Origin of the sequence: Paenibacillus hexagrammi, from assembly GCF_021513275.1 — a bacterium.
Lineage (GTDB): Bacteria > Bacillota > Bacilli > Paenibacillales > NBRC-103111 > Paenibacillus_E > Paenibacillus_E hexagrammi.
The window spans coordinates 1,038,085-1,095,755 of the sequence record NZ_CP090978.1 but is presented as its reverse complement, the minus strand read 5'-3'; the positions used below and the strand labels follow the sequence as shown (position 1 = coordinate 1,095,755).

Here is a 57,671-nt window from a genome sequence, read left to right as displayed (position 1 = left end):
TCAGTTAGCGTCACGGCGAATTGTGCCAATCCTCAGAACTTCACCGCGGCAAAAAAACAGCAGCACCTTTACTTGAAAGGCGCTACTGCGTTATTATCCTACGGCCTCGCTTATTGGCCTTCGATCTCAGCTTGAGCAAGCTCCAAGGCACGGGATAGATCCGCAATCAAATCATCGATATGCTCGATGCCGACTGAGAATCGCAGCAGACGATCGTCTACGCCGATTTTCTGGCGGATTTCCAGTGGTATATCGGCATGCGTCTGAACGGCAGGGTATGTCATCAAGGATTCAACACCGCCGAGGCTTTCGGCAAAAGCAATCAACTGAATGTGCCGAAGAATAGGCTCAATTAGACGTGCATCAGTCACTTTAAAGGAAAAAATACCTGTATTGCCGCTGGACTGCTTATTTTGTACGGCGTAACCCGGATGCGATTCCAGGGCAGGGTAGTAGACTTCATCTACCAGAGGATGATCCAGCAGGAACTTGGCGATAGCCGTTGCATTGAACTCATGACGCTCCATACGAAGCGCCAACGTCTTCATGCCTCTCATAAGCAGCCAGCTGTCTTGAGGACCCAGCACGGCGCCGATGGAATTGTGAAGGAACGCCATTTGCTCCGAGAGCTCCTTCCCTTTGGTTACAATCAAGCCGGCGAGCACATCATTATGACCGCCCAAATATTTCGTAGCGCTATGTATGACAATATCAGCGCCCAGCTCCAGCGGACGCTGCAGGAACGGTGTCAGCAAGGTGTTATCGACGATGGAGACAAGCCCTTTTTTACGCGCCCACGTACACACAAGCTCCAAATCCGTGATCATCATCAGAGGATTGGTCGGCGTTTCTATCAGAATGCCTTTGGTGTTGGGCTGACAAGCGGCTTCCAGACCGTCCAGATCATTGGTGTCAACATATGTAGCCGTCACGCCAAATCGGCTCATAATTTTCTCCAGTAAACGGTAGGTTCCGCCGTACAAGTCAAGAGATACGATCAGATGTTCCCCTTGGCTGAAGTAGGCAAAAATTGTCTGCAAGGCAGCCATACCCGATGAGCAAGCAAAGCCTGCGTCACCGGATTCAAGCTGAGCGATGGCGTCTTCAAGTACTTTGCGCGTGGGGCTCTTTGTACGTGCATAATCGAATCCTGTACTCTCACCTAGTTTAGGATGGCGGAATGCCGTAGCCTGATAGACCGGGAAGCTGACAGCTCCCGTTACCGGTTCGTTCAATGAGCCGATTTGCGCAAGACGACTTTCGATTTTCATTATACTTGTACCTGCCTTTCTGATTTTAGAACATTAAGATCAAACGGAGTTTGCTGATAGACGTAATAATTGAGCCAGTTGGAGAAGAGCAGGTTGGCATGCGCTCTCCAGGTATTGAACGGCTGCTGGGTTGGATCATTATTCGGATAGTAGTTCTTGGGAACCTCAATAGGCAGTCCCTTATTCACATCTCGGTCATATTCCCATTTCAGCGTACAAGCATCGTACTCGGAATGGCCCGTTACAAAAATATGCTTGCCATCCTTCGTCGCAGCGATATATACGCCCGCTTCTTCGGACTCGGATAAAATCTCCAGCTCCGGACATCGGCGGATATCTTCAGCTCTCACCTCGGTATGACGGGACTGAGGCACATAAAACAATTCGTCAAAGCCTCGGAGAAGCTTGGTATTTGGTACCGCAATCGTATGGGGAAAGACGCCGAACAGCTTGGATTCAAGCGGATACTTCGGAACACCGAAATGATGGTATAGTCCAGCTTGCGCTGCCCAGCAAATATGAAGCGTAGAAGTTACGTTCTCCTTGCTCCAATCCAAAATCTGCTGCAGCTCCTGCCAATAGTTGACTTCCTCAAACTCCATCTGCTCGACCGGAGCTCCTGTAATGATCATCCCGTCAAGCTTCTCTTCCTTAATATCATCGAATGTTTTATAAAATAATTCCAAATGCTCGGCGGAAGTATTCTTGGACGTATGCGTTTTTGGATGCAGCAGCACGAACTCGACCTGAAGCGGAGTATTGCCGATCAGACGCAGAAGCTGTGTCTCGGTCGTTTCCTTCGTAGGCATCAAATTCAACAGCGCTATTCGAAGCGGACGAATATCCTGATGGTAAGCTACAGATTCATCCATCGTAAAAATGTTCTCTTGGTTTAATACTTCTTTGGCTGGCAGGTTGTCAGGAATTTTGATCGGCATCCTGTTTCACTCCTTTTTTTGGCATATTCGTCTTGAAACGAAAAATGGCCTTCTCCAAAAGAGAAAGGCCACACAAGTTTATTGTCAATGTCCTTTCTCATCTCCCAGAATCGCTAAATAAGCATTCCGCAAGAATTAGCACCGTGCATCCCTTTTATGAAACAAAGGTTTGTCGGTTGCCGGGTATCATCGGGCCAGTCCCTCCACCTACTCTTGATAAGAAAAGTAATACGTATTCGATTTTCTTTTATCATACTATAATATCCGCGGTTGTCAAGGGATCTCCCGTTTCAAAACAACACGAAAGCGACCCTGCTTCTATCAGCTCGGCCGCTCTATCATTAAGCTTTATTCCTCTTGATACCGAAAAATCCTTTCAGAAAAATATCGGCAATCAAAGTGTCTGCTTTTCTAATTTCATCCCCAAGGCGGCGTAAATTATCTAGGTCTTTCTTAAGGATGACGCGGTCAGTTCCCCGCATGTCAGTGTTATGATGCTTAATCAGCAAATGTACCACATCTTCTTGGTTCTCAATATCGATATTCGCGTTCAGAAAGATTCTGTACGAATCAGGAGTTGTTTGTTTATAGAATCCGCAAATATCACCTATGTCGTTCAGATAGGCTAACTTGACACCTTGATGCTGGGCTAATTTATAAGGGCAACGTTCTCCGATCTCCTTATATAAATCCTCCATGTGATCCATACAGACCCTCTCCCTTAATTTGGGTATTTATGGCAATAATTATAACACAAAAAATTCCAATTGTTAATATTATTTCTTGCGATTACTTTCTTGAAGATCTTCCATAAATGTAAATTCCATAAACTTCAAAGAAGAGGCTAATTTGTCCTCACCGAGATTCCCTTTTTCTCGAAGCAGGGCTTCCGTGCTTTTTAAAAAAGAGGTCAATAAGGCATTATCTTCTTGAACTCCGCTCGAATCTTGAAAGCTGCTAAAGTGCTTCACCGCTCCAGGTCTGCCTAACAAATAGTCAATTGAAACTTGAAAATAGTCCGCTATTTTCACCAGATCCTCGAATTGAGGCTCTGTCTTACCGAGCTCATAATTGGATACTGTTGCTCTCTTCTTATCTAAGTAAGCAGCAAGCTCATCTTGGGTCACGTTCTTTTGAGTTCGAAGCTCATGAAATCTCCGGCTGAAAATCGTCATGATTGATCACACACCTCTACATCATGATCTTACTATCTTGATCTTATTACGTAAAGATTCTTTGCGCAACTGTTAATTTTCTTAGCGCTCCAGATATTTTTCAGACTATGTTTCACCAATCCCTCGAAGAACCCATACATTAAAAACAGATACTGAAAAGTCTTTGAAAATCAAACTTTTTAGCCTTGAAACACCTATAATGAAGGGTTATACTAGACAAGTATTGAACATGAACGGAAAAAGGGGGGAGTACGCTTGGACGGGGACCCGAGGAGTAGAAGCTGTGAGAAAAGCAAACAATTTCATATGGCAGGAATGCAGCCGGTTCTTCGTTCAAGCGCAGCTTCTTTCATTATATAGAGCTTAAGCGATCCCGGCTGCTTCCACTTGAAGGGGTGGATCAGATGAAAACACGATGGGTACAAGACGGCGTATTTACTTTGATTGAGGATGTGACCGTCGCGCTAACACCTCCGGAGAGCGGTTTTTATTGGATTGATGCAGGTGTGGAAGACTTGGAGATATTGCAGCCTCTTTTTCACTTGCATGATTTGGCCGTGGAGGACTGCTTGAGCGATGAGGAACAGCGTCCTAAGATTGAGATTTATGACTCGCATTATTTTATTGTTATTAACAGCATCCGTTTTGACGATGAAGAAATTTTTCTGCGCTCACTTAATATATTCTTAGGCAAGCATTTTATCATAACCGTCACCAAGCAAAAGATCAACGAACTCAGGGCGCTTAAGCCCTTCTTGTGGGAAGAAGAAGTAAACAGCGCGGACCGCTTCCTCTACCATCTGGTTGACCTTGTTGTCGACAACTACGTTGCGGTCGGCGATCGAATCGAAGCCAAGATTGAAAAGCTGGAAGAAGACATCCTGATGGCAACGAAAAAATCGCACTTGAATGAAATTATCGGGCTGCGATCTGAAATTTTGTGGCTGAAGAAGGTACTGGTCCCTCAGCGCGATGTCATTGGAACCCTAAACAAAAAGGATCTTCGGCTAGTCGATCATCAGCTGCAAAAGTACTTCGGCGACATTTACGAAAATGCCGTAAAAATCGTCGATACGTTCGATACGCTCCGCGATCTGATGGGCAACTTACGAGAAGCTTATCAGTCCAGCGTAGCGAACCGCGCCAACGAAATCATGCGCGTGTTTACCGCACTCACAACAATCTTCATGCCGCTCACGTTCATTACCGGGGTGTTCGGAATGAATTTTGACAACATCCTAGGGCTGCATATTGAGCACGGAGATGAGTACGTTCTTGCATTCATGGGAGTGCTCGGCATTGCGATGTATGTGCTGTTTAGGAAAAAAGAATGGCTATAAACGATATGATGCAGGGTTATTCTTGGCACAGTCCCTCGGCTGGCTAGAGATAACCTTGTTTTGTTTTTCAAAGCATGGCTTGATTCTGGCAAATTTGCACTTAACCACCTGAATGCTATCGCTGGTGAGGACTATAATGCGACTACATCCCTAGTACTTACACTTTTTATAAGACTAGAAAGTATCTCACTCCGTTCGCCTGCAAGGACGAGTCCAACAAAAAGACAGCATCCCTACCCCCGTAAGGGACGAGATGCTGTCTCGCGGTACCAGCCTAGTTTGAAGAGAAATCACCTCTTCAGCTTCGTTACGGTAATGAGTTGATTGTAATTTCCTTTAACTCGCAGCCTGCGAGGTGGCGGATACATCCGCGCTTTCCTTCTCTCTACGGAAGCGAAGACGCAGCAGCCTTAGCCACTCATAGGCGCGATCCAATTCTTTGCCTTTCATCTCCTCCATTGCCACGATCCGCTGGAGCACCGGTTTGAGATAACGATGACCTTCCGTTTCGAAGGCGTTCCACGCTTTAATCTGGTCCTCCTCTGCGACCTCGTGAAGCTCAGCTTCGATAAGAGGTTCCATATCGTAGCCTTCCCTGTCAAGGTCTTCGACCCATAATAACAGCTCTCGGCGCTGTAAAGACAACCCCTCTTGCAGATCGCTCAGTGACCCGCCACCTGCTACAATTTCAAGAAGCTTCCGCTTATTAGCTTCTCTGTCGAGTTCTACCCGCAGATTTTGCTCCTTCTGCGCTGTCAGCCATGCTTCAAACTGATTCGTGTCGATCATTCTAGCTACCCAATCGAGCGGAAATTCGGTTATGCGAGGAAGATCCGCTGTAATGGTAATCAGATCGTTTCCGTACATCGCTGCTTTTTGTTCACCAAAGCCGGGAATCTGCAGCAGTTCTTCGATTGTGCGAGGCTGAAAAACGGAAATCATTCGTAAAACACGGTTGGTTGCGAGGATGTACGGCGCTTTCCCCTCGCGGGCAGCTTGTTCTCTTCTCCAGCTACGTAAGCTTTCAAACAGCTCTTCATTAGGATTAGCTTCACAGTAGTAGGCAAGCATCTGCGTCATCCTAGCCTTCCCTGTCAGACCTTGACCCGAATCCCATTCCGTATGGATTAGCGGCCTATAACCGTTACGGATCTTATCTCTTAAGCCTTGCCGAAAGGCCGACAGCATCTCGTCCCAGCTAACACCTTCGTACCACAGCTCTTGATCCGCTGCACCCGGCATAGGAGTGTTCTTCCACAACACATGCCAGACACCTTGCGACTCCGCGATAGAAATTTGAGCGGTAAGAACCCGGTTCTCTCCAGTTTCTTTTTCCAATGTGTTCATAAATACAACGTTCATTCCTTCTCCTCCTGACCCTTGCATGAATGGTTCAGAAACGACAAAAAGCACCTCTCCCACGACGGAATCGTGAAAGAGGTGCTTCCTCTGTCCTACTGAATTATCCAAATCATACCATATTGATGCAGGCAGGCGCAAGCCTAGTTTTGTTCGGGCCCGGTTTCAGGTATAATCAGGGTTACAACAGAAAGTGGATGGAGGAGTACCATGTCTGAATTTGATTTTTTGTATGACCATAGAGAAGAAACAACGACACGCTTTGTCTGCTTTATTGGAGAATCCATGCACAGATTTGATCTGGCGCTAATGACAACAACCCGATTCTACGGTAAGAAAATGGTGATTGACCTGCAAACAGGCAGAAGCGCTGTAATCGGTCCGGATGATTTAGCAGAAGAAGGATACCTGGAGTATGCCTACAAGATCGGGGAAGAAGAAGCAGAAGAGCTACGCTCTTTCTTGAGCGAAGTCATAGGCTCCATTCATTTCACGGATATTTAAAGAAATCACAGGGAAAACTGGAAGAAGCGTAAACCTACTCACCTGAGACAGGAGGCTTATTCCATGAGCAAAGATTTCGAGGAGCAAACGAACAAACAGCCAGATGGCTTTATTCATGAATATCGGGATGAATATACAGACCTCGCCACTGTAGAATCGCAGCGTAATGATCTGATTGCGGAGGAATTCCCGGAGGGTCCTTACGGAACCAGCTTACCGACCGAATCACTCGGCAAAAGCACACCTTGGCGGGAGGATCAACGGCCCCCGAATCGATTCTCTTACGAAAATCGGGAGCTGCACGAAGGTATGCAGCGGAATTTTCCCGGTGATCATGAAACGCACGATGAATCTGCGGACGAATAGCGATCGAAGAAGCGCAGCAATCAGTGCAACGATTTTGAAAAAGCTATCTAAGTTCGTGATCAATCCAGCTTAATAGATAGCAAAAGAGCCCAGTCGAAACTCGACTGGGTTCTTTTGATGTTAGGGTTAGTTGGACGTCTTAGCGTAGCGATCCTCCTGCAGCCACAGGATTCCCGTGACGCCGCGCGGATAATACTTGCTGCCTTGAATTTCCCCGGAAATGATTTGGTCGCTCCAGCTCCACATGGATAGAGTTGGATGCGTGAGCCATTGTACATGCGCAGCATCTGCAGCTGCACCTTGCTCCTCCCACGGTAGTCCAAGAATTTGACGTGCTACGAATTGGCACAGATAAATTTTACTCAACCAGGAATTGTTGCTTGTCGAGGAAAGCTTCCAACCGCCGTCAGGGAACAGGCAAACCTCAGGAACAAGCACAGTATCCAGATGCTTTTTAAGCGCTTGGATGTAAAAACCGTAACGTCCATTGATGTCTAGCGCATCACTACAGCCCGTAAAGTACGGGAATACCAGACCTTCAATAGCTGGAATAATTTTGGAATCATTGCCCTCGCCTACTACCGCAGGGATATAGCCTTGCTCGGTGACGAAGCCCACTAGCGTTGTTGCACACTTCAGTGCCTGTTCGCTTGCAATTTCCGCAAGGTCGCTGCGGCCGTTTTCCGCAAAAATCTTTTCTAGCGCCACATACGACGCCCAGCATTTCCCCGCCATATATATATTGTTGCGGGACTGGCCCAAAGATACATCGAGGCTGTCATACGTCGTAATTTCCGCTCCGCCCATCGTGCGCGTGCTGTCTAGCGCCATGATACCGTTGCGCAACTCAAGATTCGGGTTATCGCGGTTCAGCATGCTTTGCAGGCAGGCATCAAACTGCGACAGATTGTTTTGCAGCCACTCCTGATCGTTGGTATGTGTTACATAAACCGCCCCGCACAAAATCCAGTTCACCAGCTGCTCATGGGTCATGTGAGAGAAGCATCCGTCCAAGCCGTACAGCTCATAGGAGGAATAGTGCGGTCTGGAGATTGTATTAGCGACCCCCATATCGTGGGTAAAGCTAATGCCGCCCGGATATTCAGTCGGATCGCCAGGGAAGCACACGCGGTCTTCGTAGCTGAAGCGTTTGGAGAACATATCGAGTTCATTTTTGACCGTCCATGGATTCATCTCCAGCTCATAAAACAATTGGTCAACCGTTAAGTCAAACGTGTTCATCATGCGATATTCACCTTCATTGACAATCCAGAACGGCTCGCCGTCCATGTCAAGGAGTTGGGTATTTCCGTAATAGCTGCGAATCGCATGAGACAGCATAAACTTCTGATCGTCCGACAGCCCCGATGAATCGATTTTGTCATTGGAAGCGACAGCCACGGCTGCAAGCTGCTCAAAATTGTCCAGCGCGTAGCCGGCAACAGCTTCGATGTTCTTAAACAGACGGGCATACGTATAGGAGGCGTCGTGGCCCGCAGTAACGATGCCGGAGCGATGGAAGCATATGGCGAACCGATACGTTCTTTTTTCCCCGGCTGGTGTGTCCATGAAGAGGGCGCCTACCGTGCCTAAGCCAAACGTGAGATTTTCTGCCGGATGGACGGACAAAATGTCCTCGATGCTGAAATGCAGCGCTGAGCGGACTCCTTCATCTTTGGACACGAGTGCTGTAATGCGGCCTTGTCCTACCCCGGCGATCCCGTCACATGTATCATCCAATCTGCGCATGGAGCTGTACGGGTCAGAACCCTGGTAGCCGAAAAATGCCCTTCTGGAGGCAGTTCCTTGTGTGTTATCGACAGTCAGCTCAGCGAGTACGGCAGGCACTAATGCAAGGCGAAGCTCGTCATCGTTGGCTTGAGCCGGATCTGGAACCGCTTGCACAGGAGAAAGCAAACAAAACTCTAGGTCTCCAGCACGCCATGTATCTGTACCTACGTGAAAATCTCGCTCGATGCTATCTTTGGAAATCGGAAAGATAATTTTAGGTTTATTCGGGTTCGGATCCGGGTTCTCGATGTCGTATCGGGCACTCTCGTCCCCAACAGCTTCGAAGAACGGTAACGTATCGTAAGACCCTCCTGCTTTGCTCTCCAAGCCGATATAAATGTTTTGTCCAGGCGGGCGAGCTTGTTCCAAATCAAAGCCTCCGCTTTTGCCGGGGAAGCCCAGTGTAAAGCTTGCAAATGCGCCGATCGGCGAATGATGCGCATTGAAAAATTGATTGGCTGGCATCGTTCTTGCTCCCTTCCATCATCCTGCATGCTTCATTGAATCGCAGCTTGGATGATTGCACAAGTATCTTGTCCTAATCATACGATCACCGCTTGCTTCATCCCATGGGCAAACCTGCACTCCATTTGTGCAAAAGATGCTTTTCCCCAAGAATCAGGGGACATGGTATAATAGTTGGGAGAAAGGAGCGAGCAACGTTGCGAATCGAACAACTTCCTTCGGGACTTGAACATAGTGTGAGCGGAACCATTCTGCCTGATCTTCACGTATCGTTTCGACTGTTTGCTGCTCACCGCCGCAAGGTTAGTGCAAAATGGTCATTTCCAGAGCATAAGCATGCTTTATATGAAATCAATCTCGTGCTGCAAGGCGCGCAGCATATGCGTGTAGAAGGCAAAGATTATAAACAAAAAACAGGGGACCTCATGTGGATTCTCCCGAATCAAAAACATGCCAGCCTGGGTGCGGCTGACAGTCATACGATGGAATATGTGTGTCTGCATTTTGAGGTGGATGATCCCTGGCTTCGCGGCCAGTTCAATCAATTTGACAGGAGCCTCTATATAGCAGGCTCGGATCTGGAACGAGCGGTAAGGCCCATTCTGGACGACGTTGCTGAAGCTGCCAAAGAAGGCGACTCGGCAGCCGGAAACCTGAAGCTGCTTACACTGCACGCTTCATTCCGCTTGTTCAGCGCCTTGAGCGAGCTGCTGCTTCGTTCCGAACAGCGTCAAGCTTCAAGCCATGCAGGAACAACCGAGCTGGCCGCTCAGCTTGCAGCCTGCATCGAGCAGGTGTGGGCTGAGGAAGGGAGCGCGGATACCACCGATTTGGAAACGTTCCGAATCGAGCAGATTGCCGAGCAGCTCGGGTACAGTACCACTCACTGCAACCGTGTGTTTCACAAAGCCTATGGCATTTCGCCTAGGCAGTACCTCAGCATGATCAAGCTGCGCCGCGCGAAGCTCCTGCTGATGGACCCTGCCCTGACCATTGAGCAAATCGCCGAGCAGCTAGGCTATAAAGATTTATCCCAGTTCAGCAAGCAATTCAAGCGTTGGACAAGTATGTCGCCCAGCGCTTACAGGCACCTGTCGTATTGAGCCGCAGGCTGCAACATGTAAGTGCGAGCGCGGGCGCGAAAGAAGCCGATCCCTATGTGGGACCGGCTTCTTTCTGTTGCTTTTGACGATTAGTAGGCTCCGTAGTTTATTTGCCCAGAAGCTCCAAATGCTTACCAATGTGTTGCTTAAGGCCTTCACTAAATACATCTTCCTGCTCCGAAAGCGTCTTAAAGAACTCGTCCGCGAACTTTTTGCTACCATCCTCGTTCTTCGCTTGTAACAGAATACCGTAGGTAATGTGCAATAATTGACGAGCATTATCTTCGTTCATGTAAGCAGGCAGCTCCGCATCGGAGGTCTGATCAAGAGGTGCAATCGCCTGAATATCCGTTGTCACGTGATAGTAAGCCGTCGCTTCTTCAAAGTGCTCCAACGCATATTGATGCATCCGGCGGTATAGACCTGGATTGACTTTTGCTACCACACGCACAGCCTCAAGCCAGTTGGTGCCAGCTGTTTTCAAATGGAACAAGCCCTTCGTGTATTGGCCGATCAGCGGGAAAACGCTGAACTTGTCGCTGCCGGAGTGGATGCTCAGCTTATAGCCGAAATGTACGGCAATCGCAGCATGAGCAGCAAGCTCTTTTTCAAACTGCACAATGTCTCCGATGTAGTCGATACCTTTTTGGAACTCGCCGCAGAATCTTGGAGCCATGCTGAAAATCTTCACGCCGCGCTCGCGCAGCTCGTTCGCTACGAGATAGTGAGCTTCCGGCGAAGTTGATGTAGCTGTCTCGTCAATGGAGATTTCAAAATCAACCGCGCGCTCCAAGGTTGCAATGTATTTATAGTAGATGCTCTCCATGAAGTTAACCGCTTCCCCATAGATGAGCACATCCTTCATCAAGGATTCGCGGGTGAAGCTAAGGCTTGCCCCGGATACGTTAGCCTCCTGCTCCAGATAGCGCGCCTCGTAGCGGCTGCGTACTTCTTCAGGCAGCTGTGCGTATTTAGCAGCCACTTCTTCGCCGGACAAGGAATCCACGGTGTTGTCGATATTCTCCGAGCAATCGAGTGTAAGCATAGTAAAGCCAAGGCGCAGCGCGTACTCGATGTCTTCTTCTTTTTTCAGATGGTCGCCGTCAGCGCCGAAGCCGTCGCGGTATCCTTCTTGAAACACAGCATAGCAAGCTGCATCCAGTACGTCCTCGTAAGTGCGGCCCGTCAGGTTAAGCTCTCGGATACTTTGCTGGGCAAGAACCGGTTTAACGTCTTTGCCTCGAATAACTTGAATATGACCGGGACTCGCGATACCCAGGCGATCTCCAAGGCCCATTGTGGCAACTTGGGTACCAAATGCTTGAGGGGCTGTGTATGGCAAGAAAGCGTTCAATACGAGACGGTTAGCATGTGTCAGCTTACATACCTTTCCGCCATCGATGGATTCTCCGTTTAATTGATCGAACAGCTCACCAGCTCCGGTTGCCACGATGCGTTTGCCTGCGTCCGTCTTTACCATCACAAGCGTGGTGCCTTCATGGGTAGTTAAGGATTGCGGGTATACCTTCACAGACTGCGATGAAAAGGAAGAAAGACTTCCCGATTTTACTGCTTCCAACAATTGATTCATTTACATTTCCTCCTTCGTAATCTCCTGAATATATCGTGATACATGCATGCGGAGTAAGCGTTTGCTAGAACTGTTATGCGTTTTATTTTATCGCAAGTTAAGCAAGATTTCTCATCATGTATTCTTATTTTCAACCAAAACTATTCATATTTTTACTTTTTATTGATGGGTATGAGTTCATTCGGTTGACAAAAAAAGGATAACCTCATCCTGCTATGCATTAGGTTATCCTTTTTCGATTCAATTATGAAACTTGCTGTGTCTGATCGGAAAATACAACTTGATTCATGTCTGCAAAGCGCTTCAATTGCTCCGCAATGGCTGCAACATCAAACCAATTCAAACGCTTGGAATACACCCAGTTGGTTTTGTTATCCAGTTCAATGACAATAACACCAGTCTTATACACGATTTGCTTAATATTCGCAGCTTCAAGAGTCAGCTCTCGAGAGTAGCCCCTTTTGGCCAAGGTGTTCTTACCGATCTTCAGATAAGGCCGGCGAACGAAAAACATCAGAAGCGCAATTAACAAATAACCGCATATGGTAAAGATGTACATACCGCTTTGATCAGCCTTGGTGTAGGTAGCTAACAGGAAGATGAATACAATAATAAACAGCAAGGGCAGCAGCAGGCTCCGTCCTTTCATCATGAGCGGCTTATCCGCCTCAGAGATCAAAGACTTGCCTTGCTTAGTTCTGAGCTTATTTGCTTTTTTTGTGTTTTGGCTGACCATTCTTTCCCACTTGCGAGACATGTATGCGTTCCCCCGTTACCCGATTAATTTGACCAGTGTGCTGAATTCCAGCTCTTCGAACTTGCGAACCGCAGCGCCCCGGTCAATTTGATATAAGCATTGTTCCAGTGCACAGGCTACCGGCACATCAACCTTGATGGTTGCCAGCTTCTGCGACAAGTCGAGCATGTCCTTCTCATTCTCAATCTTCGACCTCATACTGGCGGAAAGCTGCTCCAGGTTGTCCAAGACTCCTTGCACAGAGCCAAACTCTTTCACCAGCTTGTGTGCTGTCTTCTCTCCGATCCCCTTGACGCCGGGGTAATTATCTGCCGTATCGCCCATAAAGGCTTTCACATCAACAATCTGATGCGGGTGCAGCTCCTTCTCTTCCCATAATGACACAGGTGTATAGACTTGATAGTTGGACTTCCCTTTCTTCATAATGACAACGGATATCCGATCCGTAATCAATTGAAGCATATCGTGGTCACCGGTCAAAATCAATACTTCCGATTCCGAGCTAATCTGCCCGGCGATCGTCCCGATACAATCATCCGCTTCATAACCCGGCACGCCGAAGTTAGGAATCCCCATTGCATCTACAACTTCCTTCACTAGCGAAAATTGCGGAATTAGCTCCTCAGGAGCCTCAGCGCGGTTTGCTTTGTACTGGTCGTACATATCATTACGAAAGGTGGCGCTGCCCATATCCCAGCAGCACAGCAGGTGTGAAGGCTGAAACTGCTTGACCGCGTCAAACAAATAATGAAGAAATCCAAAGACCGCATTCGTCGGTGTGCCGTCGCTTGTTTTGCGTATGTACCCTCCATAAGATTGTGCATAAAAGGCTCTAAACAGCAAAGCCATTCCATCTACGATTAATGTACGATTGGTATCCTCATGCTTCATTCCGACAACTCCAAATCTTATATTCTATTCACTCTATTAAACATACCAGACCTCCCGCTGAATGAAAATAGGGTTTGCCATTTACCAAAACTTAACGCCCTCTTAACTGGTGCCCGTGTAAGCTTCAGCTTGTGAGATAAACCTACACTTCCTGTATAAAAAAAGGTGGGCCCCAGCCGTAATTGGCTCAGACACACCCTGTTCGTTAATATCCTCTACTAGCCGAAGCGGCTCTATCATTACTCATTAATTAATGCTGCTTTCACTAGCATTCTTCTAACCATAACAGCCGTCTGTGCGCGGGTAATGGGTTGTGCGGGTTCCAGCTTGCCGCCTGTACCTTGTGTGATCCCCTGCTTAATCGCGGAGGCCACTGCGCTGCGAGCCCAATCGCCAACACTGGCATTGTCCTCGAAAGTTCTGAGAAGCTGGTCCACTTCGCCGGAAGAAGCGGTATCCAGTTTAGCAAGCGCAGATGCCCGGCTTAGAATGACCATTGCTTCCGCGCGCGTAATAGAAGCATTAGGTTGAAAGGAACCATCCGCATATCCTCCGATCAACCCATAGGAAGCCGCAGTCTGCACATCATGGCGATACCAATCATTATCCTTAACATCATTGAAGCTGAACACCGTATTGTCTTTACCCTCATGAAGACCGAGTGATCGAAGAACAATCGCTGTAAACTCAGCCCGGGTAATGGCGCGCTCCGGCGCAAACGAATCGCCCGTTACACCCTGGACAACAAGTCTTGATGCCAAGTCGTTGATTTCTTTGCCCGCCCAGTAGTTTTTCGTGTCTACAAAAGTCTTAGGGTGCCAAACGACGGTATAAGTACTGTTCGTTAAACTGTTTATTGTCGCATAGTACTTGCCGTCAACTTGAGTAATCTTCGTCGGAATATGCGTGAGCGATCCATTGTCGTCCACGACGACACCGGTCGTCATTTTGGAAGGGTCGACTCCATCAGGCAGCGCGATCGAACGCTCCACATAGCTGTTGAATCGGTCCACATCTACTGTGTGATCTCCGTATTGGGCTTTCACCGTAAAATCGACCGGAGGAACCGATATACTCATCCCGCCATCGGCAGCTGCAGACTCAGCCTGCTTCTTCTTGTCTTCCGTCGTCTCGGCAATCGACACGTTAATTTTAATGTCCTGGAGCGACGTTTCCTTGCCGAAGGTTGAAGAGATTTTATCAATATTGATTTGGGCCGCAGGAAGGGTATACGATGCACGGTTAGTCCGAATTTCCAGTGTAGCTTCCTGGCCTTCCATCGTTTTCACAAGTTTGCCGTTCAGTTCCCCTACAACCTCATCACTATCCTCTGTCACAGGGAGCAGCAGCGTTTTCAATTGCTTGTTGTTGAGCTGCTGTGTCACTTTGGCTTCATCGACGTTCAGAGAAACAACCGTACGATCGTTCACCTTCGTTTTCGTCATCGTAGCCGAGTTCTCTTGCTTCTGGCCATTGACCACAATATTCACACTACCCGTTGCGACCACAGGAGTAGCTGAAGGACGATTGGATGCGGTAATTTTCCCCGCTGAAACATCAACAGGCAGAGCATGCATATCTTTGTCGGTGAAGTTAAGATTCTCAGGATCGGTTACCTGCACTGAAAATGTATTTTCTCCTGTTTGTTTAGGTATTGCCTCAATCACGAACAGCTCTTGAGCTTCAGTTAAGGGCTTATCGCCTCCTGACGCATCCGCCCAGATTGCTCGAATCCAGCCGTTCGTTTGATCAATGTTAGAGGCAAAGCAGCCCTGATCCGCTTCATGACAAGTAGTAGCGTCGGTACTGCCATAGCTCGGCGTTATGCTAACTACCTCAAATTTGGTCGGATCAAAATCCACTTGGATACCGTAAGAGCCAATGCCAGCGGGCGGTTTACTCATGGAAACTGGGATCCTCATGTGATCCCCTTTTTTTGCCGATACCGTGCCAAACGTAACATGGACGGGAGAGGCGGGAGCAGCCAACACCTCCGTCGGTCCGGACGAAACCACTGCAGCAAGAGTCAGCAGCACGACCGGCAGGCACCGTAAAGGTCGAATCAACTTCTTATAGATGAACATGGAGAGCCTCCGTTCTAATTTTGAAATACAGGGTGGAACTTCTTCTTCCTTACGGAGTGTGGTTTCCAATTTTGGTGAACGTATTCACCGGATATTTGTCCCATTGGTAAGAATCATACACGGTTGAGCCTCCAACGATTCCTTGCTTACGGACGAGTGTTCCGCCAGATGCTAGGAAGCTTCCCGGGCCTGTAGCGTTCGGATCTCCGATGACATCTAGCACCTGGCTCCCTTCTTTCAAAACCAGAGCTTTAAGAACACGCGGTGCCCAATCGTAAATGACGTCATCCTGATTAAAATACTGATATCCTGCCGAAAAGTTAGCGACAGTCGTAACATCCATAAAATCATAAAATGCTCCATCAATAATGATCAACGGCACACCTGTCCACGCTTCCGCATTGATCTTGATTTCTGAAATCTCCATGGAGTTCGTTGTTGTATTATACTGATACGCGAATACGGAGTACGCCTTAGAAGGTGCCGGATTCGGCGTCAATCCTCCGGGACGATACAATTCAATAGCAACCTGGTGGCTGCCGGAGCCGCGCAAAAATTCCGAGAAAAACATCTCCGGCGGTGAAGCAGGCGTCGTGAAGTGCCATAAAGTCTTATCTGCGATTGCCGCATTGCCCAAACCGTCCGAATTCACGAATGCCCCTGCCTGTATTTCTACATAGTAATTTCCGCTGTCCGATAATGGCGTATGCTGAATGGTCACCACACCTCCGCTAATCGTTACCTTGGAAGTATCTGTGACGGAAATCGTTTGTACCACGCCGTCGTCCTCAGGTCTGTGAATAATAATATTTTTTCCTGCAACAGCTGTTACATCTTGGTCAAACGTAACGGACAGGTTCGCCGATTTGCTGACACCTGTGGCGTTGTTAAAAGGAATTGTGCTCACAAGTACTGGAGGAAGCACTTCTACTACTGCTGTAATCGGCAGTACTGACGACGTGAGCTGCCTTCCGCTAGTTAAAGCAGATCCACTTGCAGTTACCGAAAAGTCTGAAATATCCGTATCGAAGTCTGTTCCATCGTAGCCAAGTGTAAGAGTAGCCGTATGATCATCGACATAGACAGCTCCCGTAACACTCGTACCCGTCGGCGCATGGTTAAGCGTGAAGCTCGAGGATAAATCCACATTTTTAAAGGTGTCGTTGGTGAGTGAGAGCGTCAAAGTAGCGCCCGAGCCTAAATTGCTTTCAGAGAGAGGGTTGTCCGTTGTTACCGTAAGGTCCCTTATATCCTTTGACTCAAAGCCCCAAGCAGCGCTTCCGGACATTCCCGCATAGCTATTATTCGATGCATCTTTCAACGCTCCAGCTTCAATCTCCACATAGTATTGATGTAAACCATCAAATTCACCATGTTGAATGGTCAGGACGTTATCGCTGACAGACACCTCAAAATCTGTTCCAAAGGTATATTCTGCGTATACGGAATCATCTACAGTGTTGCGGATCGTCACTTTTTTGCCATCCACTGGAAGGACAGGCTCCGTAAAGGTCAGGCTCAGGTCAGCGGTTCTATTAACGCCAGTCGCTAGGTTAGCAGGCAAGGTAGACACAACCGTCGGAGCTACCGTATCGGGAGTTGAGAAATTCCAAGTCGATGAATCGCTCACTCCGGCAAATGCATTGTCTGCCATATCTTTAAATGCACCTTGATCAATTAACACGTAGAAGCTTGCACCATCATCCAAATTCGGGCTCTTCAGTGTTACTTCCAGACCGTTGATTTCAACCTGGCTCGTATCGGTTGCTGTATAAGATTTCAAGATGCTATGATCCGCCGAGCGATAGATGTTGATTGACTTTCCACTTACCGCTTGAATGGGTTCGTTAAATGTAATCTTAAGATCATCTGTACGATTTACACCGGTTGCATCGTCTACTGGCAATCTGGATGCGATCATCGGAGCTGTCTTGTCAGCAACTGTAAATGTCCAGTCCGTCTTAGCACTTAAGCCCGCATACGGATTTCCGCTCAGATCGGTAAAAGCACCGGCGTCAACAATTACATAGTAGGCAGACTTTTCCTCAAGCCCGGAATTCATGATCGTCACAGTCGAACCGTTCAGCGTAACTTTGGATGTGTCATCAGCGTCGTAAGAAGCCACCATGCTGTCGTCAGCCTTGTTATAGATTGTTACTTTTTTACCTGACGCAGCAGCAACGCTCTCGTTAAAGGTTAATGTTAGGTTGGCAGCCATGTCACCATCCAGAGCATTGTTGGTTGGAGACGCATTGTTTAGTATCGGCGGAGCAACATCCTTGGTTGTAAAGCTCCAGGCCGTCTTGTCAGTTATACCTGCGAAGGAGTTACCAGCCATATCCTTAAAAGCATCCGCATCGATTTTCAAATAATAGGAGGTTTCGCCGCTCAGCCCCGGATTCACCAAGCTTACGGAGGAACCGTTAATAGTGACCTTGCTTGTATCATTCACATCATACGATTCCAACACGCTGTCATCGGAAGCCTTCATCAGTTTGATGGTTTTACCGGCAACCGCTTGAATCGCCTCGTCGAAGGTAACCGTTATGGGAGCATCCAGATCAATTTTAATTGCATCATCCACAGGCTGTGTCGAATTAATTGTTGGTGCTGTAGTATCCGGAACTGTGAATGACCATGATGAGCTACCCGTAATTCCTACATATGGATTACCGCTTATGTCAGTGAACGCTCCTGCTTCAATGCCTACATAATAAGAGGCTGTCTCGTCAAGGTCAGAGTGATGGATTGTCACCATTGAATGATTGACGGTCACATTAGAGACATCATCTGCATCGTAGGAGAATTTCACGCTGTCATCGGCTTTGTCGTAGACCGTAATCTTTTTGCCTGCAGCCGCGACAACATTTTCATTAAACGTTAGCGTAAGATCCGCTGACTTGCCCGCATCTACAGCTTGATTAGCAGGAGACGTTGTATGGAGAACAGGGGAGATCGTGTCCGGCGTAGTAAAATTCCACGTCGTATTACCGCTCACTCCAGCAAATGGGTTACCAACCAAATCTGTAAAAGCTCCTGAGTCGATCTCCACATAAAAATCAGCGCCGTCATCGAGATTAGGGTTCTTTAATGTGACTACAGCACCTTGAATATCAACTTCATTCGTATCGTTAGAGGTGTATGTTTTCAACACGCTGTTATCCGCACGGTAAATCCGTATTGATTTGCCTGCAGCAGCTTGTACGGGTTCGGAGAAGGTAAGCGAAAGATCGGCTATACGGTTTACTCCGGTTGCATCATCCATAGGCTGAGTCGAAGCAATCGTAGGAGCAATTGTATCCGGTACAGTTGAGCTAGTAGCCGCTATAACTGGAGTGCCGCTCGATCCTCTATTATCGGATGGTGTAACCTCAAAGAATAGATATTTATCGATGTCATCAGCCTGAACCTGATAAGTTATCGAAGTAGCTCCATCGACTTTCGTCTTGTCGGAGCCGTCGGCTTGCGCACCGCGATACCATTGGAATTGGGTTCCCTGCTCGCCATCATTCTCAGGATCAAGATAACGGTACGTCCCCGTTACAGTAAGTCCGGGTTGGACGGTTCCAGTAATGGCCGTTTGGGTTGCGATAGGAGGATCATTCACGTCAGACAAAGAAACGAGAAATTTCACTCCGCCTGTTACCGGTGTTTTGTTGACATAACTTTTCATCAGCAGGGTTGAGTCAGTAGCGTCAATTTTGCCATCGCCGTTCAAGTCCATTTGTCTTCGCTTTTCAGGAGAAAGACTCGACGGATCCTGTTTCGTACTGACAAATTTGTTAATGTAGAGAACATCAGCAGATGTAATCAGTCCGTCTCCCGTCGTATCACCCAGTAGTATAGACTTCATTTCCACAGTATCCGTAAGTGTCGCAGTAGCATCCGTTCCTGTAATGCCCACAGTTGTGGTTCCGTTAGACTTTACTTGGACAGATACTGTACTCCCACTAGTTGAAGCGTCAGCGATGGATGGACTGACAGTACTAGCCGTCAAGCTAACCTGTCCACCTGTTAGCTGTGGATAATAGGCTCCTGCATCAAACGAAAAAGAATCACCTGTTACTGAAAGACTCGAACTTGGTGACCACCCCGTAAAGCTGGCTACTGGTGAAAGAATCTCATTGGGGGCTGGTGTCGTCGCATAAATGCTTAGCGGGAAGGCTGTTGTCACCGGCAGTAGCAGCGCGATTAAGGCACTGCCCGCTCGCTTCCCGGCATTGGAGCGAAATAATGTTACTTTCATAATACACATCCTTCATCGGATAAGTTTAATTACAAGATTCCCCTATTTTCGATGTAATTCGACAATTGATATTTTATTTTTCGACATTTTATGCGTTTATTCCTTTTGAAAACAATCTAAACAATCTATTTTGTTACAATCACAACCCTTTTGTGAATTTTTATAAACAGACTTCTTCGATGTCAAATAAAAAAAAGTACAGCCACAACAATATATAACTGTTGTAACTGTACTTTCCTTATTTATATCCCTTATTTTGCAGTACAATTGAGATCAATTTCCCGCTCTTCTTAACCAGACGCTCATTTCTCCTTCGCCTCTATTCCCCCATAAATAATAGGGAACAGCCTTCCAGTTCATTGGCTTCACAGAATTTGAATCCGACAAGGGCCGGTACAACTCCTCTTCCCAATCTGCTCTCGAGCTAGCGAAGCCCTCTCCCTGAATGACGACCGCACCGCTCAGCAGATCACGGTCATCAAGTTCCACAAGCTTACCGCTCGGAGAAACAGAAAGCGAAGATAAGGGACTCAGGTTATCAATCTCTTCCAGACAGTAAACGAGCGGTCCCCGCTGCAGTGCTACTTTGCCGGCATTGGCCCGGATGAACGGATGCGCTGCGATCCACTGAGCTTGCATAGGCAGGTTCCATTCCACATGATCACCCTGCTGCCAAACGTTGGTGATTTGGGCATAACCGTCCTTCATCTCATATGAAATCGGCTGTCCGTTAAGCGAAAGCTCCGCTTTCCCGCTGCACCAACTTGGCAGCCGAAGTGCAAGAGTGACACTGCCAACAGGTACAGATTCGATGTCAAAACTTACTATGCCATCCCATGGCAGTGCCGATTGCTGCTTGATCGAAAAACCCCCGTCAGACAGCTTGAAGGATGCTTCACTTCCTATATATAAATTCACGTACACGGTACGTTCAGACTGATCCACCAAATAGATGTAATCGTTTAGCGAACTAAGCAGCCTTGCCACGTTGGGAGGGCAGCAGGAGCAGCCAAACCACTTTTGCCGAACAGATTTGACGTGATGCTTGCCCGGATTATTTCGGCTGGCCTCCGGCCATACTTCTAGCGGATTGACATAGAAGTAATGCTTGCCGTCTTGTGACATGCTGCCGATCACGTTATTGTAAAGCGCACGCTCCATGACATCGGCGTATTCACTCTTCCGCTCTAGACGCAGCATCCTCTGTGCAAAGAAGATTAAACCGATGGATGCGCAGGTTTCTGCATAGATTGTATCGTTCGGCAGGTCATAATCGAAGGAAAAAGCCTCGCCGTGATGCGTTGAACCGATTCCTCCCGTGATATACATCTGCTTTTTGGTTACATTGTTCCACAAGCTGCGGCAAGCGGTAATCAGCCCTTCATCCCCAGTCAAACGTGCAAGATCGGCCATCGCCGTATACATATACACCGCTCTGACCGAATGACCCACAGCTTCCCGCTGCTCCCGAACCGGCAAATGAGACTGATTATACCTAGGATCAGGCTTCGCAGTCACCCCCTCCTGCCAATAGCTGGTGCGTCCTCTGCGTTCCCACTCCGCGATCAAGTAATTCGGTTCCTGCCCCCTCTGATCAATAAAATATTGACTGAGCTTCAAATACCGGGACTCGCCCGTCACTTCGAATAATTTCACCAATGCCAGTTCGATTTCTTGATGGCCGCAATACCCCTGAAGCTTACCTTCGTCCGTACCGAAAATCGTGTCAATATGATCCGCGAATTTGCACATGACCTCCAGCAGCTTTCTTTTGCCGGTTCCTTGATAATAAGCCACAGCTGCTTCCATCATATGGCCTGCACAGTATAGCTCGTGGCAGTCATGCAAATTCGTCCATTCGTTTCCAGGCTCTTTGATGGTAAAGTACGTGTTGATGTAACCGTTCTCATGCTGAGCCATTGCAACCAGATCAATGACCTCGTCCGCTATGCACTCAAGCTTCGGATCAGGATGAGACGCTAACGAATACCCTACGGCCTCCAACCACTTTGCAAGGTCACTGTCTTGAAAGACCATGCCCCCAAACTCTCCATTTTCCAGTCCTGCGGCAATCCGAAAATTGCGAATGGCATAGCTGGGCGCAGCATCCTCGATCCGATCATTCAAAGCATCCCATTGATAAGGAATAACAGTCTCACGCACAAGTGCCGTATATCGATCCCAAAAATCGTCCCTAATTCGAATTTTCTCCAACTCATTCGCCTCCAAAACATCAAAATAACCCCTTCACCTCTGCAAGTATATCTCGTAAAATGAAGACGGAGAACGAATAAATTGAACGGATTTTTATAATATTTCACACAAATATATGAAGTTTGTAGGAGGTCGAATTCAATGACCGCAAAGCTGCGCTACGCCCTAGAACTCCCCCCGCTCCCTTATTATTTAGGCTCCGGCAAAGCGGTCTACACACCTGGTGATCAGCATCCGAATCGCAGTCATTTGGGAATGTTCGATTTGCTGCTGCTGGTGAAGGGCTCCCTTCACATCGGGGAAAACGACCGGACCTGGACACTGCGGGAAGGTCAGCTCCTGCTGCTGAGCCCTGATGGCTATCACTACGCCACGAAGCCTTGCGAAGAGGAAACTATTTTTTATTGGCTTCATTTTGAATGCCGCGGGGGGTGGAGCTTGGAGGAGCTTGAGGCCGCCGCAGCTTTCCCATCAAGCGGGCAGCCTTTTACCAACACTTACAAGCTGTGTGTGCCGCAATTTGCTCTTATCGGGCAGAGCGCAGCTGCTTACCGAATTTTCGATCAGCTGCTTGAGCATTCTCTTGGTCATCGTTCCAGCTCTTTTTGGCAGGAGCAGACGCTCTTTACAGAGCTGCTGAGGATGCTGGAGCAGGAAGACAACGCGCAACACTCTCCAACTGTTCGTCACTTGGCGGAAACAACGGAAGCCTATCTAAAGCAGCATTTCCAAGAGCATATCACGAACGAAGCACTAGCTGACTCCTTACACTTTCATGTCAATTACATCGTGCGCTGTATGAAGGAGGTTTACGGCTGCACTCCCTTGGAATATTTACTTGGGTACCGGATCGAACAGGCCAAGCTGCTGCTGATTAATACCTCTTGGCCGATTTCACAAATCTCCGAGCATATCGGATTCTCTTACGCACCTTACTTCACCAGCTGTTTTCAAAAGAAAGTCGGGGTATCCCCACTTCGCTTCCGCAAGCAATTTTGGCATTAAATCTCACACGTCTAGCAGCTTTAGGATGACTCCGCGTCATCCTCTTGGTTGAAACAATCGAAACAGAGCAGCGTTCGGTCCTCCATGACCATACCATTTAGAAATCCATGATCGCAGTAGATGGCCTTACCGCAGCACTTGCACGACCCAACGAGCTCACGCATGCGAATTCTCCTCCCTTTTCAGATCGGCTGCCTTAATTGGCACTGTTGTGCCTTTTTTGAATTTCGTGCATACCCAGAATCACGGCAACCCATTCGAAGCTGTCAAGCTCATCTGTGAAGTTCTCCAAGCAATAAGCCGATGCGGAGAACCAGCCATTCACTTTCTCGAAGGTCGCCGCGAGCCGCCCATCTTCACTACGCACTTCGTACTCACGGGAAAATGCCGGTGAAGTAATTTCAAAAACCCCCTTGTTCTGGGAGTAATATTCATATCGTTTGGTAAAGAAAGAGAATCGGTACCTCAACACCCCACGCTCTTCCTCAAAACCATCACTCACAACCCACTTATTCGAAAAAACAGGAAACTTACCTGTATATCGCTGCTGACCAGTTTGGTCGAATACGCCTAGTGACGAGCCGAACGCGCTGCGTAAATCTACCTCGCCGATGCGTTCATTGCTCTCGTTTAAAATATCCGTTTGCCCTGCGTAAAAGAAGTTGTCGCGGAAATAAAGCCTCATCATGAAAGCACCTCCTACCTTTAGGTACGCGAAGAGCCGAGGATGGTTTCGAAGGACAGGACGATCATCCGCAAAAAAAGACATCTCCTTGGGCGAAATCGCAGCCTCACATCAGTACGTGAGACGAGCAGCTGCACCAAGGGAGTACTAAGCTTAGAGCCGTGCCCATTCCAGACCGCAGAAAGCATCCACTGGCGAAATTCCGCGGAATGGCTGCTTGCCGAGGATGCATTTCACAACCTCTTCCTGCACGATGACGGAAGCATTGTAGCCGTTAATGACCGTTGGCATGGAAGGCATTTCATATAACGTATACGGGTTCCCTAGCGAGATGAGCAGAGTCGGTACGTAGGTCGGAAACCAGGTGAAAATCCCGCCTGTTTCCTCCGGCGACAAGCGCAGGGAATTTTGCATAAAGCTCGGCGCTTTCTGTGTCAGGAGAATGACCAGATCGATCTCGTTATGTTCCTCGCGAAGCCGATAGTCACGAATAATTTCAAAACCTTCATCTTCAAGTAAGCTTGCTATTGTATCGCCGCCGGAGCCGTTTTCAGCGAACATGGACCCTTCGCTCCCCTTTGCCAGCAGCAGCACCCGCTTGTGCTTCTCCGGGCTAATCGGCAGCAGGCCCTGCGTATCTTTGACCAGTGTTACAGACTGCTGGGCAATCTCCTTGGCTAATTGAACGTGTTCCGCTTTGCCCACGGCAGACAAGTCCTCAGCCGAGCCGACTCCTAAGTGCAGACCTAGCGAAACTTTCAAAGCAAGAATCCGTGTCACCGCCTCTTGAAGCCGCTCCTCAGTAATGACACCACCCCTCACTCCCTGCAGCATCGCTTCGCAGTCATAATGAAGATCTGCAGTGAACAAGAACATATCGACACCGGAAGCAATACACTGAGGAACAATCTGCTTGCGAGGTCCCCAGCTAGTCATGCCGATCATCTTGGTCGCGTCGGACACAATCAGTCCGTTGAAGCCGAGCTCCTCTCGCAGCAGCTTCACGTTCAGCTCGTAGGAGAGTGACCCCGGCGTATGCTTAATCCGAACGTCCGTGACGCCCTGCTCCTCATAATAGGCAGGCAGCGCGATATGCGCACTCATGACGCTTTTGGCTCCGGCATCAATCGCCGAGCGGTATACCTTGCCGTACGTTTCGCGCCACTGCGCCATCGGCATCGAATTGACGGTCAGCACTTTATGCTGGTCACGGTCATCCATGCCGTCTCCAGGCCAGTGCTTGACGCACGCAGCCATGCGCTGCCTCTCCTGAACGCCCTCGAGTACAGGAATCGAATAGGTCTCAACGACCTCCGGCGAGTCGCCAAAGGCACGTGTATTAACGATCGGATTTTGATGATTGTAGTTGATATCCAGCACGGGCCCGAATACCCAGTTATAGCCGATTGCCGTTCCTTCGGTATCGATTCCGCGACCGAACTCATGCGCCAGCTTCGTACTGCCGGCAGCTGCAACCTGCATATTCATACCCAGATTCGTACCGTCTATAGCACCCCCGTAGCCTCCTGACTCCAGATCTCCGGTGATTAACAAAGGCAGCTTGCTGCGCTGCTGCAGCTCGAGAATTTTCGCCTGCTGATTGGTCTTCGTCGCTTCCGGGCTAAAGGCAAACAGATGCACGCCCCCGGGTTTGATGCTGAGAAGATCCTCCTTGACCGGCGAGAAAGGATTTTCCACGACAACGAATAATTGTCCGACCTTCTCTTCCAGTGTCATCTCTTTCAGTTGATCCTGCACCCACTTGATTTGAGCATCGGAAAGATAAAACGGCTTTTGCTTGAGCAGCTCCGGTTTCATCGAATCAAGCCTCCTTACAGCTTATATTTGCGGATAAAATAAGTCGGGGTACAGCTCCAGGCGTGACAATAGCTGTTGATCAAATTACTGCCGTATGGAGAAAGCTGCTTGTCGGCAGGGTTATAAACCTCCCAGAAGCAATCAGCGCCGTCTTTGACCATTTCTCCCCAGTAAGCCCGCATCTGCTCTACTGCCTTACTTGCTCTACCGCTCTCAAAGAGCGCCTCTATGAGGTGATGGTACATATAAGGAGTCGTCATCCCGACAGCCGGCTGCTCTTCGAAGAGCCGATCCATCAGCCTCCCGTTTTCCTCCGTGTCGAAGACTCCTGCTAACGCCATCCACACCTGAGAAGCCCAGGAGACTTGTTTCGTTTCGCCGCTGATAAAGAAACCCTGTTCTGGATCCCACAAATGTTCGATTGTCGATTGTGTCACCAGATTGAGCTGTTCCTGAATGAATTGGGCTTCGCCGTGTTTGTCTAGAGCCTGGGCCAACCATAACGCGCGTCTGAGGCAATAGATCAGTGCAGCTTGCGCCGGCGCCTGCTTGTTCAAATCCGGATGCCAGTCGGTAAAGCTCCACCACTTTTCCTCATCCTGCACAATCCCTCTCTCATCCAGCCTCCGCAAAGCAATTTCAATCTGCTCGTAAGCCGTCGGCCACAACTCAATGAGCGTCTCCCGATCCTGAGAAGCTTTATAATAGTCAAATAAGGTGGCTGCAAAAAATAAAGAGTAGTCATACAGTCGTGTATCATCCGCCAAAGGCTGCGGCTTCTCGAAAATACAAGCGCTAACCGCGCCGTCTTCCAGCGTAAGTCCGGCAAACAAGTACAGACAACGTTTTACCAGATCATAATTGTTGAATGTATAGTAATTCGCTATCGCCTGCAGTCGAAGATCGCCAATCCACAGTCTGCGGTCCCGCTTCGGGCCGTCCTCGAAAACGGTTTGCATGCAATCCTGCAGGGTCTTGATGCTGATCCGGTCCATGTCCTTCAGGTCATCAGGCAGATCATCCCGCAGTGGAGCCAGCTTGCTAGTATCAGCGGATGTAACAGCTTTGCACTGAATATCGGAGAATGCCACTGTATACTTTCGGGACGTATCCAGCACCATTACTTTCATGTATCTGAAGCAATAACGTCTTGGTAGCCGAATTTCCGCAGGAAGGATATCGATATACATCGTCTCCTCCTGCAGCCAGGATTTGCTCAACCAGCCATTGTAGGAATCGAAGGACTCCGCCACCTCGCAAGGCATTTCGCCAAAAATCAGCTTAAGACCAAGCGGAGCATCCGGAGGACTGCCCACCGGCTTTACGGTAAACGAGACGTACCCGACCTGATGATCGCCAAAGTCCAAAATAAAGCTGTCGTCCTTGCCTAGCGACGAGCCGGTCAGCTCCTCCAAAGAGATAGTCTCTTCCGCGCTCCACCCCTGGAACGCATCAGCATCCGCGATCACATCGATCACTCTTTTCGGAGTCACAATGGATTCTTGCAGCTCTGGCAGCAATGCCTCTGCTTTTTCAACAAATCTTTGATTGATGCCCATCTTCGAACAACACTCCCTATCTAGTTACAAGCTTGCCAGTTCCTCGAGGATCGCATTGATCTGCTCTCTGGAAATGCGCGCCATCGTATTTTCAGCCAGCTGCTTGAGAGAAGATTTCTTCATAAAATGAAAGCCAGCTCCAACAAAAAAATGCGGGATATACTTGCGAAGAACGGCCGCTGCTGCTTCATCGTTCATGATTTCGTCAACGCGGCTGTCTTCCGTATACCGAATGCGGAACATGTCTTTATTCATGTACGTAAAGGTGTAGCAGCCCGAGCCCAGGATAAGTCGAACGCCTTGACCGGTTTCGGCTGCGGATTGAACACCATCCACGCCGGCAAGCTCATGACCGCTCTCTTTCAAACCATGGACATAGGCGCCCCTGAGTACCAGTTCGGCCGTGGTGTTCGGCGGAATCTCCACGGATACCTCAATGTTCGCTCCGTCTACACGCCAGCCTACAGCGATTCGTCCATACATAGAGCGGTGCGCAGCCTTTGCGAAGCTCAGCTTTTTCAGACCAAAGTAAGGCTCCAGATGGATGTGCTTAAAAGCAGGCACGGACACATCCATATCCAGTCCCGCTACCTTGCGGTACAGCCAGTCTCCGATAGCTCCATAGGCGTAATGGTTAAAGGAATTCATGTCGTCGCTCCAGAAAGACCCGTCCGCCTTGATGCTGTCCCAATGCTCCCAGATCGTGGTCGCGCCTTTGGAGACGGAATAAAGCCAACCCGGGTAGCTTTCCTGCATGAGCAGTTTTACAGCCGTATCATGATAGCCGTTACCCGATAGCGCGAAGCATAGATACGGAGTTCCCACAAAGCCTGTTGTCAGGTGATAGTCGTTCTCTACAATCAGGTCATTGAGCTCCCGGGCTACACGGGTACGGACACTGCCGTCTACAAGATCGAAGGCAAGAGCAAGCACATGCGCGGTCTGCGTCGGCGATGCCATGCGGCCGTTCTTCGTAATGAATTCGTCCTGAAATGCCTGCTTTACTTGTTCATACAGCTCGCCGTAGGTATGCAAGTCGTCTTCCCTGCCCAAAGCGCGGGCTGCATCCCGCACAATGCGGGTCGAGTACGCATAGTAAGCGGTTGCGACAAGCGCCTTCGGCGTGGCACCGACATAGCTGTTCTCTTTCGCATCTAGAGCAAGCCAATCTCCGAAGTGGAAGCCCGTGTTCCATAAATATTCATTCTCTCCCTGGGCCCGGATGAATTCGACCCATTTCTTCATACTTTCAAACTGCTCGGATAATAGCCACGTATCCCCGTAATATTGATAAACGGTCCAAGGACAAATGACAGCAGCGTCTCCCCAAGCTGCGGAGCTTGCACCTCCCACAACATCCGGTATGACGAACGGCACGCCTCCGTTTGGGAACTGTTCCGCTTTCAGGTCGTGCAGCCATTTGGTAAAGAACGGTCCGCCCTGATAGTTAAACAATGCGGTGCTGATAAACACCTGAGCGTCTCCCGTCCAGCCCAGCCGCTCATCACGCTGCGGACAATCCGTCGGCACATCCAGGAAATTGCCCCGCTGTCCCCACATAATGTTGCTTTGCAGCTGGTTCACCCTGGCATCCGAGCATTCGAATTCGCCGGTAGGCTCCATGTCGGTATGTATGACTTCACCAGCAAATGCATCTAGCGGCAGACCATACTCCTCCGCACCAGGGTAGCCTTCCACTTTGACATAACGAAAGCCCATGAAGGTAAAATGCGGCGCATAGGTCTCGCTGCCTCCGCCTTTAGCGAAATAAATCACCTTTTGCTTGGCAGGCCGGAGGTTGCCGAAATAGATATTCCCTTCTTTATCAAGCACTTCCGCGTGCTTCCATTCAATGCGCGTTCCTGTAGGTGCACTCACGGTAAAACGCATGCGTCCGACCATATTTTGGCCCATGTCCAGCACATGATCGCCGGCAGGCGTCTTGAAATAGGCGACTGGTCTCAGTGTCTGTGTGACCCTTGTCGGCGAGTTCTCCTGGGCAATTAAAGCATCCATGGACAACCCCTCACAAACTTGTACAGGCTTCCAGCCGGACTCATCAAATTCCGCTTCGCTCCAGCCTTCTTGCTCTTCACGCGCGTCGTACGTCTCGCCATGGTAAATCGTGGAGTACTGAATCGCACCAAACGAGGCTTTCCAGGTCGTATCGGTTGCAACCACCTCTTCGGAGCCATCCGCATAACGTACGTGAAGCTGCAGCAGAGCGGCGCGATGCTCGCCGTACCTAAAATTTTTGTCCTCAAAGCCCATATTGCTTCGGTACCAGCCATCTCCCAGCATGATGCCGATCCCATTACCGCCAGGCTGTATGAGCGCCGTCACATCATAAGTCTGATACTGCAGCCTATGCTGATAACTGGTCCAGCCCGGCGCAAGCAGATCTTCCGAGGCCGGCTGACCGTTCACGTACAGTTCATAGACGCCTGCAGCTGTAGCATAGATTCGGGCAGACACTACGCTAGCGTCTTCGCGAGCACGGAAGCTTTTGCGCAGCAGAAAAGCAGGCTCCGCCTGAGGATCGATCTCGCTCGCCAGCGGCGTAATCCACTCTGCCTGCCACGCATCCTGCTCTAGCAGCCCCGTCTCCCACCAGGCCGCCTCGCTCCATTCCGATTCGCGCCCGAAGCTGTCCCATACCTTGACTCTGTAGTGATAGCGAGTGCGCGGCTTCAGCTCCGGTCCGGCATAAGTCACCTGTATGGACCGATCCGACATGATCTCACCTGTATCCCAGACAGGTCGGCTGAAATCGCCGTCTTCACCGGCGAAAACGAGCCTGCAGCCCCGCTGCATCGTGCCGCGGCGATCTGATTCCAGCTGCCAGCTGATGCGCGGCTGCTTGATGTCAATTCCCAGCGGACTCGTTTGATATTCGCAAGTTAAGTCTGTGGCTTTTAGTCCCGTCATCTTCTAAGCACTCCCTTTGCTCCGATCATTACCCCTTTACGGAGCCTGCCGTCATACCGGCAACGATTTTTTTATTAAAGAAAATAAAGAGCACCAAAGGCGGCAGCGTAATCAGCAGAATATTCATAAACAGCAGGTTCCACTGCGTCACAAATTGGCTCTGGAAGTTGTACAGCGTTAGCTGAACCGTGGCATTCTTCGCTCCAGGGAAGAAATACAGGGGATTGGTAAAGTCGTTAAAAATACCTACGGACGATGTCACGACGATCGTTGCCGTAACCGGCTGCAGCAAGGGAAGAATGATCTTGTAAAACAGCTTGAAGCCGCTGCAGCCGTCAACAACAGCCGCTTCATCAATTTCCCGGGGAATGGTCGCCATAAAGCCTTTGTACAGCAGCACGCCGAACGGGAAGCCAAGCGCTACCTCTACCAGGACAAGGCCGGTCATCGTTTTGAACAATCCTAATCCATTCAGCACCCAGATCGTCGGTACGATCGCAGGAGGGATAATCAGACCCGATAGGACAAGAAAATTCAGCCACGGTGTAGCGCGGTCCGTTCTTCGCTGCATGACATATCCGGCCATGGCGCAGATCATTACCAGTACGACGATGGAGAGAACGGTAAGCACAGTGCTGTTGTAAAAAGCGCGAAGCAGCATGTAGTCCCGTGCCGTGATGACAGCCTTCATGTTCTCCCACAGATGAGTCGTAGATGGCCACGACAAGCTGAGCAAGGCAGATTCTTTTTTATCCTTCAAGGCATTGACAATAACAAAGTAGAAGGGAATCCAAAAAATGATGATGGTGAGCAAGATGGCGACCGTTTCGCCTCCAAGCTGCCTGATTCTTTTGCTCATAGGTCAACCTCTTTTCTGTTCAGGTACGAATAGAGCGGAAGGGCCAGCGCAGTTACGAAGAGGAACAGGATAACGTTACCTGCTGTAGCAAGTCCGTAATAGCCGCCCTGGTACTGCTTGTAGATGATCGATGCGATCAAATCCGTCGTAAAGCCGGGACCGCCTTTCGTCATCGCCCATACCAGATCGAAGGAGCGCAGTCCGCCTATGAAAGAAAGGATGATCACTGAATTCGTCGCAGGACGGCTGAGAGGAACAATGATGTTCCAGAATTTGCGGAAGGAACCGCCGCCATCGATTTGCAGCGCTTCATAATAGTCCTGAGGGATGGATAGAATGCCAGCAATGTAAATGACCATCGCAAAGCCGACCCCTTTCCAGACATCCACGAATGCGACTGAAAGTAGTGCGATCCGTGTGTCGCCCAGCCAGTCCGGCCCGGTAATACCAATCACGTTCAATGCGGCGTTGATCATCCCCTGGGAAGGGTGCATCAGCATGCTGAACGTAAGTCCTACGGCAATCGTACTCAACAAAGTCGGAAAAAATATGACAGACCTCAGGTAGCCTTTGGCTCTTATTTTTGAAGTTAATAAAACACCTAGCAACAGACCGATCACAACTTTCAGCACACAGGTAACGAATGCATAAATAAAGGTGTTCTTAAATCCAATCAGAAGCGAAGCTTCCTTGAAAAACATTTTGAAATTATCCAGACCAATAAATTGCCATGTCGTTAAATCCCATCTAGTCAAGCTGAAAAAGAAAGACATTACAGTTGGAAAAATAAAGATAAGCAAGTAAACAATCGCCGCCGGAATCAAAAATGCATACGAATAGGTCCGCTTAAAAATTTTGGTCATTCTGCTTCACCCCTGTTGGAATAGAAAAGGAGCCGATTCGCATCCGCGTGGCATGGCCGACTCCTTTTCCAGGTCATATGAATTCAGCGATTACCAGCCCTGAAGGCCGAGCTGCTTCGCTTGTTTCTCTACATCTTGATCATAAGCTTCAGCGCCTTGTTTACCCGTTTTGATGCCAGCGCCGACTTCCGTTGTGATTTGTGGCAGGCTTGATCCTTTAATTGGGGATAGGAATTCGAGAGCAGGCGCAGTCTTGTTACTATCGAAGTAAGGCGTCATATCTTTCACCACTTGTGCTACATTATCCGGGAGCTTAGCGTCTTTGATGGCATAGGGACCTGTCGGCTTAGAAGCGCTAGCCTGAGCTTGCGTACCTTCAATCGATGCAATAAACGACACAAACTTCTTAGCTTCTTCCACATGCTTCGTTTCTTTGTAAATGTAGGCGCCGCTTGGTGTCCACACCGTCAAGCCGTTCGTATCTGCTTTGTCACCCGGCTGAGCAAAGAAGCCGATGTCGCCCATTTTATCCGGGAAGTTTTGCTCCAGAGCCGGCACCGCGAAGCTCAACATCGGATACTGCGCACCTTTGCCTTCCGCCAGCATTTTTAGTCCCGCATCATAGGTCGTAGCGTTCATGTCCTTATTCATGTAGCCCTTCTTTGCGATCTCCTCCAGCTTCTCAAATCCTCGGAGCGCTGTAGGGTCTGTCGCGAACTTGGCTTTATTAGCCGTATAATCATCAGCAAACTTCGGATTAGCCGCTTGAACGTTGTAATAATCTGCAAGCAGCACCAGCTGCGTGGTCCAGTCATCCTTAAAGGTTCCGATGATCGGCGTGATGCCCGCGGCTTTAATTTTCTCGCTGTTCGCCATCAGCTCATCCCAGGACTTCGGAACTGACAAGCCCAGATCTTTATATACCTTTTTGTTATAGAACCAACCGCCTGCCATCGTAGAACCAACAGGACCGGCGTAAGCTTTGCCGTTATAGGTTACTGCCTTTTTGAAGGAATCGAGAACGTTCGCCATGAAAGGTTCATTGGAGACATCCAGTATATTTTTCTCTGGATTAAGCGCTTGCATAAGTGAGCCGCTGTTATAGAAGAAGACATCCGTCATATCGCCAGTCGCCAGTCGCGTCTTGACGATGTTGTCACCTTCGCCGCCGCCCGGACGGGTTTCCGTTTCGACATGAATGTTCGGATTCTTCTTCTCGAACGCTTCCACAATGCCTTTCGCCATGTTCACAGAGTCCTGTGTATTATCAACGAGCAAGGTGATCGTTACTTTTTCATCCGATTTTTTCGTATCACTTTGAGCCGCTTGACCGCTAGGAGCGCTTTCTTCCTTTGGCGCACTGCTGCAGCCGGCCGCCACTCCTGCCAGCAATACGGAAGTCGACAATAGTGCAACCCACTTAGTTCCATTCTTTTTCATCTTCGTGTCCCCCTTGTTTTTGCTCGGGATTCCATGTTTCGCTTCCCTGTGATTTATAGTACCTGCTTTCGGGAAGCTTCGGCAGTGCGGCATTTTTGGATCAGCGTCCGTTTTTTTTGGGCTGTTAGGCTTGTTCCTTAAATTGACCCGGCGTTAGCCCCGTATACTTTTTGAACACTTCGGAAAAGTGCCTGTAGGTGTGATAACCGACCTTCTCACTCACATCGTTCACTTTAAGGCCTTTACTAAGTAGCGACTTGGCAAGCTCCATGCGGTATCGGGTTACGTATTTGATATAGGACTCCCCAATCTCCTCTTTGAAAAGCACGCTGAAGTACGTCGGGTTCATGCCGACATGCTCCGCAACCTCCTGAAGAGACAAATCTCTTGTACAGTGCTCGGCAATAAAGCTGCGGGCGCGCTCCACAGAGGAATGCTTAACACTATCACTAGACACTGGAGCGCCCGCTTCCGCAATTTGCAGGAGCTGTTCTCGAAACCATTCGGCTACCTTGCCCTTAGCGGCCATTTCGCGGAAATCGACGTGCGGCTTGTAATGTTCATAGGCAAGCTGCGCCTTATCTGCTCCCGTCTTCTTGGCTTCCTCCAGCGCCAAATAAATCAGCTTGAGCATCTTATGCTCCGCGACTTCCAGCTCCAGCTTTTCAAGCTGCAGCCACTTAATAAACTGCTCGAGCTGCTCCATAAGTACGCTGCGGTTGCCCGTACGGATACTTAGGATGATCGCCTCTTCTCTTTCTGTGAGACCGTCCGGCGCTGATCCTAGATCCCCCAGATCCTCGAAACGCACGACACCCTGCTCCCCTAGAAAATAGGCGGATCTCAATGCTCGAAGCGCCTCTGTGCAGCTGATCGACGCTTTCGCAATCTGCGAATAGGTTTTGCCACAGCCCACGGGCATACCCGCAGACTCAAACTCGTACGCCAAATGCTCCCAAAATTCAAGAGTAGGCCATTGATAATGGAAGAAGACAAGCATTCTCTCTTGACCGTTTCGAACGGCGACACTGAAGTAATCCTCGTGTTTGGGAAAAACAGCGGTGACCGCTCCTGAAGCCGCAACCGTTACTCCGCAGACCCGCGAAGCGTTCTCACCAAAGCTGTGAAGCCATTTGGACTCCGCCTCAGTGCCTATGAGCAGCAAATCTAACGTAGCTTTCGCTAGAACCACTTCATTAATTTCTTGTTGTTGGCGAATACGGTCCAGCACCTTCTGGAGGGATTTCTCGATGCTCGGAACCGTTACGGGCTTCTCCAAATAATCGGCAACGCCCAGTTGAATGGCCTTCTTCACATACTCAAACTCGTTGAATCCGCTGAATACTATGCAGTACGTCTCCGGTGCTTCGTTCAGGATTTTGTAAATGAGCTCAAGCCCGTCCATACCCGGCATCCGTATGTCCGTAAACACAATATCGGGTCGGGTGTTACGAAACAAGGCTAAAGCAGCATGACCATCACCTGCTGTTCCAACCAGTTCTATGCCAAACCCAGCCCAATCGATCATCGCCTGAAGTCCCTGCAGTACGATATATTCATCATCACATACGATCGCTTTCAGCATCTGAGTCCCTCTCCTTCATGTTCGGATTAAATCGAAGCTCGATGCGGGTTCCTTCATGAACCCTGCTCCATATTCGCAGTTCGCTCGTCGGCCCATAAGAAAGAAGCAGCCTTTCCCTGACGTTGCGCAGCCCGTAACCTGACTCTGTGACACTGACATCCTCGATGCCGATTCCGTTATCCTCTACAGTAAAGACCAAGAAGTCGCCTTCCCGCTTCCCTGACAAGCGAATAGTGCCTTCACCCAGCTTAGGCTCCAAGCCATGATAAATGGCGTTTTCCACGAGCGGCTGTAGCAGCAGCTTCATGATTTCCATCCCCATCAAGGAGGCATCCACCTCCTCGATATACTGAAAACGGTTGTTGTAGCGGATATTCTGGATGGTCATATAGTGCTCAATATGTTTAAGCTCCTTGAACACGGAGATCATCTCTTTCCCTTTGTTCAGGCTTAGCTTGAAGCTTTCTGATAAGGAAACCGCCATTTGGGCGATATCGTTATTCTTTTGCAGCGTCGCCATCCAATAGATTGAATCCAGCGTATTGTAAAGAAAATGGGGCTTGATTTGCGCTTGCAGCGCTCTAAGCTCTGCTTCCCGCTCCTTTAGCTCGGAGTGAATCAGCTTTTCGGTCAACTCCCTATTTTCGGATGCCATTCGTTTGAACGTCTCTCCGATAGCTCCGACTTCATCCCGTTCGAAGGTCTCTTGAAAGCTTCTTGTCCCCTTCGTCCACTCCACCATCATCTTCTTGATTTGCAGCAGCGGGCGGGTAATGCTCCCTGACATAAAAAAGGATAGAATAAGGGCTAGCACTCCCATGGATACTGCCATAAATGTCGTTGCCGTTCCGATTGTATTCGACTGCTTCAGCAGCTCCTTTAGCTTCACAAGATGGATGAATGTCCAGCCGGTCGTCTGGTTTTGATATTGGCTGACCAGATAGCCGGTTTTCTTTAGAGCCGCCAAGGTGCTCGCGTAATTAACCTCAGCAGGCTGCTTGTCGTCTGGCAGCGCGTTGTTAAATACAACATGAACCGGCTTATCGGCAGCCGCGGATTCGATCGCCAAGAAGCCTCCGCTGCTGCTGCCCGCGTTAAAAATATCCTGAAAAATCGACTTGGAAATGTTCGTAATCAAAAGACCGATCGGCTCCGAGGTTGATGCATCCCGAAATAGCTTGACCGTAGAGAAGGAATCTTTGGAATCTCCAAGTATATCGTATCCAACAAACACCACTTTGCCTTGTTCCTCAGCTGCTTGCTTGTACCAATCCGTTTGCCTGATCAAGGCAGCCTTATCCGGTTTCTCATAAATGCCTGCATCGTCAGACCTGCCTGCACAGAAGGTTTGAAAATCCAGATTAAAGATACAGATCGAATTCACAAACTTGGTGTCAAAGAGATTGTTATTGATCACCTTCTGCAGCTTCGATGAGTTCCAATCGTTCAGATCCCCCTGCTCAAAACTCTGCTCTGCCTTATTGTTACTGCTGTTTAAGACAGCTCTTACCTCATCGTTCATCACAATCGACCGGTTCAAATTGACGATATTGCGAAAAAGCAGATCAGCGACCTCACTGGAGGTCTCCAGATGGTCTTCGTTCGTCTGCTCGTTGGTTTGCATCAGGGTGGATTTGGCAATGTTAAATGAAATAAAGCCGAGCAAGAATAAAGGCGGCAAGGAGATGACAATCATCGCAGCCAGGAACCTTGTTCTTACTCTTTGAAAACGAAATTTCGCCAAAAATGAGCGTACTCGATTGTTCATGATCTACCTCCGGCTCAACGACAAGCAGCGACCTGACATAACGTACAGGCCGCTTTTTTATATTATATCCAAAACACGATCTACTTCGTAATGTCCTGATTTTTGGAAAATGTCCGATTATTTTGGATGCGCCCGAAGCCAGCTCAGAATATCATCCAGGGTATGAACCGGTACGATCAAGAGATCGGAAGCGCCTTTTCTGGCCTCCGCCTCATTCTCCGCAGGCACGAAGAACACATCCGCGTTCGTTCTGCTGACGGTGTACGCCTTTTGCTCGAGACCTCCGACAGGTCCGACCGTACCGTCCGGCTCCATCGTACCGGTGCCCGCGACATGATTGCCGTTCGTTACCCCGCCCGGTGTCAGCTGATCGATCAGCGTCAGGGCAAGCATTGCGCCGTGCGAAGGACCACCTTCGTGCAGCAAATAGCTGTGATAATCGATTTGCTTCGGGATATCGTACTCAAGATCGTTCGCTACCTGAATGCCGAAAATAGCCTTCGTGGCATCGCTGGGATTGCCCCTCGTACTTGCCACCAGCTCCATCTCCGCGCTGCCGCGTCGAAGCTTCACCCGCACGCTTTCTTCCGGCTTAACCGGCTTCATCTGCTCGCTAAGCTCCTGGGCATTTGAAACAGCTGCGCCGTTAATCCCTATAATGATATCACCTAATTGCAAGCTGTCTCTCGCAGGACTATCTGTAGCGATCGCCGTTACCAAGACGCCGTGCGAAGTAACACCGCTGCCTAGCCCCAGCTTTTGGAAAGCTACGGCACTTCCGGATGCATTGGCGTCATCCTTCATCGTTCTTACCAGCTGGTTATACTCGCCCACCGACATGCCTAAGTTATTCGGTTCAAATGTGTAATGGGGAAACAGCTTGGCATACACCCAGTCCACCGGAAAGGCAGGCCGTTCAAAAACGAGTACGCCGGATATATCTCCACTCTCACTGCCGCTGCTTACATGCGCATATCGCTGCATATTAAGCGTCAGTCCGGGATAAGTAACCAGGTAACGAGTAGGATAAAACAAGAGCAGACCCAAGCATATCGTCACAGCCAAAACTGATAAGGTATGGAGAGGCTTTCTTCGGAGAGCCCGCTCTTGCACGATCAGATCGGCAAACACCGATAACCAAGAAATGGCGAGAATACCGACGGAATAGGTCAGCTGCTTAGGTATTATTAGCACGATGAGAATTGCCGCCGCGCAGCTGAGTGATACGATTGCGCAGGTCAGTGTTAGGGATAGAGGCGGAGGTCCATAGGAGTTCTTCCTGCATTCCCGCCAGCGGAGCAAGCCCCCGGCAAGCCATAGTAAAGGGACACAGGCCAATGCATAAATGAGCAGATCAGCTGTATCGATCCAGTACCAACGCGCCCCAACACGCAGCGGATCCGGCAGCCAAACCAATTCTCCTATGAAAGCAAGAGCAAGGATAAGCAGCATTCCTGAGAAGTACAATTTACGGGAGGACACCATGAGATGCATACACTCCTTTGCTAAGTTCATGTAATCTCAATGATAGCCGTGCCGCTTCATTGAAGCAACTTTACTGCACGAGGCTCCTCCCCCACTGAGATACCAAGTATTTGTGATATAATAACAGCACCGCAAATGAACATAGTAACGGAGGAAGCGATATGCTTAGTTTCGAAGAAAAGCTCCAAATCTGCAGCTCATTCCCTGAGCTGCAGCACAAACAGGTATCCATGGGACGAGTTAACTACCATTATGAGGAAAGCGTCTATGAGAAGAAAACCGTCGTCTACCACCTTCATCCCAGCGGCAACGGATTCGTTTATGCCGAACATGTCGCAGGGGTTCCTACCGATAATAAGGGATTCGTCAACATTAGAGATTACAGTGCCGAAGAGCTTCGCTCTCTAGTAGCTGCATCTATAGCCTCCTTATCCCCTGGGCAAAATGGGAGCTCCACTTCAGATCAAGCGGTGTCCCGTACTTCGGGCTTAGCCTACGATTCGGTTCTGTCCGATGTCTCGGATGATCGCTATGGTAACTCCACTAACTCCGATGCACACCTGACATCTTCAGCAGATCCGGACTCCGATGAGATTCCGGGTGTCCCTGAGGATGCCGAGCAGTGGATCGATACCGAGAACCAGGTGCTCTCCGTTTTCTTCGAGGACGACCTGTGGTATATCTACACAGGTGATCAGATTGAGTCTGCTTGCGAAACGTATGAGGAAGTAGAGGAATACATGCACGAAGAGGGCTTTCGGAAACGGTAAATCTAACAAAAGACTCCGCCGTGTGCAGAAGTGCACAAGACGGAGTCTTTTGTTTAGTAATGCTTTCTGTGACTTTGCTGCGTTTAGAAAAATTCCATCCCGGCAGCCATCTTAGGTAATACGAATATGCCGAGGGAATGACCATCCCAGACAGGATTGGATAGAACAATGCGAACAGGATGAATACACCAACCAAATATCCGGATACCCATTTCCGTTTATGCGGTGACTCTGATTCCTCCAAATAGCCCTTGATGTAATAGGTCAGCAGCAGCACCATGAACGGTACCATGGCAAAATAGTGATAAATAAACGTCAACCGCGGCACCAGCATCCACGGTAAATACTGGGATCCGTAAGCGATTAAGAGAACAACCAGCTTCTTATCGAGCCGTTTGGCTGCCACATAGATCGACACAATGACGGCGATAAATCCAGGCCACCAGATCAGCGGATTCCCGAAGGAAACAATGCTGGACAGCATGCCTGGCGGCATCAGCTTGCCCTGATAATACCAAATCGGCCTTATCATCATCGGCCATTCCCACCACGGCGAGGAGAATGGATGCGTAGCGACGAGGTCTTTGTGATACTTGTACATATGTACCTGGTACGTTACAACGTCCTTCAAGCCATGACCAGGGCCTGGAACCATCATGAATGGAATGTAGGACAAGGTATAAATCACAACCGGAATGAGGACAAAGGTTAATAAACAGTACAGCAGTGTCGAGATGGTATACCTTGGAAATTGCCGGATTACGTTTTGCAGCCGTCTCCGTTGTTCTTCTGTAAGAAATTCACGGGGCGGTATTGTGTTGTCCGTAAGTGCTGTTTCCGGTTGACGGGCATTCGTTAAAGCTTGATCAGCTTCTTCTCCTCCGGATCCGTGATCTAGCGAAGCAGTATGCTCGTGCAAGGACGTATCCGGCTCGTAAGCCTCATTGAGCACTCGCTTAGCTAAGCGGTATTCCCGATACCGCTCCAGTAAAGTAAGGAACAGCAGCAGCGCAAGCCCTGCTCCTCCATAGATGACAATCCATTTGGAGGCTGCTCCAATGCCGAAAAACAATCCCGACAAACCTAGCGGTATCAACGTTTTCCAAAGTCCGTCCCGGTAAAAGCTGCGGGTGGTATACCTGTACATAAAATAGAACATAAGCATGATGAAAAAGACACCGTATACGTCAATGGTTGCAATCCGCGTCTGGGCGAAATGCATGAAATCAAAGGTCAGTAGAAATGCCGCGATGAATGCATATTCGGATTTGCCGAACATCCGCTTGGCAAACACATACATAATCGGAATCATCCCGACACCGAATAATGTACCAATAATTCTCCATCCAAACGGATTGAGACCGAACAGCCAAATTCCTATGGATATGAGAATTTTCCCTAGCGGCGGATGTGTGCTTTCGTACGGTTCGATCTTGTGCAGGTGCTCATAAGCCGTTCTGGCATGATAGATTTCATCAAAATAGGAGCCCTCCATATACGTAGGCTTGTAGGGTACTACCTGAGGCTCATCAAAAAGCGATGCTCCATTGCCTTCATCCTCCGTATTGATCTGCTCTTCAATGACTTCCTGAACCGGGAGGATGGTGCTGCTTTCCTCTCCAAAAATACCCACCTCATGAAGATGAAGCGCTGCGCTTTCCTGAGCATCTATGGCGATTTTCACGTATCTCGCTTGGACCTTTGGCTCTTCCGTATGCCAAGTGAACACTTGCGTATGATCCGACTTGACGGCGATTTGATGCTCCCAAGCCTGACCATCCTTGGAGAACCAATACGAGTATGCCCCTTCACCTACTCCGGCAAAGCTGTTAATTCTCGTAATCTGATGTTCCGCACCCAGGTCGGCAATAATGGCTTCGCCGCTCCTGGCCGGCTTCCAAAAGGTTGCCGGGTCCTGATGACCACCAAGATGATAAAGTGCAATGAAGGTATAAACAACAATTAGTGCGCCAAGATAGAGGACATCTTTACCGGTGAACAATCTTCGTTTATCTGCGAAAGCCTTTTCCTCAATAGACGGTTCGAAAATGGATGTCCAGCTTTTGAAGCGGATGTTCGGGGCTTGAACTCTTGACTCTGCTGAGTTGGTTGATTCTGTTGAATTCGTTGACTCAGCAGACCCTATTGATTCTGTTGACTTCGTTGTCCCAGTCGATTCAACCAACCCGTCCAGATCTCGTTGCAGTGGTGACTGCCCCTGCTGCGGTGACAATTGATGCGGTTTCACAAAATGCCTCCATCCTAGCATACATGCATAAATGAATAATAGTACATTGAGGGCCGAGACCACGAGCAGCAGCGGGTCGTCCTTAGGAATATGATAGTCTTGATGAAAGCTGCGCAGAAGAACGTCTCCCACATTGATAAAATGAGTCAAGCTGAAGCCGATAAACAACATCAGCATTCGCTTGTCTTTCAAATAAATATAAGCAACCAAAACAAGGAGCAAGCCGTAATGCAAGTATCTTTCGTGCATCTTGGCCGTACAAACGAACATCGCAGTGATAAATAAGAAGGTAACATAGAACAGCGCTCCTTCACGCCCCTTGCTTCTGATATACAAGTAGCAACAATACAGCAGCGAGGCAGCCATAAGCGTTGTTCCGATGGCTTGATAGGTCATATGCAGAACCGTTTGCGACATTTCTACAAAATTACCGCCAAGCAGTGCCATTAGGTTGAACGCATTCAGAGAAGCATACGGATAGGAAGATAGCGTATTCAAATAGAGCTCAGGCAGCCAGCCGTACCCTCTGCCAATCGCAAACGGGAATGCCAGAACAACAATGGTTGCCGCACCGCTCAGAAAGCTCAGCAAAAGAGCATCCAATCCCGCCTGCGCAGCACATCAATGAGCAGGAACGGTCCGAACAGCAGCGCCTGAGGTTTCAGAAGAATGGCCAGAGCCAGCCAGACCGAAGCCTGCGGAAGCTTGCCCCGCTGCTGCTGAAAGAGTGTCATCAGGATGAACAGCATGAAGAAGGAATCGACCTGCCCCCACATGGCTGAATTCACCCACATAGCCGGGTTGAGAGCCATTAAGCCCGCAAGCGCAAGCGGTTCTGCATGCTGTCCTCCGCGTACTTGCCAGGTTAGCCGGTACACCGCATAAGCAAGTCCTACATCAGCCAGCATCGCGGGCATTTTCAAAATAAGGAGCGATATCGGGCTCTCCCACGGAATTCCAAACGCATGATGGAGAAAGCCAATGGCATAAAGCACGTACATATAGCCGGGAGGATAATCCAAAAAGTAATGCTGGGCGTCCGTGTATAAGGCTGGCAAACCCACGGTATATGCGCGGTCCGACCAAGCAAGAAACGTCCCGACATCTGTGTCGTAACCGATCCACATCGGCGCAAGAATAAGCCGCATGATGAAAGCGGCCAATAGAATAAATCCGAGCAGCCCATATCGCCGAACTGATACGCTCCGATTAGGCTGGAAGAAGCTCAGCATACTGAAATCCCCTTTTCCATAGCAACAAACTATTTCCATTATACCTGCGACTCCGCCAGCAGAAAAGCTTGGAAAAAGAAGAGGCACCGACAGCGGATTGTCAGTGCCTGGGTTCGAGCTTTTCGATACGCGCACAAATCTCGTGCAGCCATTCGTAGTCATGCGTAAGTGATGCGCATAGCGATAAATTATCTAATTTTAATCGATTCCATACATAAGTAGCATTAGCTTCCAGACAAAGCATGAGTTCATCCTGCTCCGCCTTGGTTAGATTCCTTGCCCTGCGCAGTGTCCATAATTCTGCCATACGTTGATGAACGGCCAGCATGATCCCGTCGTCCCCCTGTCTCTGATTGTGCCAACACTATGCAGTATAGACAAGGTAGAGCGTGTTTTAACCTGTTTATTGGGACTAGATTTGGACAGGTTGAGGCGGAAGACCGGATTGTACATACCAAACTCGGAAGTTTTTTCTGGTTTTGAGCCCTGCATTCAGCTGTGCCGTTACTAGATCCTGGAACAAATAATTGACGGCTGTCGGCACGACGCCAGTTGTGGATTTCACCTTATTTTTCAAAATATATTCATAATCGTCCACCTGATCGACATCAACCAAACCGCTGACATGCTTGTAATCCCACATTTCATCTGTCGAGCTGTCAAATCCGTCGCAGTCGCGGCTTTTTTTCATCGTGCCCTGTTGCGCGAATGATTGGCGTTGTTTGTAGGCGGGAAACAGATTCACGTCCACCCATTGTTCGAATTGATTGCCTTTCCAGGCTGAGCTAACACTTTTCTCCGCAGCAACCTCCGCGTCAGCAAACGAATTAAAACTCGAAACCGTCCGGATGAGCTGTGAGGGCATCTCCATAAATGTATCTGTAACCGCCGTTTTGACCTGATCTGCTGATTGAGCTGTCGTAACAGGAAGATCCGTGAGAAGGATTTCCATCTCCGTCAAGCTAGTATCAAACAGTGCGGAATGCTTCGTAATATAAGGGTCAGCCTTCGTCATATTGACTCCCATTCCGGTCAATTGGTTGATCAAATCGTTTGAATCGGTGATCCGGGTGCCTCCGCGCCCCGTGACTCGTTTATTGCTTGACTTTACGTTTTTGATCGCCAGTTTGTGCGCCGCTTTAAACGTCATATCCTCTTCTTCCAGATGGATTCTTTGGATTTCTTCCATGACGACTTGGCTGATGGAACCTGTGATATTTGCCGTGATAATATGTTCGGCGATCCGCTTGCCGGGAGCGTACGTCTCAGACTTTTTGCCCGGCTTCTTGATCGCTCGCTGCAGCAGCTGCCCAACGGCTTTATTGCCGATGGTTTGTTGAAGTCGGTTCGCATAAAAAGGCGATGGTATAGACGCTTCGCTGTCTTTCTCTCCGTTTGCGTATATCGAATCATGACCGGCTTTCACGCTTGATTTCGAATTGGCTTTGTTGGATGAATCGAACATGCTATCTCCCCTTTAGACGCCGATGCGGACGAATCATTACTACTGGTAACGATTCGACGAAATTTACCAAATCCCTCCTTATGAAATAGCGTGAAACAACACAGATTATTTATTTTGGGAAACCGGTTTACTAACTACCAATTCCTATGTATAATGAGTGTAATTCAAAGGCAATGCTACCCAAAGGTACAACCTCGGAACTCATTCCGCCGGATGTACCTTTTTTGCATGGAGAGCAGGCCTGAACAAGAAAGGGGCCTTATTTCATATGTCCATTATGCTGGAAGCCATTTATCATCGCCCGAAGCTGAATTGGGCTTACGCTTACGACTTGCATACCGTTCACCTTCGCATCCGAACAAAAAGAGGCAATGTGCAGAAAGTGTCCGCCTTAACCGGTGATAAGTACGCGTGGGAGGAAACGTCAGCCTATGTCGATATGCAGGTCTTCGCAAGCGACGATCTCTTCGATTACTGGGAAGTTGCCGTGAACCCTCCTTACCGCAGATTGCGTTACGCCTTCTTGATTCAGTCAGGGAAGCAATTGCTCTGGCTAACGGAAGAAGGATATTTTGAAAAAGAGCCTCAGGATTCGCTCTGGATGTTTGAATACCCGTTCTTGAATCCAGCGGACGTATTCACGCCGCCTGCGTGGGTGAAGGAAGCTGTGTTCTATCAAATTTTCCCAGAGCGTTTCGCCAGCGGCGATCCAAGTCTGACACCTGCACATGCCGAGCCCTGGGGTGGGGAGCCTACGCCTACGAATTATTTTGGAGGTGATCTGCAAGGCGTTATCGATCATTTGGATCATCTCATCGAGCTTGGCATTACCGCCATCTACTTCACTCCTCTATTTACATCTACAACCAATCATAAATACGATACCTCCGATTATTTGTCGGTTGACCCTCAATTCGGAACGAATGAAACCTTAAAGAGGCTCGTGGAAGAATGCCATAAGCGGGGGATTCGCGTATTGCTGGATGCAGTCTTTAATCATTGCGGCCATAAGTTTGCTCCCTTTGTCGATGTATTGGAAAAGGGCGCTCAATCGCGTTATGCGGATTGGTTCCATGTCAAGGATTGGCCTCTACGGGTTGAAGACGGGATCCCTACCTATGAGACGTTTGCCTTTGAGCCGATCATGCCCAAGCTGAACACCGAGAACGATGAGGTCAAGGAATATCTTCTCAACGTAGCTGAGTATTGGATCCGTGAAGTAGGCATCGACGGCTGGAGACTCGATGTGGCGAATGAAGTCGACCATCAGTTTTGGAGACTTTTCCGTGATCGGGTGAAGCGTATCAATCCGGATGCTTACCTCTTTGGCGAGATCTGGCATGATTCGCTCATGTGGCTGCAGGGCGATCAGTTCGATGCCATTATGAACTACCCGTTCACAAGCGCGGTGTTCGATTATATTGCGAATGACAAGCTAGACGGCGCCGGCTTCGCGAATAAGGTCGGAGCGCAGCTGGCAAGCTACCAGCGCCAGGTGAGCGAGACGACGTTCAACCTGCTCGGCAGCCATGATACGCCGCGCCTGCTTACGCAGTGCGGCAATGACGCACGTAAAGTGAAGCTGGCTTCCCTGCTTCTATTCGCCTTTCCCGGCACGCCGTGCATCTATTACGGCGACGAGATCGGCATGAGCGGCGGCGGTGACCCGGAATGCCGCCGCTGCATGGAATGGGACGCGTCCCGTCAGGACCGCGACCTGTTCGAGTTCTTCCGCGGGCTGATCGCCCTGCGGAAGAGCAGCGAAGCGCTGCGCACCGGCAGCGTGCGCTTCCTTCACGCCAAGGCGGGCGATGCACGCCTTGTGCTGGAACGCGTTCACGAGAATGAGCATGTTCTCATTCTCGTGAACGCGGGGCGACGCTCGGCTTCGCTGAGCGTCGAGGCCGGCGGCGGCGCGCGCGTCTGGCGCGACGCCTTCGAAGGCACGGCGGCAGCGCCGGACGGCGGGAAGCTTCAGGTGAAGCTTCCGCCTTACGGCTACGCCGTGCTGCGCGCCGACTAGGCGCGCGGGGGTGCGCCTTGCCTGACACAGGCAGGGCTTATGACGAAATAATTAGCGGAGCTGTGCGTCTCACATTGGCGTGCAGCTCATACAGCAAAAAACTCAACATGCCGCTCTCTAACGAGCCTCATGTTGAGTTTTTTTGTTCCATGCTTAGATGCGGCTGCTGCCTAGCGGGTAAACGGGTCTTAGTTCACTGAACTAAAGTTCCCCATCGTAGTAGGAGGTCAGCAGTTTTTATCAGATCTCCACGTTTAGCTTAATCATTTAATCTCGACGCCCGTAATTCTTGAAGAACTTCTTCTACATCACAGTCTGGATTTAAGATAGTGATCATCTCTGCCGTAATGGAGCAATCCTCGTAAATTTTTGCAACAACTTCTAATGAAGGTGTTAATTCAAAATAACCTTCTGCAAATTCTACAAAATCCTCAGGTGTATGGAATATACAGCCCATCAAAAAATCAGAACCATCGCTTTCACCTTTTGGAATTTCAACTTTCCCCTTGTGCCAGTTGGTGTCACTGTTTTCATGCCAAATACAAAAAGTCACATCGTCTTTTGCAATCGCATCGCCTTCAAGTAAAGATAATAATTCCTTAGGAACGTCATCATAAATCCCTTGCCATACTTTATGTTCATCTTGAGCATATGGGCTTAATCCAGATTCATGATCGAAGCCTTTTATTAAACAGCCTTTAGGGGAAAACAAAATAAATAGATGGTCACCTGCCCCATTATCTATTTTCGCCATACAAACACCTTCAGCCCAATCTTGAACAAACCGATGGTAACGAAGCCATTCATCTTGACAAAGAATAATGTTTAGTGATGCTTGGATTTTCATTAGCTTTTTTAAGATTATTGGATTTGGTAAATGTTCTAACATATTTACTTCCATGAATCCTCACCCTTTCATCCTTCCTTGCAAAGAAGCAATTCTCATGGTGTTTCATTTGCTCTTTTTACACAATTAACGAATTAACCTTATTGAATTATTCTTGAAATGATTCGGTTCTCCTGCACGCTTAACGGCGACGCATCCAGACTATCCTTCATGAACCTTTAACGTGTAAACTCAAAAATCTCATCAACAGCTTGATGGTATCCACCTGATTGTTCGAGGATCTTCCCATATCTTCAGCTGCTTCCTTGAAGGATGGATGGTTCATTACTTCATTTGCTGCCTCGCGCAGCTGCGACGCAGTTAAGCCTTGCATTTGCAATTGTAAGCCTGCTCCGACACGGGCCACTTGCGCAGCAACGAGTGGTTGGTCCGCACTTTGCGGGAGAACGAGCAGCGGGACACCGTAATAAAGACCTTCATGGGTGCTGTTCATTCCGCCGTGAGTAATAAATAGCTTTGTGCTAAGCAGGATTTCTGTTTGTGGAACATAATTTTTAACAATGAAATTAGTAGGAATATGCCCTAAGTCAGAGACTAAGGTATTACGTCCAATCGACATGACAATCGTATGCTCCGTATTTCCAAACGCCTCGAAACAAAGCTTATAAAAATCAATGGATCGGTTGAAGACCGTACCCAGTGAAATGTAAATCGGATTTCGCCCTTCTATCGCAGAGAAGTCAAAGTTGTCTGAAGTGAACCGCCCAGATATCGACGGACCTACAAATTTGTAGGATGAATCAAATACTTGTCCATTCGGTTGGAACTCCCTAGTCGTATACACGAGGGTGAGCGATGCAGGGTTACAAAATACTTCGTATGGAGAAAAAATCTCGACATCATATTTTTCCTTTACTTTTTCCACCAAGCTTTGAAATCTATCAACGATAGGAGTAACTACTTCCGAAGGGTTCCCTGCGTAAAATGATTCCAGCATTTGATCAAACGATGCTTGAGTCTGTGCAAAAGAAGTACAAGAGCTGATGGCAGGAAGCTTAAGAATTTGCGCGAGTATACGCCCGCAGCCAAACATGGAATCATGGATGATGTAATCAAAGTGCTCACCTCTAATTTGCTCCAGAACGCTAGGTATAACCACATCAGCCGTAAGCAAAAGACCGTTGACTCTTTCAAGCAAATAATTCCTGCCACCTGAAATAAAAGCTTGTATAAATTTGTGATCGTCAAAAGTTCGCACTACAGCTCCCGTCTGCTCAATACGCTCCCGAAAAGCCTCTATGCAAAAGTACACAACCTCTTCTCCGCGCGAAATCAACTCTTGCACAACACCAATCGTTGGATTGATGTGTCCTTCCGAACCCCCATTGATAAATAACACACGTGCCATGCTTACCACTCCTTTTGCTTACAGTTCTCTACATATTGAAAGGGTCCTGGTCCAAATTAAAGCTGAGATCAAATCAGGATATCTGCCAAACAAGTGAATTTTCAATGAAATAAATTTACAGTATATATTCTATATGTTACAGTAAAAATAAATAAGGAGCCGGCGGTAACCGACTCCTGCACAATAGCCGCTTTTAAGGGCGGTGGCTTGAATCAATAGGTGTTACAGCAAGAATAGACCGCTAACCTTTGCGAGAGGGCGGTCTATTTCTTTTTGAGATAGGTGAGCAACGCGAGAATGAACATGCCGAACATGAACATTAACGTCAAGGCATCCTTTACCTCCATGGCGTCACCTTAAAGTTTTCGATAGAAAACTAGCTTCGTAAGCAGGGAGATTAGCCGACCGCCCTTAAGCCATTCTATTGTCAGTACGATTATATCATAGAGTCTACCATTTGGTAGGCTTTTTCACATATTACTGGAATACACAATGCGTACTAACACAACACCGTCTGCATTCCCTGAGATTACGGCTGGAACTGGGCAAGCACACCTACAATAAAAATTCACTATAACCCTTTTCTACAAACATATAGCAAGTACCGAATAGTATAGTAATAATAAAATACCATGAAAAGCAGGGTGATCCATAATTTCCTCTAACCTTCCTGAAAGTAATGCTTACTCGATTATCGTAAGTAAACTCCGAAGTGCCGGATGCGTGTATGCCGAAGAGGAGGCACAACTGCTCCTATCAGCTGCAAAGACTCTCGAAGAACTCGAGATGCGGGTTGAGCAACGAATGGCTGGATATCCATTGGAACACCTGATTGGTTGGGTAGATTTCTGTGGCCAGCGAATCCAGATCGATCCCGGAGTTTTTGTGCCTCGGCAGCGTACCGGGCTTTTGGCCAAACAAGCCAGCATTCTTGCTCAAAATGGGGGGATCGTAGTAGATATGTGCTGCGGTTCAGGTGCTTTAGGTGCTGTTCTGCTAGCCGAGGTAGAGCACATAGAACTGCATGCTGTCGATATTGATCCAGCAGCTGTGAAATGCGCTCAGCGTAACATCGTTTTAGCCAAAGGTTTTGTCTATGAAGGTGATCTGTTTGAGCCTCTTCCTGCTCGTCTACAAGCTCAAGTCCATGTTCTCATTGCTAATGCTCCTTACGTGCCTACTGCATCCATTCAACTCCTGCCTCAAGAGGCTAGGATCCATGAGCCGCATGTAGCGTTGGATGGGGGCGGGGATGGACTAGATGTACTCAGAAGAGTTGCAGCTGCCGCCCCCACATGGCTTGCAAATAACGGCTATCTACTTGTAGAAACCAGTGCCCGTCAAGCTCCATTTGCTGAAGAAATCTTCAAACTGCACGGACTATTACCAACAACCATTCATTCGGAGGAACTGGATGCTACGGTTGTGATCGGGCAACGAAGTATGTAAGAAAAAAGAAACAGCGGCTGTCTCAACCCTGCTATGGGTCGTGAACACCGCTGTTTTTTTTACAATGCGTCTACATCCCCTCAGCCTTGCGTTCATAATAAACTTCTGGAAGGGAGAGCGCCTCTATGAGCTGCTCAACAAATAACGACTCACTCTGCCGGATCTGTTCCAAAATCTGCTTAACCGCATGTACGTTAGCTGTATTCCTTGAACGGTAAAATTTGATCAGCATATTTCTGGCAGACTCGCTGCTTTTCTCAATATGACTCGCTTTTTCGAGAAGGTCGGCACCTGGTTGAAGGTACCCTTTCTCGATGAGAAACTGAACTCTGCGGGTCATCCAGTGCTTATGCTCCCACAGCATATGCATATAGCGCAAATCTACATATCCGTCGGGGCTGCCGATAAGATGCTCCATGTACCCCTGTAAGATCTCATAGGTCTGCATGCCGAAGAGAAAAGTCGGTTCCGGCTCAGCTAACAGCTTGTATTTGGCCGCTGTATTTCGGCTGTACAGGTATTCCTTCAAGCTCTGAATAACCAGCTCGATATCGAAGGTAAAGGCTCCCTTTTCGTTAAATTGGTATAAATATATTTGATGACAATAGTTGGGAACCTCTTCCAGACTATGATAAGCCTGCTCGAATTCAGCGAAGCTGATGGTGGTTTTGTCAAAAATCAACCGTTCATTGTACCCCAGAAGATGGAAGAGCTCCTCTTCTTCATCGAAGCCGTATACTAGCACATCATGGGAACGGTTAAATTTTTGATAGGGAACGCGGTTCGGCACGTAAAACTCATCGAGATTCAAGTAGAGGTAATAGCCGCGTTTCAAGCAGTCAATAACCAGTTCTTTGATCGAAGTACGAAAAACGGGCATCAGGCTTCGATCCAGCCTATGTACTTTCAGCCATGGGTTATAAGCGTAATCCACCTCGTAGAACCCGAAAGGAACGGGATGGGTTAAAAAATTCGTATGCCCGCTAACTTGAATGAAGCTGCTGAACATCCATTCCAAACTCTGTTCATGATTCAAGAGTATGGCGAGCGGAAACGCGGAAAATTGCCAGCACTTCATCGGAGGAATTTGTACGGGGAGTTGAATATTCATGCTTGAGCCGCCTCCTTTTCACCTGCTAGGTGCACATTCATTACGTTACGATTTGTATGAGCTAGATCGTCTACGATCTTTTCCAATTGAGTGTGAATTCGTTCATTAGTCTGCCAATCTTGCGATACGATGAGCGCAAACATTCTTCCCGTGTAGGTGCTGCTGCTCTCGTCCCGATGGATAGGAAGCGAACCCGCCGTGTACAGAATGACTCCTTCACCCCGACTGCTATCGTACAAAATCCCTGTATGATCTAGGAGCGCACACAGTTCCTGATAATTTATCTGCCGGTCTGAGTGTACTCTAAAGTATCGTGAAAACACTTTACTCTCTCCCAGAACTCCCTGTAGGAAAGAGATATAGGTCGACAAGGTGAACCTTCCGTTAATTTCAATGATTGGCACGATGGTCCCTTCGCTCGTAATGATCGAATCAATGCCGGCGATGCCCGTATACCCCAGCGCGTATAAGTAGGCGCCTATCTTTTGGCCATATTCATGATACGCCTGCAGGATTCCTTCACTTAATGTCGGAGGCATCTTAGAGCCGATATAGACGGTCTCTCTCAGGATTTGCTGTTTGATAGAAAACACATCTACCGTCCCATCCGGAGCCACATAGATCTGGTAATTGACATCTGCAGATTTCTCATGCCAACCTTCCACAATCCACTGACTGTCGGGACTGCTTCGCAGTACGCGGGAGAACCTGCTTAGCAGCGGAGCCAGTTTGCTCTCATGGTCCACGATATATAAGCCCTTGCCCGACGCGCCGTGAGGTTCTTTGATGATGACCTTGGTGAAAAAGGGAGCTTCCGCTGTCAGACGTTCATAGGCTTCGCGAATTTCCTCAATCGATGTGCAGACTTTCCCTTCGGTAATAGGAAATCCCAGCTCTTCGGCCATGCGCCGGTTCATGATCTTATCATTGACTGAAGCATGAAGCACTGATGAAGCTCCCATCATCCGCAGCCCGCAAGCCTCCGCAATCTGTTCCTCTAAAGCGGTGACCGCATACGGAACGAAACAAACATCCTCTCTGCTGTCAGCCAAAATCTTGAGCTGCTCCATCAGCGCGGAATCCTGCAGGACTAGCTCGGCTATGGGCGTTAAGGGATCCGCCTGACTAGGAGTAAGGATGCGGGGAATGGAGAAGCCGTATTCCCGCATCCGGCTGATAAAAGCAGCATCCGGCTGCTCTCTAAGAATCAGAATGTCCTGTTCGCGGCAGAGCAGGATGTTCATTTCCTCCACCCGGTTCACAAGCCTGTTTTCATTCGGATCGTTAATGCCTGCCTGCACACGATTCCAATACTTCTCGGCACCGATGTTCAGCATCCAGATGAGGGTTCCTTCTCCTCGTTGTGTGGTTACATAATGGATCAAATGAAACGTCATAGCGTTCTCCTTTCACCTCCGTGCACCTGTTCAAATACACGCCCCACATGTTCAAAGTCTTGACTATGGATTAAATTATTGATAATGAACGTATTCACGCCTAGCCCGATATACCGCTGTAAATAGCTAGCGACCTCTTCATAACTTCCGACCAGGATCGGATTGAATTCTACGCCGCTTTTGAAACCGCCCAGCCAATACACACCGTCATACAACTCGTTTTCCATCGCCAGAACGGCCAGATTTCGGTTCCAGACCGACTCGGATTTGGTCTTCAGCTGAGTCAGGCGTTCGCTTTTCTTCGTCACCTGATACGTACTTTCCGCATGGCTCCAAGCTTCTTCTCTGGTCTTGCGGGCAATCATGCCGATTCGCATGCCAAGATCAAGCAGCTTATCCTGACTGAACTTCTCTTGGACAAATTGTTCAAAATGCCCGATGGGACCCGGATGCGTAATCGCCACGTCGGCTGCCTCTCTGGCCGCTTGGATGGAAGCATCCGATGAGCCTGACATGAGAATGCGCGGCCTCAGATGTTCAGGCAGCCTAGGCTCGAGCTGAACGCCCGACAGCTGATAGAACAGCCCCTCATAGTACACAGGTCTGGTTGCAGACAGAAGCATGTTCAGCACTTCCGTGTATTCCACAATCCTTTCATATCTTCTGTCATGGCTTGTCTGATCGCCCAGCTGCTGCAGCTCCTGCTGCATAGCGCCAGAAATCAGATTCAAATGCACGGGCCGATCGAACATGTAGCCGATGGTCTGGATCATTTTGGCGGCGGTTAAGGGGGGCATGGTATAAGGCTGCAGGGCTATTAACGGAATCAGCTTCTCCGTGTGCTGCACAATCGTGGCAGCCAAGGTCCAAGGATCTAGGATGAGGTGATTGTAATAAAGCAGGGAGCCTTGCAATCCGTGCTGCTCCGTCTGCTGCGCGATATCAATAACCGTTTGTAAATAGGTTTGGCTACTGATCTGCTGCTGTTGAAACTGCTCGTTGGCGGGTATTTCCGAATAGATGGTGATTCCAGGCGGCATTCCTCTCACACTCCTTGCAAATGGCTTTCAAGCTGAAGCGGATGCTGCCCTCTCAGAAGATCTTCGGGCTTGCCCCGCTCCCTTAAGACGTGAAATGCTCCGTCAACGTGTAACACTTCGGCTGGCAGAGCATGCCCTAGAAACAGCACCGGACTGTGTGTTAACCCGTATGCGCCGGACTTGTCAATGACGAGAATATCACCAGGCTCCGCCGGAGGCAGTGATACTTTCTGGCCCATTACATCGGTAGGCGTACATAAGGACCCTACGACATTGACCTCTTCCCGAGCATCACCCTCTTTGCCCAGCAGGTACATAGGAAAGTTATTTCTCACATATCTGCCAAGAAAGGCGCTTGATGCATGCTGATTAGAGCCTCCGTCGCAAACCAGGTATTTACTGCCCTTGCACTCCTTGGTGTACAGCACTTTGGTTAGAAATACACCTGACTCCGCGAGCAAAAACCGACCGCTCTCCACACCGATCCTGACCCCGTTAAGCTGGTCCTTATAGGTGGTCCAGACCTCCGCTAGCCCCTCCCTCAGCTTGTTCATATCCAAAGGCACTTCGCCGGCAAAATAGGGTACACCGAAACCTCCTCCCAGATCGAGAAAATCAGGTCGAATGCTATAATTCTCCGTTAACTCAAGAAACAGCCCAATGATCGCTTCCATATTGGCAACCATGTTCCCGGCATCCAGTATTTGCGTGCCCGTAAAAATATGAATGCCTGCAAGGTCCACATGAGACAGAGATTGGATCGCTTGAATCGCTTCCCCCACATGCTCCTGATCAATACCAAATTGTGTCGGTACTCCGGTCATTTTCATACCTGCACCTGAGATATTGAAGCTCGGATTAATCCGAATCGCAATTCGAACGATTTGTCCAAGTGAACGGGCTATTTCGTCAATACGATCAGCCTCTTCCACAGACTCAACATTGATGCAGTAAATGCGCTGGCGAACAGCATATTCCAGCTCTTCACGGGTTTTTCCCGGACTTGTAAAGATGATATCATCCGCATCAAAGCCCGCTTGAAAAGCAATGTGCAGCTCTCCCAATGAAGCAACCTCGATACGGCTTCCCAGCTGTCTGAGATATTGACAAATTCCTAGCAGCGGGTTGGATTTCACTGAATAAAACACCTCAAAGCCTTCCGGCAAATGATTCTTAAGCTTGTTATATTGAGCTTCCATCATGCTGCCATCATAAGCGTATAGAGGCGTTCCATAACGATTAGCCATATGTGCCAACAATTGTTTATCCATCTTTCCCCTCCCATGCAGCTGAAACTTCCCTCATGTTTTCCATAGTTTTGCCGGAGCTGATGCTAGTGCTCGCGTTCGTTCTTTTGCTGATCTTGTTCATGCCCGTACTTGTGCCCGTTCTTGTGCTCTTACTCACGCCGTACTCATACTCGTGCTCGTTCTCGTGCTTGCTCGTTCTCTTATTCGTTGTTCCCTTACTCGTTGTTCTCTCGTCCGCACTCCTGCCTATTCCCGCTTTCTCCTGCATATACGCTGCAATTTGATGATGAACCAGCTCGGGCGCTTGTCTGGAATCCACAACAATAATATTGGTTCGCCGCTTCCTTCTCAGCATTCGAAACAGCTTCATGTATTCGTCCCTCATCCGCTGTAAGTAGGCCAAATCTTGATTCTGCAGCTGTTTGTTCGTATGGAACAGCACCTTGCCTCTGGCTACGATCCGTTCCAGGCAGATCTCCGGATGGGTATCGAAAAACAGCAGAATGTCCGCCTGTCTGAACCATCTTCCGAGCAAGCGAGCCAGCATCCCTCCCGCCTCATTCGCCGCATCGCGGGATATTGCGGTGTACACGTATCTGTCCGCTATCACGATGCGGCCTTTCCTAAGGGCAGGAGAGATAACTGTCCAGTAATCAATGATGAAGCCTATCCATTGCAGCAAGCTGTAGGTCCAAGGGGTTAGCAGGCGATAGCGCCGCAGCTTTTGAACCATGCTTCGGATCAGAGGGTTGGCGTTCCATTCAACCGTAACCGTTTCTAAGCCGGCCGTAGACAAATAATGCTGAAGCCTGCGGATGCCCATGCTCTTTCCTGACCCGCTGATCCCTTCATACACCAGCAGCAGCCCCTTCTTACGGCCTACTACAAACGCTTCTTGGTCCATTCGCTCCCCCTTGGTTTGTCTTAGTTCATAACCGGCTCTTGATCGCCGATTCTTTTGAGAAGATGGAACCGTTTCATATCGAAAAAGCGTGTCAGGAGATCTTTGTCCCATTCATACACAACCGAAGCGTCCGCAGGGTCCACGACTTGTTCCAGGTAATCGGTTGATTCCGGCATAATCTCTGCAAGCATGCTCATGAAGCCCGCATTTTCACGGAGCACCGGAAAGAAAGTCAGCGTATGAGCCAAGGAGTAGTAGCACTCTTTGACAATGTTATTGGTTCTCATAATGTCAATCAGCTTCTCAAAGTCGAGCTCCAGCTGCGGATCGGTAAGAAACGCGTAAATGTCGACGAATTTATAAAAGCCGAGATCGCGCTGCCATTCGACCCAGTTGAGGACTGCCGCCTCCTTGAACAAATGCACACAAAGATGAGCGATAAAATATTCCTTCGGCAGCGCGCTGACGGGATGAACGCCGTCAAACAGATAGTCTTCCGCGTTCTCGATGAATTGGTCTACAGCCTGTTCGGTACCTTGAGCCATCCAATCAAGTGAGAAGTTAATGTCCACTTCAATCAAATTGATTCCAGGCTCGTTCGCAACTTTGCGATAGGGAACTACTTCCCCGTAATTCATCCGATAGTTGAGAATTTCACGTCTCGTCGCAGGTACGACCACATTCTCGTTCTCATCATGGAAGCCTTGGATAAAGCCAAGCCCCTTCAAGATATTCCCGCACCGCGTCAGATCCTCCGCACGGAGAAGAATATCGATATCACTGGAAATTCTGCAGCCAATCGGATAAATGGAATTGGCCAGGATGGAGCCTTTCAAGAAAGCATGCGGGATCCCGCCTTCTCTAAGTGCATCAGCAAGCTGCAGAATCGATGTCTTATGGGATTTGGTGCGCTCTGCCTGAATCTGATGAAGCAGGTATAAGCCGAACTCAAACTCACGGTTGAAGAAAGGGGCGCTGATTTGCCGAAGCACATGATACGCAATACCCGCTGTGCGGTTGTATACGAGGTGTCCCAGCACCTCCGCCCAATCCAGTCTTTGACCGACTAACTGCAGAATTCTTTCTTTATTCGGCGTTCGAAATGCGGCCAGCTCCAATACCAATTCTTGTTCCAGTGATACACTCATCAATAACACTCCTTTAAATTTAGGTTAGTGGTTCTGTCTTCTATGATCTGTCTGCGGACAATCTTTCCAGCGGCATTACGTGGGATTTCATCTACAATTCGGATGATGTCCGGTAATTGATAAGAGGCCAAACGCCCCTTGCAAATCTCCATAATCTCCATAACCGAGAGGGGTTCTTCCAGCTCCGAATGACTGACAACCGATATATGAATCTTTTGTCCGTATCGAGGATCTGGGACGCCATAAGCGACAGCCTGTTTGATTCTCCGGTCCTCGAGCAGCACATCTTCGATTTCCTTCGGGTAGATGTTCATTCCGGCCCGAATGATCATGTCGTCTTTTCGGCCAATGATATACAAATAACCGTCTTCGCCACGCCTCACCATATCACCGGTATAGAGCCATCCGTCTCGCAGCTTCCTTTCAGTCAGCTCCGGATTGTTCCAATAGCCCCAGAATATATTGGGTCCTTTCAAAATCAGCTCCCCATCCTCACCGGTTCGGCAGCTGCGTCCTAGATCATCCACAACATCGGCCTGCATACTCACCATAGGTGAGCCGATACAGCTTTCCTTCCAACCGAAATGCTCCGGCGGGAGGTAGGTCACCCTCGGTGACGCCTCCGTTTGGCCGTACAGCATATAGAACTGAACATGCCGATACTTTTCACTAATGGTTAAAGCAACCTGTTTATGCAAATATTCCCCCATGAGGGCCACTTTACGAAGCTCAGGCAGCCTGCGTTCAACCTTATCCATGGCCATTTGATAAAAAATAGTCGGGGTTGAGCAGAACACGGTAATATGCCGCTGCTCCATAAAACTGGCAAGCCGCCTAGGAACAAACGGTTCATCATAGAAAGTCATTTGCGCGCCGCAAGCACAACCCAGCAAGAACTCTCCCGTTAAGACAGAAGCATGGCTGAGTGAGCGGTTAATCAGGATGTGATCGTCCGCGTTCAGCTCGAAGTACTGCTGAATATCCTCCATGTTGGATTGGATGTTGTCATAGGTCAGTACGGCTCCCTTTGGCTGTCCCGTGCTTCCTGACGTGTACATGATGAAAGAAGGCGGTACTTGCGGCATATCGCTAAGTTGAGCTTCAGCATCCTCGGTATGGGCTTCCGCCGGGGTCGTGCGACTCAAGGTCTCCCCAGAACTCAATGACTCTCTGTGCATCGAGACTTCCGCACGGTTCGCGTCATACTCCTCTTGTCTTGCCAGTGCCGGTACCACCACTTTCGTTCCAGCTTCAGCACAAGCGGCTTGGAGTCCCGCTCCGAGACCGTG

At 48.9% G+C, this 57,671-nt stretch carries 43 protein-coding genes, 1 pseudogene and 1 riboswitch (1 of these 45 running past the window's edge); of the genes and pseudogenes, 7 read left to right on the top strand and 37 right to left on the bottom strand.

Going from position 1 to position 57,671, the window contains the following annotated elements; genetic code table 11:
* Positions 1-110: 110 nt before the first annotated feature.
* The 4 genes from L0M14_RS04955 to L0M14_RS04940 all read right to left on the bottom strand — a co-directional run bounded on the left by L0M14_RS04955 (position 111) and on the right by L0M14_RS04940 (position 3,384).
* Entirely contained in the window at positions 111-1,271 is a 1,161-nt protein-coding gene (locus L0M14_RS04955; RefSeq protein ID WP_235121110.1) for an aminotransferase class I/II-fold pyridoxal phosphate-dependent enzyme, read from the bottom strand.
* Positions 1,271-2,209 carry a homoserine O-acetyltransferase MetA gene (metA, locus tag L0M14_RS04950; protein WP_235121109.1) on the bottom strand — a complete coding sequence of 313 codons (939 nt, stop codon included), beginning with the start codon at positions 2,207-2,209 and terminating at the stop codon, positions 1,271-1,273. Before metA ends, L0M14_RS04955 begins: the two co-directional genes overlap by 1 nt.
* Before the next feature lie 94 nt (positions 2,210-2,303).
* Positions 2,304-2,432: riboswitch (SAM riboswitch) on the bottom strand.
* A 118-nt stretch (positions 2,433-2,550) separates the two neighbouring features.
* Positions 2,551-2,916 (bottom strand): hypothetical protein, encoded by a 366-nt coding sequence (locus L0M14_RS04945; protein ID WP_235121108.1) that lies wholly within the window; start codon positions 2,914-2,916, stop codon positions 2,551-2,553.
* Between the two features lie 69 nt (positions 2,917-2,985).
* Positions 2,986-3,384, bottom strand: coding sequence for a helix-turn-helix domain-containing protein (locus tag L0M14_RS04940; protein WP_235121107.1), 399 nt, complete (start codon positions 3,382-3,384; stop codon positions 2,986-2,988).
* Positions 3,385-3,788: 404 nt separating this feature from the next.
* Between L0M14_RS04940 and corA the strand changes: the two genes are divergently transcribed.
* Positions 3,789-4,724: a magnesium/cobalt transporter CorA gene (corA, locus tag L0M14_RS04935; RefSeq protein ID WP_235121106.1), complete on the top strand. Its 936-nt coding sequence runs from the start codon at positions 3,789-3,791 to the stop codon at positions 4,722-4,724.
* A 336-nt stretch (positions 4,725-5,060) separates the two neighbouring features.
* Here the strand turns inward: corA and L0M14_RS04930 are convergent, their stop codons facing one another.
* Positions 5,061-6,086, bottom strand: a complete 1,026-nt coding sequence (locus tag L0M14_RS04930) for an HRDC domain-containing protein (RefSeq protein WP_235121105.1) — start codon at positions 6,084-6,086, stop codon at positions 5,061-5,063.
* Between the two features lie 207 nt (positions 6,087-6,293).
* Here L0M14_RS04930 and L0M14_RS04925 point away from each other — a divergent pair, with 207 nt between their 5' ends.
* On the top strand, positions 6,294-6,587 hold the full coding sequence (locus tag L0M14_RS04925) for a DUF3055 domain-containing protein (protein ID WP_235121104.1): 294 nt from the start codon (positions 6,294-6,296) through the stop codon (positions 6,585-6,587).
* Between the two features lie 63 nt (positions 6,588-6,650).
* Positions 6,651-6,953 (top strand): hypothetical protein, encoded by a 303-nt coding sequence (locus tag L0M14_RS04920; protein ID WP_235121103.1) that lies wholly within the window; start codon positions 6,651-6,653, stop codon positions 6,951-6,953.
* 126 nt (positions 6,954-7,079) lie between these two features.
* Here the strand turns inward: L0M14_RS04920 and L0M14_RS04915 are convergent, their stop codons facing one another.
* The gene (locus L0M14_RS04915) at positions 7,080-9,209 is read right to left on the bottom strand and encodes a glycoside hydrolase family 52 protein (protein WP_235121102.1); all 2,130 of its coding nucleotides are present in this window, start codon (positions 9,207-9,209) and stop codon (positions 7,080-7,082) included.
* Positions 9,210-9,406: 197 nt separating this feature from the next.
* Here L0M14_RS04915 and L0M14_RS04910 point away from each other — a divergent pair, with 197 nt between their 5' ends.
* Positions 9,407-10,312 carry an AraC family transcriptional regulator gene (locus L0M14_RS04910; RefSeq protein WP_235121101.1) on the top strand — a complete coding sequence of 302 codons (906 nt, stop codon included), beginning with the start codon at positions 9,407-9,409 and terminating at the stop codon, positions 10,310-10,312.
* A gap of 106 nt (positions 10,313-10,418) precedes the next feature.
* Here L0M14_RS04910 and L0M14_RS04905 read toward each other — a convergent pair whose 3' ends face one another.
* The 6 genes from L0M14_RS04905 to L0M14_RS04880 form a co-directional block, all read right to left on the bottom strand.
* Positions 10,419-11,903: a tagaturonate epimerase family protein gene (locus tag L0M14_RS04905; protein ID WP_235121100.1), complete on the bottom strand. Its 1,485-nt coding sequence runs from the start codon at positions 11,901-11,903 to the stop codon at positions 10,419-10,421.
* A gap of 244 nt (positions 11,904-12,147) precedes the next feature.
* On the bottom strand, positions 12,148-12,660 hold the full coding sequence (locus tag L0M14_RS04900) for a hypothetical protein (RefSeq protein WP_235121099.1): 513 nt from the start codon (positions 12,658-12,660) through the stop codon (positions 12,148-12,150).
* A gap of 15 nt (positions 12,661-12,675) precedes the next feature.
* On the bottom strand, positions 12,676-13,551 hold the full coding sequence (locus L0M14_RS04895; RefSeq protein ID WP_235121098.1) for a 5'-3' exonuclease: 876 nt from the start codon (positions 13,549-13,551) through the stop codon (positions 12,676-12,678).
* A gap of 239 nt (positions 13,552-13,790) precedes the next feature.
* Complete coding sequence (locus L0M14_RS04890) at positions 13,791-15,635, bottom strand: S-layer homology domain-containing protein (RefSeq protein ID WP_235121097.1); 1,845 nt, start codon at positions 15,633-15,635, stop codon at positions 13,791-13,793.
* 49 nt (positions 15,636-15,684) lie between these two features.
* Entirely contained in the window at positions 15,685-19,881 is a 4,197-nt protein-coding gene (locus tag L0M14_RS04885; protein ID WP_235121096.1) for an Ig-like domain-containing protein, read from the bottom strand.
* A gap of 273 nt (positions 19,882-20,154) precedes the next feature.
* Positions 20,155-22,095: a glycoside hydrolase family 127 protein gene (locus L0M14_RS04880; protein ID WP_235121095.1), complete on the bottom strand. Its 1,941-nt coding sequence runs from the start codon at positions 22,093-22,095 to the stop codon at positions 20,155-20,157.
* 141 nt (positions 22,096-22,236) lie between these two features.
* Between L0M14_RS04880 and L0M14_RS04875 the strand changes: the two genes are divergently transcribed.
* The gene (locus tag L0M14_RS04875) at positions 22,237-23,100 is read left to right on the top strand and encodes a helix-turn-helix transcriptional regulator (protein WP_235121094.1); all 864 of its coding nucleotides are present in this window, start codon (positions 22,237-22,239) and stop codon (positions 23,098-23,100) included.
* A 20-nt stretch (positions 23,101-23,120) separates the two neighbouring features.
* On the opposite strand, the gene L0M14_RS04870 is transcribed toward L0M14_RS04875, so the two are convergent.
* From L0M14_RS04870 to L0M14_RS04800, 15 genes are all read right to left on the bottom strand, one after another.
* Positions 23,121-23,264, bottom strand: a complete 144-nt coding sequence (locus L0M14_RS04870) for a hypothetical protein (RefSeq protein WP_235121093.1) — start codon at positions 23,262-23,264, stop codon at positions 23,121-23,123.
* 32 nt (positions 23,265-23,296) lie between these two features.
* Complete coding sequence (locus tag L0M14_RS04865) at positions 23,297-23,788, bottom strand: hypothetical protein (RefSeq protein WP_235121092.1); 492 nt, start codon at positions 23,786-23,788, stop codon at positions 23,297-23,299.
* Positions 23,789-23,938: 150 nt separating this feature from the next.
* Positions 23,939-25,603, bottom strand: a complete 1,665-nt coding sequence (locus L0M14_RS04860) for a glycoside hydrolase family 3 protein (RefSeq protein WP_235121091.1) — start codon at positions 25,601-25,603, stop codon at positions 23,939-23,941.
* A gap of 14 nt (positions 25,604-25,617) precedes the next feature.
* Complete coding sequence (locus L0M14_RS04855) at positions 25,618-27,162, bottom strand: alpha-L-rhamnosidase-related protein (protein ID WP_235121090.1); 1,545 nt, start codon at positions 27,160-27,162, stop codon at positions 25,618-25,620.
* Between the two features lie 24 nt (positions 27,163-27,186).
* The gene (locus L0M14_RS04850; protein WP_235121089.1) at positions 27,187-30,090 is read right to left on the bottom strand and encodes an alpha-L-rhamnosidase; all 2,904 of its coding nucleotides are present in this window, start codon (positions 30,088-30,090) and stop codon (positions 27,187-27,189) included.
* Between the two features lie 28 nt (positions 30,091-30,118).
* Positions 30,119-30,949 carry a carbohydrate ABC transporter permease gene (locus L0M14_RS04845; RefSeq protein WP_235121088.1) on the bottom strand — a complete coding sequence of 277 codons (831 nt, stop codon included), beginning with the start codon at positions 30,947-30,949 and terminating at the stop codon, positions 30,119-30,121.
* The gene (locus L0M14_RS04840; RefSeq protein WP_235121087.1) at positions 30,946-31,812 is read right to left on the bottom strand and encodes a carbohydrate ABC transporter permease; all 867 of its coding nucleotides are present in this window, start codon (positions 31,810-31,812) and stop codon (positions 30,946-30,948) included. Before L0M14_RS04840 ends, L0M14_RS04845 begins: the two co-directional genes overlap by 4 nt.
* Before the next feature lie 90 nt (positions 31,813-31,902).
* On the bottom strand, positions 31,903-33,252 hold the full coding sequence (locus L0M14_RS04835; protein ID WP_235121086.1) for an ABC transporter substrate-binding protein: 1,350 nt from the start codon (positions 33,250-33,252) through the stop codon (positions 31,903-31,905).
* A gap of 124 nt (positions 33,253-33,376) precedes the next feature.
* On the bottom strand, positions 33,377-34,837 hold the full coding sequence (locus tag L0M14_RS04830; protein WP_235121085.1) for a response regulator: 1,461 nt from the start codon (positions 34,835-34,837) through the stop codon (positions 33,377-33,379).
* On the bottom strand, positions 34,815-36,605 hold the full coding sequence (locus L0M14_RS04825; protein WP_235121084.1) for a cache domain-containing sensor histidine kinase: 1,791 nt from the start codon (positions 36,603-36,605) through the stop codon (positions 34,815-34,817). Before L0M14_RS04825 ends, L0M14_RS04830 begins: the two co-directional genes overlap by 23 nt.
* 117 nt (positions 36,606-36,722) lie before the next feature.
* Positions 36,723-38,090 carry a PDZ domain-containing protein gene (locus L0M14_RS04820; RefSeq protein WP_235121083.1) on the bottom strand — a complete coding sequence of 456 codons (1,368 nt, stop codon included), beginning with the start codon at positions 38,088-38,090 and terminating at the stop codon, positions 36,723-36,725.
* A gap of 543 nt (positions 38,091-38,633) precedes the next feature.
* Positions 38,634-41,699: a glycosyltransferase family 39 protein gene (locus tag L0M14_RS04815; RefSeq protein ID WP_235121082.1), complete on the bottom strand. Its 3,066-nt coding sequence runs from the start codon at positions 41,697-41,699 to the stop codon at positions 38,634-38,636.
* A complete protein-coding gene (locus L0M14_RS04810; protein ID WP_235121081.1) occupies positions 41,693-42,340 on the bottom strand; it encodes a glycosyltransferase 87 family protein in 648 nt (215 codons plus the stop codon). Before L0M14_RS04810 ends, L0M14_RS04815 begins: the two co-directional genes overlap by 7 nt.
* 100 nt (positions 42,341-42,440) lie before the next feature.
* Complete coding sequence (locus L0M14_RS04805; RefSeq protein ID WP_235121080.1) at positions 42,441-42,668, bottom strand: DUF7667 family protein; 228 nt, start codon at positions 42,666-42,668, stop codon at positions 42,441-42,443.
* Between the two features lie 84 nt (positions 42,669-42,752).
* Positions 42,753-43,805 (bottom strand): hypothetical protein, encoded by a 1,053-nt coding sequence (locus tag L0M14_RS04800; protein ID WP_235121079.1) that lies wholly within the window; start codon positions 43,803-43,805, stop codon positions 42,753-42,755.
* Between the two features lie 274 nt (positions 43,806-44,079).
* On the opposite strand from L0M14_RS04800, the gene L0M14_RS04795 reads away from it, so the two are divergent.
* Complete coding sequence (locus tag L0M14_RS04795; RefSeq protein WP_235122819.1) at positions 44,080-45,828, top strand: alpha-glycosidase; 1,749 nt, start codon at positions 44,080-44,082, stop codon at positions 45,826-45,828.
* Between the two features lie 259 nt (positions 45,829-46,087).
* Here the strand turns inward: L0M14_RS04795 and L0M14_RS04790 are convergent, their stop codons facing one another.
* The 3 genes and pseudogenes from L0M14_RS04790 to L0M14_RS31405 form a co-directional block, all read right to left on the bottom strand.
* Positions 46,088-46,729 carry a hypothetical protein gene (locus L0M14_RS04790; protein WP_235121078.1) on the bottom strand — a complete coding sequence of 214 codons (642 nt, stop codon included), beginning with the start codon at positions 46,727-46,729 and terminating at the stop codon, positions 46,088-46,090.
* A 164-nt stretch (positions 46,730-46,893) separates the two neighbouring features.
* Positions 46,894-48,083: pseudogene (locus tag L0M14_RS04785) on the bottom strand (macrolide family glycosyltransferase).
* Positions 48,084-48,346: 263 nt separating this feature from the next.
* Positions 48,347-48,430, bottom strand: a complete 84-nt coding sequence (locus L0M14_RS31405) for a putative holin-like toxin (RefSeq protein ID WP_309248983.1) — start codon at positions 48,428-48,430, stop codon at positions 48,347-48,349.
* 307 nt (positions 48,431-48,737) lie between these two features.
* Between L0M14_RS31405 and L0M14_RS04775 the strand changes: the two genes are divergently transcribed.
* Positions 48,738-49,532: a putative protein N(5)-glutamine methyltransferase gene (locus L0M14_RS04775; protein WP_235122818.1), complete on the top strand. Its 795-nt coding sequence runs from the start codon at positions 48,738-48,740 to the stop codon at positions 49,530-49,532.
* Positions 49,533-49,602: 70 nt separating this feature from the next.
* On the opposite strand, the gene L0M14_RS04770 is transcribed toward L0M14_RS04775, so the two are convergent.
* The 7 genes in view from L0M14_RS04770 to L0M14_RS04740 are tightly spaced (at most 20 nt apart) and all read right to left on the bottom strand, a layout consistent with a single transcriptional unit that may run on beyond the window.
* Positions 49,603-50,643, bottom strand: a complete 1,041-nt coding sequence (locus L0M14_RS04770) for a hypothetical protein (RefSeq protein ID WP_235121077.1) — start codon at positions 50,641-50,643, stop codon at positions 49,603-49,605.
* Positions 50,640-52,040, bottom strand: coding sequence for a preATP grasp domain-containing protein (locus L0M14_RS04765; protein ID WP_235121076.1), 1,401 nt, complete (start codon positions 52,038-52,040; stop codon positions 50,640-50,642). The genes L0M14_RS04770 and L0M14_RS04765 overlap by 4 nt, the downstream gene beginning before the upstream one ends.
* Complete coding sequence (locus tag L0M14_RS04760) at positions 52,037-53,080, bottom strand: LLM class flavin-dependent oxidoreductase (protein ID WP_235121075.1); 1,044 nt, start codon at positions 53,078-53,080, stop codon at positions 52,037-52,039. The genes L0M14_RS04765 and L0M14_RS04760 overlap by 4 nt, the downstream gene beginning before the upstream one ends.
* A 5-nt stretch (positions 53,081-53,085) precedes the next feature.
* Entirely contained in the window at positions 53,086-54,351 is a 1,266-nt protein-coding gene (locus tag L0M14_RS04755) for a type III PLP-dependent enzyme (protein WP_235121074.1), read from the bottom strand.
* Positions 54,344-55,234, bottom strand: coding sequence for a dTMP kinase (locus L0M14_RS04750; RefSeq protein ID WP_235121073.1), 891 nt, complete (start codon positions 55,232-55,234; stop codon positions 54,344-54,346). The genes L0M14_RS04755 and L0M14_RS04750 overlap by 8 nt, the downstream gene beginning before the upstream one ends.
* 20 nt (positions 55,235-55,254) lie before the next feature.
* Positions 55,255-56,382 (bottom strand): nucleotidyltransferase family protein, encoded by a 1,128-nt coding sequence (locus tag L0M14_RS04745; protein ID WP_235121072.1) that lies wholly within the window; start codon positions 56,380-56,382, stop codon positions 55,255-55,257.
* A protein-coding gene (locus L0M14_RS04740) for a class I adenylate-forming enzyme family protein (protein WP_235121071.1) crosses the window boundary here: on the bottom strand, positions 56,382-57,671 show its 3' portion. 333 nt of this gene lie beyond the right edge of the window; only the last 1,290 of its 1,623 coding nucleotides appear in the window; the start codon falls outside the window, past its right edge; the stop codon is at positions 56,382-56,384. The genes L0M14_RS04745 and L0M14_RS04740 overlap by 1 nt, the downstream gene beginning before the upstream one ends.

Coding starts and splice junctions, on each gene's coding strand:
- L0M14_RS04955 (WP_235121110.1), bottom strand. CDS start 1,271: ATGAAAATCGAAAGTCGTCTTGCGCAAATCGGCTCATTGAACGAACCG.
- metA (WP_235121109.1), bottom strand. CDS start 2,209: ATGCCGATCAAAATTCCTGACAACCTGCCAGCCAAAGAAGTATTAAAC.
- L0M14_RS04945 (WP_235121108.1), bottom strand. CDS start 2,916: ATGGATCACATGGAGGATTTATATAAGGAGATCGGAGAACGTTGCCCT.
- L0M14_RS04940 (WP_235121107.1), bottom strand. CDS start 3,384: ATGACGATTTTCAGCCGGAGATTTCATGAGCTTCGAACTCAAAAGAAC.
- corA (WP_235121106.1), top strand. CDS start 3,789: ATGAAAACACGATGGGTACAAGACGGCGTATTTACTTTGATTGAGGAT.
- L0M14_RS04930 (WP_235121105.1), bottom strand. CDS start 6,086: ATGAACGTTGTATTTATGAACACATTGGAAAAAGAAACTGGAGAGAAC.
- L0M14_RS04925 (WP_235121104.1), top strand. CDS start 6,294: ATGTCTGAATTTGATTTTTTGTATGACCATAGAGAAGAAACAACGACA.
- L0M14_RS04920 (WP_235121103.1), top strand. CDS start 6,651: ATGAGCAAAGATTTCGAGGAGCAAACGAACAAACAGCCAGATGGCTTT.
- L0M14_RS04915 (WP_235121102.1), bottom strand. CDS start 9,209: ATGCCAGCCAATCAATTTTTCAATGCGCATCATTCGCCGATCGGCGCA.
- L0M14_RS04905 (WP_235121100.1), bottom strand. CDS start 11,903: ATGAATCAATTGTTGGAAGCAGTAAAATCGGGAAGTCTTTCTTCCTTT.
- L0M14_RS04900 (WP_235121099.1), bottom strand. CDS start 12,660: ATGTCTCGCAAGTGGGAAAGAATGGTCAGCCAAAACACAAAAAAAGCA.
- L0M14_RS04895 (WP_235121098.1), bottom strand. CDS start 13,551: ATGAAGCATGAGGATACCAATCGTACATTAATCGTAGATGGAATGGCT.
- L0M14_RS04890 (WP_235121097.1), bottom strand. CDS start 15,635: ATGTTCATCTATAAGAAGTTGATTCGACCTTTACGGTGCCTGCCGGTC.
- L0M14_RS04885 (WP_235121096.1), bottom strand. CDS start 19,881: ATGAAAGTAACATTATTTCGCTCCAATGCCGGGAAGCGAGCGGGCAGT.
- L0M14_RS04875 (WP_235121094.1), top strand. CDS start 22,237: ATGACCGCAAAGCTGCGCTACGCCCTAGAACTCCCCCCGCTCCCTTAT.
- L0M14_RS04870 (WP_235121093.1), bottom strand. CDS start 23,264: ATGCGTGAGCTCGTTGGGTCGTGCAAGTGCTGCGGTAAGGCCATCTAC.
- L0M14_RS04865 (WP_235121092.1), bottom strand. CDS start 23,788: ATGATGAGGCTTTATTTCCGCGACAACTTCTTTTACGCAGGGCAAACG.
- L0M14_RS04860 (WP_235121091.1), bottom strand. CDS start 25,603: ATGAAACCGGAGCTGCTCAAGCAAAAGCCGTTTTATCTTTCCGATGCT.
- L0M14_RS04855 (WP_235121090.1), bottom strand. CDS start 27,162: ATGGGCATCAATCAAAGATTTGTTGAAAAAGCAGAGGCATTGCTGCCA.
- L0M14_RS04850 (WP_235121089.1), bottom strand. CDS start 30,090: ATGACGGGACTAAAAGCCACAGACTTAACTTGCGAATATCAAACGAGT.
- L0M14_RS04845 (WP_235121088.1), bottom strand. CDS start 30,949: ATGAGCAAAAGAATCAGGCAGCTTGGAGGCGAAACGGTCGCCATCTTG.
- L0M14_RS04840 (WP_235121087.1), bottom strand. CDS start 31,812: ATGACCAAAATTTTTAAGCGGACCTATTCGTATGCATTTTTGATTCCG.
- L0M14_RS04835 (WP_235121086.1), bottom strand. CDS start 33,252: ATGAAAAAGAATGGAACTAAGTGGGTTGCACTATTGTCGACTTCCGTA.
- L0M14_RS04830 (WP_235121085.1), bottom strand. CDS start 34,837: ATGCTGAAAGCGATCGTATGTGATGATGAATATATCGTACTGCAGGGA.
- L0M14_RS04825 (WP_235121084.1), bottom strand. CDS start 36,605: ATGAACAATCGAGTACGCTCATTTTTGGCGAAATTTCGTTTTCAAAGA.
- L0M14_RS04820 (WP_235121083.1), bottom strand. CDS start 38,090: ATGGTGTCCTCCCGTAAATTGTACTTCTCAGGAATGCTGCTTATCCTT.
- L0M14_RS04810 (WP_235121081.1), bottom strand. CDS start 42,340: ATGCTGAGCTTCTTCCAGCCTAATCGGAGCGTATCAGTTCGGCGATAT.
- L0M14_RS04805 (WP_235121080.1), bottom strand. CDS start 42,668: ATGCTGGCCGTTCATCAACGTATGGCAGAATTATGGACACTGCGCAGG.
- L0M14_RS04800 (WP_235121079.1), bottom strand. CDS start 43,805: ATGTTCGATTCATCCAACAAAGCCAATTCGAAATCAAGCGTGAAAGCC.
- L0M14_RS04790 (WP_235121078.1), bottom strand. CDS start 46,729: ATGGAAGTAAATATGTTAGAACATTTACCAAATCCAATAATCTTAAAA.
- L0M14_RS31405 (WP_309248983.1), bottom strand. CDS start 48,430: ATGGAGGTAAAGGATGCCTTGACGTTAATGTTCATGTTCGGCATGTTC.
- L0M14_RS04770 (WP_235121077.1), bottom strand. CDS start 50,643: ATGAATATTCAACTCCCCGTACAAATTCCTCCGATGAAGTGCTGGCAA.
- L0M14_RS04765 (WP_235121076.1), bottom strand. CDS start 52,040: ATGACGTTTCATTTGATCCATTATGTAACCACACAACGAGGAGAAGGA.
- L0M14_RS04760 (WP_235121075.1), bottom strand. CDS start 53,080: ATGCCGCCTGGAATCACCATCTATTCGGAAATACCCGCCAACGAGCAG.
- L0M14_RS04755 (WP_235121074.1), bottom strand. CDS start 54,351: ATGGATAAACAATTGTTGGCACATATGGCTAATCGTTATGGAACGCCT.
- L0M14_RS04750 (WP_235121073.1), bottom strand. CDS start 55,234: ATGGACCAAGAAGCGTTTGTAGTAGGCCGTAAGAAGGGGCTGCTGCTG.
- L0M14_RS04745 (WP_235121072.1), bottom strand. CDS start 56,382: ATGAGTGTATCACTGGAACAAGAATTGGTATTGGAGCTGGCCGCATTT.